39 protein-coding genes (1 of these 39 running past the window's edge) are annotated in these 57,671 nt (G+C 36.7%); 28 read left to right on the forward strand and 11 right to left on the reverse strand.

The annotated features are described in order from the left end of the window. Positions 1-1,982: 1,982 nt before the first annotated feature. From QNJ50_RS05270 to QNJ50_RS05285, 4 genes are all read left to right on the forward strand, one after another. A complete protein-coding gene (locus QNJ50_RS05270) occupies positions 1,983-2,909 on the forward strand; it encodes a hypothetical protein (RefSeq protein WP_300632915.1) in 927 nt (308 codons plus the stop codon). Next, the gene (locus QNJ50_RS05275) at positions 2,906-6,862 is read left to right on the forward strand and encodes a hypothetical protein (RefSeq protein ID WP_300632917.1); all 3,957 of its coding nucleotides are present in this window, start codon (positions 2,906-2,908) and stop codon (positions 6,860-6,862) included. The genes QNJ50_RS05270 and QNJ50_RS05275 overlap by 4 nt, the downstream gene beginning before the upstream one ends. A gap of 4 nt (positions 6,863-6,866) precedes the next feature. After that, positions 6,867-9,197, forward strand: a complete 2,331-nt coding sequence (locus QNJ50_RS05280; RefSeq protein ID WP_300632919.1) for an OmpA family protein — start codon at positions 6,867-6,869, stop codon at positions 9,195-9,197. Positions 9,198-9,328: 131 nt separating this feature from the next. Next, positions 9,329-11,185 carry an SdrD B-like domain-containing protein gene (locus QNJ50_RS05285; RefSeq protein ID WP_300632920.1) on the forward strand — a complete coding sequence of 619 codons (1,857 nt, stop codon included), beginning with the start codon at positions 9,329-9,331 and terminating at the stop codon, positions 11,183-11,185. Between the two features lie 166 nt (positions 11,186-11,351). On the opposite strand, the gene QNJ50_RS05290 is transcribed toward QNJ50_RS05285, so the two are convergent. Continuing rightward, on the reverse strand, positions 11,352-11,681 hold the full coding sequence (locus tag QNJ50_RS05290; protein WP_300632922.1) for a GIY-YIG nuclease family protein: 330 nt from the start codon (positions 11,679-11,681) through the stop codon (positions 11,352-11,354). A gap of 219 nt (positions 11,682-11,900) precedes the next feature. Beyond that, positions 11,901-13,922, reverse strand: a complete 2,022-nt coding sequence (locus tag QNJ50_RS05295; RefSeq protein WP_300632923.1) for a serine/threonine protein kinase — start codon at positions 13,920-13,922, stop codon at positions 11,901-11,903. A gap of 170 nt (positions 13,923-14,092) precedes the next feature. Between QNJ50_RS05295 and QNJ50_RS05300 the strand changes: the two genes are divergently transcribed. Then, entirely contained in the window at positions 14,093-14,581 is a 489-nt protein-coding gene (locus QNJ50_RS05300; RefSeq protein ID WP_300632924.1) for a hypothetical protein, read from the forward strand. A gap of 121 nt (positions 14,582-14,702) precedes the next feature. Here the strand turns inward: QNJ50_RS05300 and QNJ50_RS05305 are convergent, their stop codons facing one another. Then, a complete protein-coding gene (locus QNJ50_RS05305; protein WP_300632926.1) occupies positions 14,703-14,837 on the reverse strand; it encodes a DUF4114 domain-containing protein in 135 nt (44 codons plus the stop codon). Between the two features lie 290 nt (positions 14,838-15,127). On the opposite strand from QNJ50_RS05305, the gene QNJ50_RS05310 reads away from it, so the two are divergent. Together QNJ50_RS05310 and QNJ50_RS05315 are read left to right on the forward strand one after the other, a co-directional pair. Continuing rightward, the gene (locus tag QNJ50_RS05310) at positions 15,128-16,141 is read left to right on the forward strand and encodes a folate-binding protein (RefSeq protein ID WP_300632928.1); all 1,014 of its coding nucleotides are present in this window, start codon (positions 15,128-15,130) and stop codon (positions 16,139-16,141) included. Positions 16,142-16,717: 576 nt separating this feature from the next. Beyond that, positions 16,718-17,134 carry a hypothetical protein gene (locus tag QNJ50_RS05315; protein ID WP_300632930.1) on the forward strand — a complete coding sequence of 139 codons (417 nt, stop codon included), beginning with the start codon at positions 16,718-16,720 and terminating at the stop codon, positions 17,132-17,134. Positions 17,135-17,458: 324 nt separating this feature from the next. On the opposite strand, the gene QNJ50_RS05320 is transcribed toward QNJ50_RS05315, so the two are convergent. Beyond that, the gene (locus QNJ50_RS05320) at positions 17,459-20,545 is read right to left on the reverse strand and encodes a pentapeptide repeat-containing protein (protein ID WP_300632932.1); all 3,087 of its coding nucleotides are present in this window, start codon (positions 20,543-20,545) and stop codon (positions 17,459-17,461) included. 989 nt (positions 20,546-21,534) lie between these two features. Here QNJ50_RS05320 and mgtE point away from each other — a divergent pair. From mgtE to QNJ50_RS05335, 3 genes are all read left to right on the forward strand, one after another. Beyond that, on the forward strand, positions 21,535-22,932 hold the full coding sequence (gene mgtE, locus QNJ50_RS05325; RefSeq protein WP_300632934.1) for a magnesium transporter: 1,398 nt from the start codon (positions 21,535-21,537) through the stop codon (positions 22,930-22,932). A 262-nt stretch (positions 22,933-23,194) separates the two neighbouring features. Beyond that, entirely contained in the window at positions 23,195-24,844 is a 1,650-nt protein-coding gene (locus tag QNJ50_RS05330; protein ID WP_300632936.1) for a N,N-dimethylformamidase beta subunit family domain-containing protein, read from the forward strand. Between the two features lie 157 nt (positions 24,845-25,001). Continuing rightward, positions 25,002-25,289, forward strand: coding sequence for a Mo-dependent nitrogenase C-terminal domain-containing protein (locus QNJ50_RS05335; protein ID WP_300632937.1), 288 nt, complete (start codon positions 25,002-25,004; stop codon positions 25,287-25,289). 522 nt (positions 25,290-25,811) lie between these two features. Here QNJ50_RS05335 and QNJ50_RS05340 read toward each other — a convergent pair. Both QNJ50_RS05340 and QNJ50_RS05345 read right to left on the reverse strand, forming a co-directional pair. Further along, positions 25,812-27,131: a HAMP domain-containing sensor histidine kinase gene (locus tag QNJ50_RS05340; protein ID WP_300632939.1), complete on the reverse strand. Its 1,320-nt coding sequence runs from the start codon at positions 27,129-27,131 to the stop codon at positions 25,812-25,814. 1,174 nt (positions 27,132-28,305) lie between these two features. Further along, the gene (locus QNJ50_RS05345; protein ID WP_300632941.1) at positions 28,306-28,983 is read right to left on the reverse strand and encodes a response regulator transcription factor; all 678 of its coding nucleotides are present in this window, start codon (positions 28,981-28,983) and stop codon (positions 28,306-28,308) included. 1,569 nt (positions 28,984-30,552) lie between these two features. On the opposite strand from QNJ50_RS05345, the gene QNJ50_RS05350 reads away from it, so the two are divergent. The 11 genes from QNJ50_RS05350 (at position 30,553) to QNJ50_RS05400 (ending at position 43,347) form a co-directional block, all read left to right on the forward strand. Next, positions 30,553-31,119 carry a hypothetical protein gene (locus tag QNJ50_RS05350; protein WP_300632943.1) on the forward strand — a complete coding sequence of 189 codons (567 nt, stop codon included), beginning with the start codon at positions 30,553-30,555 and terminating at the stop codon, positions 31,117-31,119. Positions 31,120-31,613: 494 nt separating this feature from the next. Then, entirely contained in the window at positions 31,614-32,882 is a 1,269-nt protein-coding gene (locus QNJ50_RS05355; RefSeq protein WP_300632945.1) for a proton extrusion protein PcxA, read from the forward strand. A gap of 153 nt (positions 32,883-33,035) precedes the next feature. Next, a complete protein-coding gene (locus QNJ50_RS05360; RefSeq protein WP_300632947.1) occupies positions 33,036-33,503 on the forward strand; it encodes a bestrophin family ion channel in 468 nt (155 codons plus the stop codon). Continuing rightward, complete coding sequence (locus tag QNJ50_RS05365) at positions 33,481-33,621, forward strand: hypothetical protein (RefSeq protein WP_300632949.1); 141 nt, start codon at positions 33,481-33,483, stop codon at positions 33,619-33,621. Before QNJ50_RS05360 ends, QNJ50_RS05365 begins: the two co-directional genes overlap by 23 nt. Positions 33,622-33,684: 63 nt before the next feature. Beyond that, positions 33,685-34,131 (forward strand): bestrophin family ion channel, encoded by a 447-nt coding sequence (locus QNJ50_RS05370; RefSeq protein WP_300632951.1) that lies wholly within the window; start codon positions 33,685-33,687, stop codon positions 34,129-34,131. A gap of 864 nt (positions 34,132-34,995) precedes the next feature. Next, complete coding sequence (locus QNJ50_RS05375) at positions 34,996-35,244, forward strand: hypothetical protein (RefSeq protein WP_300632953.1); 249 nt, start codon at positions 34,996-34,998, stop codon at positions 35,242-35,244. A gap of 157 nt (positions 35,245-35,401) precedes the next feature. Further along, positions 35,402-36,817, forward strand: a complete 1,416-nt coding sequence (locus QNJ50_RS05380) for a sodium/proline symporter (RefSeq protein WP_300632955.1) — start codon at positions 35,402-35,404, stop codon at positions 36,815-36,817. A 204-nt stretch (positions 36,818-37,021) separates the two neighbouring features. Next, entirely contained in the window at positions 37,022-38,629 is a 1,608-nt protein-coding gene (locus QNJ50_RS05385; protein ID WP_300632957.1) for a peptide ligase PGM1-related protein, read from the forward strand. Between the two features lie 329 nt (positions 38,630-38,958). Further along, positions 38,959-40,812 carry a protein kinase gene (locus tag QNJ50_RS05390; RefSeq protein ID WP_300632959.1) on the forward strand — a complete coding sequence of 618 codons (1,854 nt, stop codon included), beginning with the start codon at positions 38,959-38,961 and terminating at the stop codon, positions 40,810-40,812. A 630-nt stretch (positions 40,813-41,442) separates the two neighbouring features. Continuing rightward, positions 41,443-41,985, forward strand: a complete 543-nt coding sequence (locus QNJ50_RS05395; protein WP_300632961.1) for a pentapeptide repeat-containing protein — start codon at positions 41,443-41,445, stop codon at positions 41,983-41,985. A 186-nt stretch (positions 41,986-42,171) separates the two neighbouring features. Then, positions 42,172-43,347: a M20 family metallopeptidase gene (locus tag QNJ50_RS05400; protein ID WP_300632963.1), complete on the forward strand. Its 1,176-nt coding sequence runs from the start codon at positions 42,172-42,174 to the stop codon at positions 43,345-43,347. A gap of 44 nt (positions 43,348-43,391) precedes the next feature. Here QNJ50_RS05400 and ltrA read toward each other — a convergent pair whose 3' ends face one another. Next, positions 43,392-45,173, reverse strand: a complete 1,782-nt coding sequence (gene ltrA / locus QNJ50_RS05405) for a group II intron reverse transcriptase/maturase (RefSeq protein WP_300632965.1) — start codon at positions 45,171-45,173, stop codon at positions 43,392-43,394. A gap of 519 nt (positions 45,174-45,692) precedes the next feature. Next, positions 45,693-45,833 (reverse strand): hypothetical protein, encoded by a 141-nt coding sequence (locus QNJ50_RS05410; RefSeq protein WP_300632967.1) that lies wholly within the window; start codon positions 45,831-45,833, stop codon positions 45,693-45,695. A gap of 273 nt (positions 45,834-46,106) precedes the next feature. On the opposite strand from QNJ50_RS05410, the gene QNJ50_RS05415 reads away from it, so the two are divergent. Further along, positions 46,107-46,592 (forward strand): pentapeptide repeat-containing protein, encoded by a 486-nt coding sequence (locus tag QNJ50_RS05415; protein ID WP_300633005.1) that lies wholly within the window; start codon positions 46,107-46,109, stop codon positions 46,590-46,592. A 365-nt stretch (positions 46,593-46,957) separates the two neighbouring features. Here the strand turns inward: QNJ50_RS05415 and QNJ50_RS05420 are convergent, their stop codons facing one another. The 3 genes from QNJ50_RS05420 to QNJ50_RS05430 form a co-directional block, all read right to left on the reverse strand. Continuing rightward, positions 46,958-48,637, reverse strand: coding sequence for a TAXI family TRAP transporter solute-binding subunit (locus QNJ50_RS05420; protein WP_300632969.1), 1,680 nt, complete (start codon positions 48,635-48,637; stop codon positions 46,958-46,960). 242 nt (positions 48,638-48,879) lie between these two features. Then, positions 48,880-49,509 carry a ribonuclease H-like domain-containing protein gene (locus QNJ50_RS05425; RefSeq protein ID WP_300632971.1) on the reverse strand — a complete coding sequence of 210 codons (630 nt, stop codon included), beginning with the start codon at positions 49,507-49,509 and terminating at the stop codon, positions 48,880-48,882. A gap of 59 nt (positions 49,510-49,568) precedes the next feature. Beyond that, positions 49,569-50,114 carry a CAP domain-containing protein gene (locus tag QNJ50_RS05430; protein WP_300632973.1) on the reverse strand — a complete coding sequence of 182 codons (546 nt, stop codon included), beginning with the start codon at positions 50,112-50,114 and terminating at the stop codon, positions 49,569-49,571. A gap of 548 nt (positions 50,115-50,662) precedes the next feature. Here QNJ50_RS05430 and leuB point away from each other — a divergent pair. From leuB to QNJ50_RS05460, 6 genes are all read left to right on the forward strand, one after another. Next, a complete protein-coding gene (gene leuB, locus QNJ50_RS05435; RefSeq protein WP_300632975.1) occupies positions 50,663-51,751 on the forward strand; it encodes a 3-isopropylmalate dehydrogenase in 1,089 nt (362 codons plus the stop codon). 143 nt (positions 51,752-51,894) lie between these two features. Next, the gene (locus QNJ50_RS05440; protein WP_300632977.1) at positions 51,895-52,155 is read left to right on the forward strand and encodes a hypothetical protein; all 261 of its coding nucleotides are present in this window, start codon (positions 51,895-51,897) and stop codon (positions 52,153-52,155) included. Positions 52,156-52,439: 284 nt separating this feature from the next. Then, complete coding sequence (locus tag QNJ50_RS05445; RefSeq protein WP_300632979.1) at positions 52,440-53,267, forward strand: A24 family peptidase; 828 nt, start codon at positions 52,440-52,442, stop codon at positions 53,265-53,267. A gap of 271 nt (positions 53,268-53,538) precedes the next feature. Beyond that, complete coding sequence (locus QNJ50_RS05450; protein WP_300632981.1) at positions 53,539-54,999, forward strand: RDD family protein; 1,461 nt, start codon at positions 53,539-53,541, stop codon at positions 54,997-54,999. A 128-nt stretch (positions 55,000-55,127) separates the two neighbouring features. Continuing rightward, the gene (locus QNJ50_RS05455; protein WP_300632983.1) at positions 55,128-56,627 is read left to right on the forward strand and encodes an RDD family protein; all 1,500 of its coding nucleotides are present in this window, start codon (positions 55,128-55,130) and stop codon (positions 56,625-56,627) included. A gap of 464 nt (positions 56,628-57,091) precedes the next feature. Further along, on the forward strand, positions 57,092-57,671 hold the 5' end (the start) of the coding sequence (locus QNJ50_RS05460) for a monooxygenase (RefSeq protein ID WP_300632985.1). Its footprint extends 752 nt past the window's final position; only the first 580 of its 1,332 coding nucleotides appear in the window; the start codon lies at positions 57,092-57,094; the stop codon falls past the right edge of the window.

The following is a 57,671-nucleotide window of genomic DNA, read 5'->3' on the forward strand; positions in this document are numbered from 1 at the left end:
CATGCTCCGCTTATCGCCTCGAAGAAATCTCCTATTTTTATATTTCATTCTGTATCTATTTGTACTACGTTTTCAAAATGAGAATTGCTGACTTGGAATTAGTTTCTTTTGATATATCTGATTTATAGCTCACGTCACGCTATGCTAAGAGGGATTTTTTGGGTTTTGAAGCTTTTTCCTCCTTATTTTTCGTATAAGTCGCGTTGAGACGCTTTTTCAATCCAGCATCTCCTAATAAACTTGTGATCGAAAGCTTATAAAATCGTACCTTTTGATTTTGTGAGCGTCAGTTTCTTTTATATTTTGTTGAGGGAAAAATCCAACCTCTTGGAAAAACCTGCTCACCCGCTCTACAAACTCACAAAATTATATTCATTCCAATATTCTGCGATGCCTTACTTATTTATCACACTAACAGTTGTATGTGTGCAGAAATACACAATGATAAATTTTGGCGCGCTAATACATTCTTTACTAATTTCGGATTTTAGTTATTACTTTATACTTTATTGCAATCGAAAAGTATAGGATTTCAAATACTGAGGTTTAGAAATAAAAAATAGGCAGAACAAAATACTGTATTTTATATAACTTTGTAGTATAACTGCAATAACTGCAAACATGATAAAAATGGAATCTTAAGTCAAATAAGATAGTTTAATTGGCGACCGTAAATTTATCAGCAAAAAAAGTGTGTTTTTTTATATTTTTCCGTTATGATTTATTTAATCGTTAAGACTTGGATAAAAGTAATACAGTTTATAAAACAAGAAAAATTACTGAAAACGTTTTGTGAATAGTAATTATTTGTGTATAATCCACAGGTAATATTACTTAAGTGTGACCTTCAAAAGTTTAAGATTCGGCAAGCGACCTGGTGCATATTTCCAATTATCAGAATGCTTGAATTCAATAAATTACTTGAGCGGGCAAAACTGGGGATACTCCTCAGAATAACCCAGGCACAATGCACCTTATCATTTTGTTCGCCTTCCAAGAGTTCAGTTATAAGTAAGACGAAATTGCGATACTTCAAAAAGTACACCTGCTGAGCATTGTTTTGATGGTGTACTTCCATCGCATCCCAGTGTGGAGAAAGTCAACGCAAATTAAAGTTTTGCTGCTAGAAATTACCACGGACGACAAATGATTCATTTGTTCGTCTATATCTGTGCGTTTAACTTATTTAAATAATTTTCAATTTCGCTTGTAGGTCAAATACTGGTTTTATAGAACATGTCAACACCAAATAATATCTTTTTGCTTCCTATAATTTTGAATTATTTTGAATGGGAAATATAAACGTATATTTCAAAATTTTAATTACAGGATGATATCTAGTATCAAAAAAATCAACAAAATTGTTGTTGAGGATATTGGATATTAGATAATATGCTCTTAGTTCAAAAACAAAGATTTTGTAAAGGAATAATAAAAAACTCTATTTATGTGAAGATAATGTAAAACCTAGAATTAAATATAAGGAATTAATCTTAACCTCCTGATGTTCTAATGGATTGCAAGTAGTAACTTGGTTTTTCTGCCATGATATTAGCCTTATATTTACTGTAAAAACTACTAATATCAAGCTAGCATCGATTTTTCTGATGTGACAAAGTGATTCTGAATTCAGAGCTTTTTTAGCTTAAATATTGAATTTTGGTGTTGAAATATATATTTTTTTGAGGAGTTGGGTTGTATTTGCCATGACAATAAAAAAATCACATCTTTACCCTTCTGAAGCATTAGTAAGTATATATCTATCTCGGGAAATAAATCTTCTTGAAGTAAGATTGAAGAGTTTGTAAAAGTGTTTGCGAATCAGCTAAAAACGGATGAGTTTCTGATAGTTTCTCCATAATGTAACTGGAAGCATCCTCACAGCTTTAACGTATTAAAAATTTACGCTAAGGTACAGTTTTTTGTGAATATAAAACCCTAAAAAAAATTGGGAAATATACGTACACCATTGATGCCTTCCCATGAAACAGATCAGCTCCTGGTTGAGGCAAAACAGCCTCTTTTTAACCTTTTTCTTTTTCAGTATTTATACTTACGGTAGTGGAGTAAGTATAGCCCAAACTGGAACGATAAATAACACAGCGACTGCCAGAACCGGCAATCAACCTGAGGAACTAATAGAGTCGAATACTGTAACTCTAACCGCTTCTCAAGCAAACTTAAGGATTATAAAAACTGGGGATCGAGCTGCGGCTGAACCTGGGGATACTATAATCTACCGGCTCGCAATTGAGAATACGGGAAATGCAGCAACAGAATCTTTAACCATCAGCGATCGCTTACCTGTGGGCTTGCGGTTTATTTCTAAATCTCTTAAAGGAACCATACAAGGGGGAACAGGAGATAGAACAGTTAATTTAACCGCCAATCAGACTTCTAGTCACACGATTTCCATCGCAACAACCGAAGTATTGCAGGCAAATGAAATTTTGAATGTATTTTATGCTGTGGAAGTCACTCCAGATGCCATTAGGGGAGATGGTATAAACGTTGCACAGGTTAATACTAGTCCACCTAGCAGTTTTCGCGTACGGATTAGGGGTGGGATCTTATCGGATTGTGGCACCCTAATTGGTAGGGTTTTCGTTGATAAAAACTTTGATGGCGAACAACAGCCAAATGAACCGGGAGTACCAAATGCGGTAATTTTTATGGATGATGGCAATCGGATTGTCACTGATGCCAAAGGTTTGTATTCTTTACCTGGTGTTGTATCTGGTTCTAGAACAGCTGCCCTCGATCTAAGTAGTCTACCCGGCTATGCCCTTGCTCCCAATAAATATTTCATCGAAAGGAACAGCCAATCACGATTAGTGAAAATAGCACCCAACAGTATGGTGCGGGTTAATTTTGCGGTAACACCGGCTTTTTCGGAGGAAAAGCGATGAAACGTCAAAAACTAGGAGTATTTATTGCCAAAAATGTTAGTATTTTGCGACTTATCCTCATTAGTCGCAATCGAGCAAGTATGTTATCTGCAGTTTTTGCAACTGTAGTACCGGCATTTTTGGGTGTTGAGGCTGCTTATTCGAGTAAAACCTTTGCTCAAGAATCTGATAAAAATCAAAAAGTAAACTTAAGTAAGGGAAGCGGTATTGGCGATCTATCAACTGTACCTACTTCAAATCAGTTACTTGATTTACACTCTCAGGAAAGCCAGAACACTCCTTCATTGGAAGAATCTCTCCAAGAAAAGGCAAATTCTGTAAATACAAATCCTGTAAATACAAATCCTGTAAATACACAGTTTGCTAGTGACACAAGTGAGTTACGCGAACGACTCAAAAAAGGAAACAAATATTATAAAAATCAAAAGCAGTTGCAAATATCTTCCCAACAAGAAACTGCACAAGCTGCGACTGACACAATCGATAATTTAAAGCAAATTCGTCAAGAAATACCAAAAATTGAAATTGCACCCATAGGGGAACCGCGAATACAAGCTGACGGGCGTTCTACAATTAAAATCCGAGGGGAAATTACCGACGCGAACAATCAACCCATCAATGATGATGTGATGGTAACTTTGACTAGTTCTGCGGGAAAATTTATTGGTGCGGACCAAAATAAAGATCAACCAGGATTTCAGGTTATAGCTAGGGGTGGAGAATTTATAGCCACTCTGCAATCTGGGATTAAAGCTCAACAAGTTCGCATTCGGGCGGCTGTTGTGAAAATTAGAAAGCCATCCCCTAATTTGCGCCGAGAAACAGGTCTGTTGGGAAACCCATCATTTCCCCAGCAAACTGACTCCACAGCCTGGAATAAATTTCAAGATGAACCAATTCAAGCCTACACGCAGGTGGAATTTACCACCTATTTGCGACCTTCTTTAGTTACAGGAGTTGTTAATCTTCGCCTTGGTGCAAAAGGTACTGACTATTGGGGAAGCCGGAGTGAATTTCTCAGACCGGGAGACAGTGGTACTGAATTTGATGTTGATGCGGCTGTTTTTGCTACTGGTTCCATTGGAGAATGGTTGTTTACAGGAGCTTTTAATAGCGATCGCCCTTTGAATGAAGACTGTGAAGGTCGAAATCGTTTATTTGGCGGAGTTCAATTTTGTGAACAGAAATATCCCGTCTATGGTGATAGTTCTTCCTTTACTTCCACTGCTCCTTCTATAGATAGTTTTTACGCTCGTTTAGAACGTACTCCTTCTATTCCAGGAGCTGAGCCAGATTATTTGATGTGGGGGGATTACAACACCAAGGAGTTTACTCGGTCTTCTCAGTTGTACACAGCGACGTCGCGACAATTACATGGCTTTAAAGCCAACTATAATTTTGGCAATTTGCAATTTACAGGCTTGTATGCAAATAACATTGAGGGCTTTCAAAGAGATACCTTTATTCCCAACGGTACCAGCGGTAACTATTTTCTGTCTCGACGCTTATTAGTTCCTGGTAGCGAAACCGTTTATTTAGAATCTGAAGAAATTAACCGTCCGGGAACAGTCGTCGAACGCAAACAACTATTTCGTGGTCAGGATTATGACATAGATTATGACCGGGGTACCTTACTGTTTCGACGTCCAATTTTGGCAACGGAACTCAATCCTGGTTTTGGAACCACTTTAGTTAGAAAAGTAGTAGTTACCTACCAAAATGATGGTGGTGATGATTCTGACTTGTTTGGTGGACGTTTGCAATATAACTTTTCCCAGGAAGCTGAAGAAAAATCCTTTGTTGCGGGGAGTTATTTGTTAGAAGACCAAGGCGATCGAGATTTTGAGCTATTTGGTGCAGATTTCCAAGTATCTTTAGGAGATGCAGGTAAAATCATTGGTGAATATGCTCGTTCTAACAGTGATTTACTCAACGGCGGAGATGTTAGCGGTAATGCTTACCGTATAGAAGCTTTTGGTAAAATTAGTCGAAATTTTGAAGGTACAGCTTACTATAGAGCAGTAGAACCAAATTTTGTTAATAATGCCACATTTAGCTTTTTCCCCGGACAAACTCGTTACGGGGCATCTTTGCTGAGCAAAATTACTAATACAACTAGCTTGCGGACATCCTACGATATTGAAGAAAACTATGGTATCGCAGCTAGTAATTTAATTAATTTCTTCGATCTATTTGACCCACAACCACAAGCACGTCCGGGTGAAAGAGTCAATAATGAATTGAGAACTTTCCGAGCGGGAATATTGCAAAAGTTCGGCAATGCAGATTTAAACCTGGAATATGTTAATCGTTCCAGAGAAGATAGAGTTAGCGATCGCTTTGATGGAGATGCCAACCAATTAGTCTCCGGTCTCAAGTTACCCTTAACCCAATCTTTAACTTTTCAGGCGCAAAATGAATTAAATTTGGGCGATAGCGATCCCCTTTATCCCAACCGTACCACCTTGGGAATGGACTGGAAAGCCTATCCGGGTGTGACGTTTCGACTAGCACATCAATTCTATGATCGTAGTGAGTTGCTCAAAGGTAATTCGATTACAACTTTTGACACGATTTTAGATCATAAATTTTCGGAAAATACCGCTCTCACAGGTCGTTATTCCGTACTTTCGGGCTTCAATGGCTTGCAAGGTCAAGGAGCCGTCGGCTTGGGTCATGGTTGGGCTGTAGCACCAGGATTACGCATGAATGTTGGTTATGAATACGTATTCAAAAACGTATTTAACGCTACTGCTTTAGGAAATACATTACCCCAATATTACGCAGTCGGACAAACAGCATCCTCTTTGGGACTATTTTCTGGTTCAGTTTATAGCGTGGGTCTGGAATACACAGATAATCCCGACTTAAAAGCTAGTGCCAGGATGGAATATCGTGACGGTGCCGAGGGTAATAATACAGTAATTTCTGCTGCTGCTGCCGGTAAAATATCCCCAGCCCTCACAGCACTCCTTCGCTATCAGCAAGCTGGTGAAGCAAATGTCTTCTTACCTACAAATGTCAATGATATTGGAGTTGGTGGGACAAGATTCCAAGAGTTGGGAGATACGGCTAATTTAAAAGTTGGGTTGGCATATCGCGACCCTAATAACGATAAATTCAATGCTTTGCTCAAATATGAGTGGCGACAAAACTTTGACTCGACAATAGAAAACCAAATTACTGGTTCTACGGCTACAGGTCATACCTTGTCTGCGGAAGGTATCTACGCCCCAAATTGGCGCTGGGAATTATATGGTAAATATGCATTCCGTAATGGTGTTACTTATTTTGATGGCGATAGATTTAACGGTAACGTTAACTTGGCGCAAATGCGAGCAACTTACCGTACTGGCTATCGTACAGATTTAGCTCTGGAAGGACGCTGGATTGGTCAAAACTCCAACAATAATCCAAGTTTTGATGAATTTGGTTGGGCATTGGAAGGTGGATATTATTTATCACCCGATTTACGACTTGGTGTAGGATACAGCTTTGGTAGTATCGACGATCGCGATTTTTCTGGTTACCGTTCTCGGGGTGGTTTGTACCTAAATGTCAGTTTGAAGCTGAACGAATTGTTAAATGGTTTTGGACTACAAAAGCCCGTCCCCAAACAACAACAGGAGTCTCAAAATGAATCGTTGGTGCAAAACAAACCTAACTCGGAAGAAAAAACTTCCCAAGAACGTTTAATACGCACTTTAAAACAAAAACAAGCGCTAAATGTTAAACAACCATCCCAATCTAGTTCTACTCCTGTTAATTATTTGCTAACTGTTGACAATCAAGGAAACAAAGACAATAAACCGAGAAAATATGTTGAACAACATGTTGAACAACAGCTAACCAATAATTTTCAGACTTCTCAAGATTCACAGGCTTCTCAAGTTAACCAGATAAATAACCTTAAACAGCAACAAGACAAACCAAGTGTGGTGCGAAAGGAGTGAGTTAATGCCCAGTTTCAAAGTTCATCTTAAACGAATGGTGAGTGGGAACTGGCGATTGGGGAGAGGTAAACTCCCCACCCCCAATTTTCATTCGTTTGTCCGAATACCAAAAGCCAAATTTTTACCTGCTCCGTTATATCTGTTACCTGTTTCTTTTTACCTGTTTCCCTCAGGATTAGCGCTCGCTCAAAAGCAAAATTTACCAGGAAAAAACTCAGAGGTTACTTTACCTGTACCTTTGCAGGTAGTAGTAAATAGCGAGGGAGATGGTGACGTCCAACCCGATGAGAAACTAACACTACGGGAAGCCATTGAACTGGTAAATGGCACATTAACCGTTGAGCAACTCAGCGATCGCGAACGAGCGCAAGTTCAAGTTGTGGGTGATGGGAGTACTTCCCAAATTGGATTTAATTTACCTAACGCAACTACGATTGAACTGCAAAAACAGTTACCGGATTTAGCTGTACCAGGGTTGATTATCGATGGTGCAACTCAACCGGGATATAAACCCGATAAATCTGCAACAGCTGAAATTGCAATTCCTATTCCAGTGGTGACAATTACCCCAGCCCCTGGTAAAGAAATCTTTCGGGGTTTAACTGTTGTTGCAGATCGAATTACTATTCGCGGTTTAAATTTGTATGGGTTTAATGCCAGCCCAATCAAGCAACAATTGGGTAACTTATTAGTTTACGATGGTGTTCCCAAACCAGTAACTTTGACTACTCCACCAGGAGATATTGTAATTGCCCATCGCTTACCTCCACTCGATACCAGCCAACAACAACCCCCCAATGATAACTTTCCCTTTTATGACAAAGACGTAGCGCCAAAAGGGGTTGTCATTGAAGATAATTGGTTGGGTTTGACCCGAGATGAAAAACTTCCGGAACAAACGTCAGCTTTTGGGATATATGCTTTCAATTCTCAAGGTGCAACCATTCGTCGCAACCGAATTTCCTTCCATGAAGGTAGTGCAATTATTACTTCAGTCAGGGCGGAAAATACTGCTGTAACTGAAAATATTATCATAGGTAATGGAATTGCTGGGATGCCCGATGCCATTAGGCTTGAAGGTATAGTTAATAACTCCCAAATTACGGGCAATTTAATTTGTGCCAATGATGGCGCTGGAGTATATTTATTCAAACCAAAAGGTAACGTACTGCTACAAAATAACAAAATTGCTTATAATGGCAGACGTTTGCGTAGGGCTGCTGTCTACTTGATGGGTAGCGACCACCGGGTTATTGATAATGAAATTGACAATCAAACAGGTCCTGGGGTGGTAGTTTCTGCTTTCCCTAAAACAAAACGTAATTTAATTCAAAACAATAAATTTAATGCTTTAGAAGGTTTGAGTATCGACCTGAATACTCAGCGAAATTTAGGAGTGTCTGATTTTCAAAGGGGAGATGGTCCTAACCCCAAGCGAAATTCTTCTAACCGACGTCGAGATACGGGAAATGCAGCAATTAATGCTCCCCAATTTACTTCTCGGACATTTGCTCCTAATGGTACTACAGTCACTGTGGAAGGAAAAGCCGATCGGGGTAGTGAAGTAACCATTTATCGCCTTAGTGACTATCAAACAGGAAAAAAAGCAATTTATACTCCTGGATATGGAGCACTTTCAGAAATCCTGACCCAGGTACCAGTTAATCAAGATGGTAAATTCACAGTTCAGTTAGATAATTTACAAACTGGGGATTTAGTTAGTGCGATCGCAAGCGACCCCAAATACGGTACCTCAGAACCAGCGGCTGCTGCATTAATTGGGACACCTCAAACTAGACCTAATATCGGTCCTAGTCCAAAGAAACAAACCCCCATACCGATACCCCAATGTATTTCTCGACCGCTACCACCGGCTCCACCACCACCTCCTCCTCCACCCCCACCACCACCACTTAAAATCAAAGTTCCACGGAATGTTCACTTTGCCTTAGATAAATCTTTTATTAGTGAGACTAGTGGGGAAGTTCTTGATCGCGTAGCAGAAGTATTACAGAAATATCCATTCATTGTGGTGGAACTGCAAGGTCATACTGACCCCCGTGCTAGTAATGCTTACAATTTAGCTTTGGGTAAACGGCGATCGCTATCTGTGAGAAACTATTTACTCCGCAAAGGTATTGCTCCGGAAAGAATGACTATTCGTAGCTTTGGTGAATCCCAACGTAAAGTTCCAGGTGGTACAGGTGTTGTAGATTATGCTCGCGATCGCCGCGTTGAAATTATCTTCAAGGATATTAGAGGGGTCGAGCTAATTATTGAAGAACAAGAAGATGATTTGCAAATCGAAAGAAGACGTAGAAGAGAAGGAAGATAAAGGTTTTGCTAATTGGTAGTCGGTAATTGTTAATTGGCTCCTAATTTATTTCCAATTTTCAATTCCGAGTAATCCTTAGTAATCCATAATTCCCTGCAATTGGTCATTTCTTATTGTTTAGCAAGCTAAAAATGAAAGCTTTACTTGAACATTTACTGGCACAATCAAATAATCGCGGACATGATTATGACCGTTGTGCTTCAAAGAATCATTTGCCAACAAGATACGATAAAATTTCAACCAAAGTATCTGTTAATCAAAAATATTCATTCCCATTTTTATTGTCTCCTTCCCAGACTCAGCACATGCTCAGGGGAATGATGAAACCTTTGGGAAGTAGTTTCCTAACTTTAATTTTTACTGTACCGCAACTGATATTTGGGGGAGATCTGCTATCTGACAATCGAGTTTTGGCACAAACTACAAGTTGTCCAGCAGGAACAACTCCAAGAATCCTTAATTGGAGTCCTACAAACAACCGAGCGGAAATTGAAAGTCAAAGACTAAATACAAATGGAGTCATAACAACTTTTGAATTTACTGAAAGTATCCGCGGACAAGTAATTGACAATGAGGAAACTAGAATCACATCCGGTGTTTACGGAGGACAACCCGGTCCCAATTTGGAATTCAATATAGGTCGGCGACCACCAGGACAACAAGAAGATCGACCAGCACCACCTAATAGCAACGCAACTCTAATCATCAATTTTTCTCAACCAGTTCAAGTCGAGCCTCTGCTTTTATTGGATGTTGACCGTGATGGAGAACGCGATAGAGAAGGCGATGAAAGGCTCACTTTTCAAGACCAGGTAAGGGTAAGAGCATTAAATGGTGATACAGATGTAGGTGTAAGTCTCAGGGCGATTAGTCCTGATAATGTCCGTGTACAAAATAATGTTGCTACAGGTGTTGGGGAAAATGCACCACGGGAAAATCCACTACAAAATAGTACTGGCGTTATTCTACCCAACATCGGTAATGTAGAAACTACAATTTCCGGTCCGGTAAACCAAATCCGAATTCAATATACAGCTGCAATAGAAAATGGAGATCCCAGACAGGATGAAACTATTGGTTTGGCTAGATTAAACCTTTGTGTTGGTTCTGGCTCCGGACCCGGATCCATTGGCGATACAGTCTTCAATGATATTAATGGCGATGGTATTCAAAATCGAGATGCGGGAGAATTGGGAATTCCCAATGCAACTGTAACTCTTACTTTACCCGAAAGGGAAAATCAGTTACGTACTCGTACCACTAACAATCCTGTTTCTATAGAAGCTAGAACTGACGAAAATGGGCTTTATCGCTTTGAGGTTTTACCTCCTGGTCCTTATCGAGTAACCCTTACTCCTCCTGATAATTTTCCTCAAATTACTACTGGTAGTTCGCAAAGAACAGTTAATCTTCTCCTTGGACAAAACGCAGATGATGTTGATTTTGGTCTACGTAGTGGAGTTGTTGGTGAAGAAAACCCAACCAATTTGAGGTTGGTGAAGCGAATTACCGGTGTATTTGGAAGTAACGGTCAACTTATTGGTTCATTTAACACTTTTGAAGATGGTACTGGAAATGCTGATAATGTATTAAACGAAGCACTCAATAAGAGGCTTTTTGGTGTACTGGAATTCCCAACAAAAAGTGGTGATGTAGTAGAATATACGATATACTTTTTGGCGGAAGGTGGTGCGCCGCAGCAAAATGTTCGTATATGTGACTTGATTCCTCAGGGAACATCCTTCAGCCAAAATACGTTTGGTGTTGGTAAGGGAATTAGTTTACAACAGGGGAACGCATCAGAAACGAGTTTGACAAATACTGAAGATACAGATGTAGGAGCATTTTATTCTCCCCTAAAACCTTTTCCAAGCAATGAGAACGCCTGTCAAAATCAAAATAATCCCAATGGTGCAGTAATTGTCAATATTAACGAAATTCTTCCTGATAATTTTGGTTCGATTCGCTTCCGAGTAAAAATTGATTAGCCATTTACTGGCAAAATTACTTTTCAAAAAACGATTTTCACCATATTTTATTTGATGATTCACAGGGGCTTACTGGTCGTAAGTCCCTTATTATATTTTTCTTATTTGACCGAGGTTTTGAAGCGTTGCAAAATCAAAATGATTGATAAAACTTGAGACTTGAAACTTATGGTTTGTGATCAAAATTGGTAGTATTTTTTCCTGTGATATTGTATTTTGGCTTGAACCATTCGATTAAAGTTGTCTCAATTTGATTCAAAATATCAACAGAAGCTACCGCAAAGTAGGTTATTATTGCATTCTTTGTTACTTCTAATAATTCTTGTTTGTCATCGCTATTCCATTTTTGTTTTATATTTTCAGTCTTTCCTATGTACAGAACTTCTTCTTTATCGTTAAGGACAAAATAAATAGCTGCGATTTCAGGTAATTTTTCTAGATTGTCCAATCTTATAGAAGGTAATAATGTTGGTTTGACTACTTTGGGAACTATCATCTTATTTTTTTGATTTGACGAAAAAATAATGACACAGTTCATTTAGGAAGTCAGTCAACCTATACAATAAGACACATTTTGAACAATTATTACGATGCTTACAAATTCATAAGCTGTTGTCAGATCGAACTCTCGCCAAACCAAATATTGAAATAATAATTCACTCGGCTACAATTGTAATTCGCAAAAAATTTACTTAGTTTTTAATAAAACAGATATTTAATTATCTTCAAACCATTGGAGAATATTGTCAGCTAGTGATTTTGCTGACTTAGGTTTAATATTGTTATTTTCTGTTGATTTCCCAGTATCGGAAGATTCTTTGCTAGTTTTAGATTCTTTTGCTCGAGCAGTTTCAGTTGTTTCACTTCCGTTAGTTTTATCATCAACTGAATTTTTATTCGCTTGCTGAAACAAAGGATCTATTTTTTTTCTCCAATACTCAATATCGGGTAATTTTTCTGGGTTGTTTTTATATTCGAGTACTTTATCCCACTTACCTTCTAGAACTGCGCGATCAATGTCTTCAAATAAAGACTCCGCCTTAGCCCAATCTTTTTGCCATTGGGAAATCATATCAGTTGTTTCTTTAACCTGATTTTTTTTAGATTCCAGGGAACGTAGTATGCTTACTGCTCCTTTAATATCCCCATTTTCATATTTTTCTCTAGCTTGTTTGACAGCTTTATCTCCTTGATTCTGCGACTCAAGAGGAGAATCTGTTTTTTCCTGTTTTTTATTTTTAAATAAATCCCAAAAAGAAGCTTTTGGAGATTCTGTGACTTCATCGGAAGCACTTGGTGTTTCCTCTGAGGATTTTGCTTGGGTTTTAGGTACGGGAATATCTGCAACTAAACTGCGATCGTCAACAGTAGTGATAGTAATATGTTTATCTCGCAGACAGGACTTCCATTCATCGTTATTCTTAATTGCATCTGAATGCGCCCAAACCAATTTTCCGGAATTAAGTTTTAACTGTATCCAACCACGGGTAGTACGTTTACCTACAGCTTCTAATTTAGTATCTTTACTAAGAGTTTTGACAACTGTTGCTGGATTTACAGAACTTGGTTCCATACGGATGTTACTATCACCCGCAACAACAGCAACACAATATCCAGGTAAAGTGTTGCTAGCAAAGGAGAAATTGTTTGTTAGACCTTGAAATGCTTCGACTGCTAGAGGAGTAACAACAGCTGCACCACCAGTTAACATTGCCAAAAAAAGAATTTGTAAGAAATCGAACCCTCCAGAATCACGACGATTCGATCTCCTTCGTACTTCTATTGGTTTTTCTGCTGGGATATCCGGGTTTGCGGGCGCAAATGCAAGTGTTTTTTGTTGTGTATTTACACGCATTGACCCAACACCCAAATTTCTAGAATGACGAGTGTATCCTTGATTTGAGATTTCAGGAGTAAAAGAATGCAATACTTTTAAGGCTTGAGTCGCATTCTGATAGCGGTCTTTAAAATGATAGGATATCATCTTGTTCAAAAATGCCGCTAGCTGGTCATCAACCGCAACTAAGTTTTGCCATAGTATTTCGCCCGTATCCAAGTCTTCTTGTAAGTCAATGGGTGCTACACCCGTAAGTGCTTGAATTGCAATGATCCCCAAAGCATACAGATCGCTGTTGGGACGGGGTTTACCCTGTCCTTGCTCCGTGGGCATGTAACCAGGCGTGCCAATTGCTACCGTTGCTGTATGTTGAGGGATACCAATCCCATGGGGGTGAGAACCGCGCAACTGTTTGACAGCCCCAAAATCTACCAGAACTAATTTATTATCTGAAGCGCGACGAATAATATTATCTGGTTTGATATCGCGGTGAATTACTCCTCGATCATGGACAAATTCCAGAATACTTAAAACTTCTTCTAAAAGTTCTACAACTTCGCTTTCGCTCCACTTTTGGTTTGCAACCAGTTCATCACTCAGAGTATGTCCTTCAATAAACTCTTGTACTAAGAAAAATTCCTGATTGTGGTCGAAGTATGCTAGCAAACGGGGTATTTGGTCGTGGTTACCCAGTTGTTCTAAAGTTTCTGCTTCACTTTGAAATAAACGTTTAGCAGTTTCAAAAATCTTGGGGTCTTCACTGGTGGGTTTGAGGTGTTTGACCACACAAATAGGACGTCCTGGTCTTTTTGTATCTTCGGCAATATAAGTTTTACCGAATCCTCCAGTTGCCAAAACTCTAATTATTTGATATCGATGGTCTAATAGTGTATTTATCATAATCCCTCCCCAGTGTTAACACCCGATTTTAAAGGTGATAATAAATATCTCCACTCTCTGGCGAACAAAATCCGCTATCTTGAAAAAAAAGATTTGTGAGAAGAACTTTAATTTTCTCATTCCACTTTGTTAAATTTTTTATAACTTATTTTTTATACCGATTTATACATATGCCGCCAACCATATCAGATCCTGTTACGTGGCAACAGGCTGAAATTTTGATGCAACCTGCATTTATTCGTTTGGTTGATAATATCCGCAAAGAACTTGAGATTTCTTCTTGGAAGGGAAATTATCAAGATGTAACTGTTTGGAATCCTGATACTACAGATGAAGTAAAGACACTTGTAACTCAGCTACTTAAAGAGTTAGAAAGTGCTACACCTGAACAAGCTTTAAAAATTAGACAAAATCTTGCCGAGTTACCAACCCCACAACCAGGATATCATCTGTGTTTGCAGCGTCAAGGGAAAGAGATAAATATTGATATGTGGGAATTGTGTTATCAAATATGTTTTTTAGATTATTCTTCCACAAAAAATTCAGATGTTGCGATCGATAATACTTTACTTGATGATACAGGGGATGTGGATTGGCATAATCTGGATGAAAAAACCAAGGGAATAGTTAAGCAGGTGTTTGCTGAATTACCGGATTAGGAAATTGGTAATGGGTAATGGATAATAATGTAGAGACGTAGCATGCTACGTCTCTACTCTACAAAATTTTTTAGATTCAAACTTTGCCACATTAGCAGCAAAGCCTAATTATTCATTGACTTCAGGCAATTCTAAGATTCATCTTGACAACTAAGTCATCAAAGGACTCATCGCCACCACCCCTGAGGTCTTCAAAACCAAAGGTGTTATCACCAAGTAAATGAATGTGGTCAGCACCATCACTGTTCGCACCCAAGAAGGCAAAGTAAATATCATCGGGTTACCATCAGCAAGAAGAGAGATCGTATACAGAGCATCACCATCAAGGGTAATAGTTGCACCAGTATCATCTTCACTAAATTGACCCATGCTTTGTCTCAAAGTAGCTTGAGCATGACCTTGGTCTCCAGCAGGCTCACGGGGTAACAAGACTTTGAAGCGCTTGTTACCCCGTGAATGTTGAGTCACTGAATTACCTATAGATTCTTGTTGAAGCAAAAAACCTTGATTTGATAGCATTTGCAATGCAGTACGCCATTAAAAATCATGTCTGAATTAGTTCAAAAAGGAAATGACACAGCAGCGATTCAAGCAGTAACTCAAGGAGTTGCGGTATGCGATCGCAGTAATTGGGGACGAATCAAAGTATCTGATGATGACCGTTTGCGTTTCTTGCATAACCAAAGTACCAACGATTTTCAAAGTCTAAAATCAGGTCAGGGATGCGATACTGTTTTTGTTAATTCCACCGCCCGCACTATTGATTTAGTAAGCGCTTATGTGACTGATGATGAGGTATTTTTATTAGTTTCACCAGAAAAACGAGAGTTTTTATTTCAATGGTTAGATAAATATATTTTCTTTGCGGATAAAGTCCAGTTAAATGATATTACTGATGACACTGCAACTTTGAGCCTAATTGGTGTAGGTAGTGATACGGTAGTAGAACAATTAGGTGCAAAAGAAATTATCAGTCAGCCCTATGGAAATCATATCTCATTCTCTTTACAGAATAAGGATAATCCAGAAGGAATAATAGCTGTAGGAAGTGGTTTAGCATCTCCCGGATATACTTTAATAGTCCCAATAAGTGAGAAAGAAGCCATTTGGCAAAAAATAATTGAAAATGGTGCAGTTCCCATGAGTGATAATGCTTGGGAAACATTACGAATCATCCAAGGACGTCCAGCACCAGAACAAGAACTAACAGATGATTACAATCCCCTAGAAGCAGGTTTATGGCAAACTATATCTTTTGATAAAGGTTGTTACATCGGTCAAGAAACCATCGCTCGCTTAAACACATATAAAGGTGTGAAACAATTTCTTTGGGGTATTCGACTTAATTCTCCAGTCGAAGCAGGTGCAGTTATTTTCGCAGACGAACAAAAAGTTGGTAAACTCACCAGCTACACTGAAACCTCAGAAGGACACTTTGGATTAGGATACATACGTACCAAAGCCGGTGGTGTAGGATTAAAAGTCAAAGTTGGAGATACAGAAGGAGAAGTCGTAGAAATTCCTTTTGTTTCTCATGATTATCCGGATAACAACGGATAGTAAAGAGTTAAAGGTTATGAATATCCTGTAAATCTAGCTGTTAGTCTGATTCGATGTACTTGTTGACGCGTGCGTCTAATATGGCGCTGCGCGTGCAAAGTTGAGACAAATCAAAAATATTGCGAAAAAACTGGTAAAAATATTGACACATTATTCGCAATGAATTAAAGATTAAATGGTGACACTCACATTTAATTTAGTTTACGTCCAATTAAAACTTAGGATTTTTTCAATTATGAGCCCATAAGTTATTTTCAATAAAATGGGGATTTACTAAAAATAATAAGCATAGACCCGTGAAAAATATTCTTTACCTCTATTTTTGAAGTTGCGAACGGTAATTTTTCTATCTTTTATTGTTTTTATTTTCGGGATTGTTTCTATAATTTAGATTTCTATACTTTAGATTTGTATACTTTAGAAATATTTGTTTTAAGGGTGTTGGACTACTTGAAAGAGTAAAATGTATGTTCAATTTATTAGGAATTTGATTATCAAATATTTTATTATCAAAGCTTTGATTCTATAAGATTTTACTATAAGAAATTTAATCATTTTTGTAATAACTATAAGAATATGAATTGGTTTAGAGAAAAATTACTTCCCGGAATGGTTTTGGTCTCGGTCATGGCAATATTTGTTCCGGGTATTGTATTTCTCAGTGCTGGGCTTTCTTCTAATCTAGTAATATTTCTTGCAGAAGTTTTAAAACCACACCGAAAACTAATCAACAAATCTATATACTTAGGAACTAATACTGCATTATTAGGAATTGCTGGAATTTCTGGCTGTGCTGCTATTGCGACAATATATGATACAGTTACCGACAGACATACCGAAGATGTACCTGAAAACCAAAATATAGAAGTATTTGAAAAACCTAATATTCCATATCGCTGTACTAAGTGTAAGTATTATTCAGATAACCCTCTTTTACCTTGTGCAGTACATCCAATTGAAATGAAAGAAGATTGTCAAGATTGGGATGCTTAAAATTAGTTTTATTAGTGGATATTTTTCATTTTATTCTTATTTTTTTCTTATTAATTCAGGACTTACGCAATTACAAATCTATGTCCTACGGACACGCTATGCTAACGTTAGGATAAGTCCTGTTATTGCTAATTAATCTTTAAATTAACCGTATTGCTCTATAGGAATCATCCGCAGATTTTTGTTGGCGTAAGCCTGCGCTTTGCGCTTAATATACAAGGGTGTGTTAGCGATAGCGTAACGCACCACTCATAAGCTTTTGGTGCGTTACGACTTCCATCTAACGCACCAAAAGCTGTAAGGACAGTGCTGAACTGTATTGAGCTATAATTGCAAATCTAATTGTTGTTTTAAAGATTCTGGTACTTTATATGCGGTCTTCCAACTCCGTACACCTTCCCACTTAGTATGTTTATTCCAACTAATATCTCCCAAAAAACCATCACTTAATTTTGCTTCAAGCAAACGAGCACCTCTGAGATCTGCACCACTAAGATCTGCGTTGCTGATATTTGTCCCTTTCAGATGCGCACCTCTAAAATTCGCATTGTTGAGCTTTGCACCCCTAAGATCTGCATTACTTAACCTTACACCTCTGAGATCTGCAGTACTTAATTGTGCTTCTCTAAGGTTTGCGTTATTTAGTTGCGCACCTCTAAAATCTGCACTACTGAGATTTGCATTACTTAAATTTACACCTTCAAGATTTGCACCCTCAAACTTTGCACCTCTAAGATCCATGTTACTCAAGTCTGAACTTCTAAGATTAGCTCGACTTAGATGTGCACCTCTTAGATCTATATTTCTAAGGTCTGCACCCCTCAGGTCGGATTCACTCAAGTCTGCTCCCATAAGATTTGCACCACTCAGATTAACACCCCTGAGATATGCACCTCTTAGATTAATACCGTTCAAATCTGCACCACTAAGATCCGCTCCATTGAGGTATGCATTGCTCAAATCTGCACCCCTCAAATATGTACCTCTTAGGTCTGCACTTCTCAGATTTGCACCACTTAGAGATACACCCCTTAAGTCGATGTTACTGAGGTCTACACCCCTGAGAAATTGTCCAACCACACTGTTAAAGGTTCCTGGATGAATCAAATCACTATAATTAATAATGCGAAGAAGTTGAAATTTCCAAGAATTTATCTTATCTGTTGGAGTAGATGGGTTAAAGATTATTTTTGTTTTTAAATATTCTTTTTTTCGATTAATTCGCTGCAACTCTAAAAGTAATATGGTGATATTTAATCCGACATAAATATCAATCTGACGCTGTCCTAAGTAAATATTTTCTAAGTGCAGTTGTAATGATTTTTTTTGTGGTAAGTTTTGCTCGTGAGTATCTATGAATTCTCCCTCACACCATCTTCGATGAAAATTTTCAATACGCTGAAATAGTTGTAACAACTCAGGAATATTATCATTTACTTCCCAGCTATTTCTGATATGTGAAAGTTTTTGTGATTTAGTACCATTAGTGACTGAGGTTGTACTTAAATATTCATCTTTATTCTGAACACTCAAACTAATTAAAGAGATATCAAATCTTGAACTTGCGTATAAACTTGGCTTAAGACTAAACTCTTGAGCTAGTAAATTCATTAAATAATCTACTATTTCTGGTGTTAAACTATCGCATCCCAACCAATCATAAATTTCCAAGTCCATTATGTTTTGAGAGATGTGAAATCCAGTAGAACACATACCTGGTTTTATCCATTCTTTTAGTTTAGTTTTCAGATTTACTGCAGATAAAAAATCACTGAAACTTTTATGAATAAAATCAATTGAATTTTTCTGTTGTGGAAATACAGATTTTAATGCTTCTTGATAAATTTTGATTTTTGCTTGTGTTGAATTAACACATTCAAACATCTCTACTGTTAATTCGCTATTCCGATGAATCGCCGCTAATAAATATAGTAATAGAGGCTCTTGTGCTAATTCTTGGACTATATTGGGACAGTTTTGATCTTGGAGAAATTGTTGAAATGCTAAAGCTGATTCTATTCCAACTTGTGCGGACCAATTATTTAACCACTGCTTTTGGATATGATTATCCATCGGCAAAATTTTTGCTCTTTCTAAATTTGTTGGTAAATTACTTTCAATACCTTGTAAAATTGAACTTCTAGTAGTAAGTAATATTCGATGACCTAGCTCTACAGAATTTTGTTGACACTTTTCTTGAAAGTTTGCGATTTGGCTAATAAATTCAATCAAACTACAACTACTTCTATCTTGAAGTAAAAAATCATCAAGACCATCAAGCAAAAATAAATAGCGAGTATTTTTATCTTTTAACCAATTATCGTCACTAACAATACAAAAATCTTTGTCAAGAACTATTTTTAAGGTATCTTCAAAACTTTGTCCTACTTTTTTGATATCTCGTACATTAACTAAAATTGGTGTCCAAACAGGATGTAGATTTAACCTGATATACTCGGAAAACATACGACAAAACACTGTCTTACCTTTTCCTGCTTCTGCTTGAATCCAAATGATTTTATCTTGCTTTTTTGGGTCTTTAAGTAGATTTATTGTCCAACCTTCCAAGTCAATTGGTAATTGTTTTTTATCTATTTGACCTTTCTTGTTTAATCGCTGCGCTTTTAAGGGGACATAAATATCTTGTAAAGTAAATTGCTCCGTACATATTGTTTCTTGACATTGCTTACCAATATGTAACTCAAGGTAATCATCAATCACCTTGTACTTTGTCAATTTTTTACGCCAAGTACTCTTGCGCAACCCAAAATATCTTGTTTGCAAACCTGCAATGCTACTCAAAGCTAGATCTATATATCGCTGGGCATTCCAAGCTATTCTTTGTATTAGAGTATTTGCCTCATATGTTGTCAGATCGGTAGTTTTTAAGAAAGAAAAACAATTCTTGTTGAAGTATTTAGCAATTTTAGTCTCGTGGAAGCAATGAATCGCTTTATTGGGATCTAGCATCCTGAGTTCAAACTCTAAGTTATCTTCTATATTTGTATATTCTTGAGAAACTACTAACTTCGAAATTTCTAACTTCGAAATTTGATTTATTACAGACTGGTTTGCTGTAGTTCGCAAAATATTTTCAAAGCTTTCTATATAAGCTAATCTACAAGTAATTAATGCATACTCTTCTAAACTCGGTCGCCCTTCAATAGTATCGCAATAAAATCTTATTCCTTCAGTTGCTATTCCTGCAATTGAAAATTTATCTACCAAGAGATCTTTGTTCTCAATATAATTGGCAATAAAACCTAGTTCTATCGCTAGTTCTATACTTAGATTAGAGATTATTTTGCTAATATCATTACTTGTGATATCAATCTTTTTGCTGTTATCTCTTAATACTTGCCATATATCTTTATAAAAAAACTTTCCTAATTTTTTCCGCTGATTTGTCATCGCTAATTCGTTCCCATATATTTACTTAGAGATTAGCGAAAATACCCAACAAAGTATGAAAAGCTTTTGTATTTATTGTCATCCCAAAATGTTTTTTTGATGTAATACTTGTTAATTTTACACATAAAACACACTTTATTTACAGGAATTACATAATTTATTTTTATTTTATGCTTTGCATAATAAATTTTCTAGCTCTTGGTATTTGTAATTTCTTTTTTACTAGTAGTTCTTTTCATTAATTATGACGGATTCATTTTTCTAAAAAACTCACCAAGAGACGTAACATGCTACGTCTTTACAAGCAATCAAAACTAATGAAAAATACTACTAGTTATAAGTAAAAAATCAGGAAATCTCCCTAAATAGCCCAGGACTTACGCAATTGTCACAATACACCGGTGGTGCGTGACACTCAAAACCTTATTAATACGTTCAGGTTAACTCGCTTGTGTCACGCACCCTACAAGAAAAATCTGCCGGTTGCGTAAGTCCTGTTCTCTTTAAAAAGAAGGATTTTGAATATTTCCTCTCAATTATTGAGCCCATTATATAAATAGGTTTTAGGAGAAATAGAAACCCGACAAATCTCCCATTAGTCAATTAAGTTATTAAAAGCACATGTTAATACACTTAGGATATTAACTTTTTAAATAGTATATTTTAATTAGTGAACTCTACTAAACAGTACTTCAGCAATTCCAGCACACTTACTTGAACCGAAGTACATAGAACCTAATCCTTGTCAAGTTTTACTTCATCAGTACATTGCAAGCCTCAAACTGCAAATCAGACTTTGCTCCGACCTAATGGGAAATTTTGCTCGAAAAAAACTTTGAGGTTTTTATCTAAAAGTCTTGTATGAACTAGTTTGTGAAGATATTTTCCTTATTAGGCGGTAAGCATGCCAAACTTTGTTGTTATCGGAAGTGGATATAGTGTTGAGATAATAATTTTAATACTTTGGCTCAAAATTAGGGAAATAGACTGTGAACGATACAAATAATACAACATCTAGCATAGATTTATCACGTCAAGAACTACGGGATTTAGTCAGAGCACAATTACAAATGTTGCTCGAAGCTGGAGACCTCGCAGGTGCAAAAGCTATTTTAGTTCCCGTCCAACCCGCAGATATTGCTGAAGCTGTTGAAGGTTTACCAGAAGCAATGCATGCTTTGGCTTTTCGTTTGCTTTCAAAGGATGAAGCAATCGAAGTTTATGAATATCTTGACTACAGCATTCAGGAAAGATTAATTTCTGAACTACGTTCTCAGGAAGTCCGGGACGTTGTAGATAGAATGTCACCCGACGATCGCGCAAAATTATTTGATGAACTACCAGCAAAAGTTGTCAACCGTCTTTTGGAACAATTAAGCCTTGCAGAAAGAGAAGCTACTGCTCAACTTTTGGGTTATGAAGCAGGAACAGCTGGAAGAATAATGACGCCAGAGTTAATTTCTCTTAAAGAACATTTGACAGTAGAACAAACTCTGGAACGAATTCGTCAACTAGCAGATTCCAGCGAAATCATTTATTATTTATACGTTACAGATAATGCTCTTCACCTAAGTGGGATCGTATCGTTACGGGAATTGGTAATTTCACACCCCAATAAACCGATTGGCGAAATCATGACCCGTGAAGTAGTTTTTGTCAATACAGATACCGATCAAGAAGAAGTTGCAAGATTAATTCAACGTTATGATTTTCTAGCTGTCCCGGTAGTAGATAGAGAAAAACGGTTGGTAGGTATTGTAACAGTTGATGATGTAATTGATATTCTACAAGCGGAAAATACTGAGGATATTTATGCCGTTGGTGGTGGCGTACAATCAAGTGGTGATAATTATTTTCAAATTAATTTGCTCAAAGTAGCTCGTAAGCGAGTTGTCTGGCTTCTAGTACTTTTAGTAACTAATACTGTTACGGGAGCAATTATTACAGCAGAAGAAGATGTTTTGGCAAAAGTTGTGAAGCTTGCAGCTTTTATACCCCTGCTAACTGGTACTGGGGGTAACGTGGGCGCTCAGTCTTCTACAGTAGTAATTCGGGGCATGAACACTGGAGAACTTCGCTCATTTGGAGCGCTTCAAGTTGTTGGGAGAGAAGCATTAGCTGGTGCTTTATTGGGGGGTATGTTGGGTGTTATTGCTACTTTTTGGGCTGTTATGTTGCAAAAAGATTTGGCTGTAGCTATTGTGGTTGGCTGCAGTTTGTTAGCAATATCAATTTTAGCTTCTGTGTCTGGTTCGGCGTTACCATTTTTGTTCCGCTTGCTTCGTTTGGATCCAGCATTGATGTCGGCACCATTTATTACCACTGCAGTAGATGTTGCAGGTGTTTTAATTTACTTTAATTTAGCACGCTTAATCTTGAATATTTAATTCTATATTTGATTGAATTTTTCAAATTATATCTTAAGAAAAAATCCTCAAAATTAAATATCTCAACTTAAATATCTCAACTCAAATATTCTAGTTTAAATGTTCTAGTTAGTAAAAATAAAGTCTGAATAATTACAGATTAATAACAAATCATCAACAGCTATCTTTACATAAAGAGAAGCTAAACTTTATTAGTATTTTATCTAAATGTAGAAATGACAAAATAAATCAGAAAGCTCAGATATATAAAAATATAAATTAAATGTTTACTATTAAAAAGTTAAGATATATCATTAATCCTTTCATGGGATTGCTAGTTATTCTCATTTCATTTGGTTTAATCTTTCTAGATCTTAATTGGGCAAACAATAAACCCAAAGTAACCTTACCAAACAACCCCATCATTATTGAAAACCAAAAAATCGGTAGTGATAACTGGCACTTAACTAACCCCGCTACCAACCATGAAATAGAAGGTTATGCCTCCCTAACAAGCGTAAATCGTGCTTCACAGATTGAGCTTTTTGTCAATACACAGGATCCAGCTTATACTATTGAGATTTTTCGGATGGGGTGGTATGGCGGTAAAGGTGCAAGACAAGTAACACCTACAATTACTCGTAAAGGGATTGAACAACCAGCACCAATTGTTGATCGAGCAACTGGATTAATTGAATGTGACTGGTTGCAGCCTTATATTTTACACATACCCGAAAATCCTCAAGAATCTACAGAATGGACAAGTGGTGTTTATTTAGCTAAGTTGACTGGTAGTAAAACTGGTAAGCAAAGCTACATAAACTTTGTGGTTCGCGACGATAAGCGAAGTTCTGACATTTTGTTTCAAACTAGCGTCACAACTTATCAAGCCTATAACAATTGGGGTGGTATGTCCCTTTACCGTTGGAACTCCAAAGGAAAGCAAGCTACTAAAGTTTCTTTCAATCGTCCTTATGCTACAAGTCCAAACGAAGCAGCTGCTTATGGAGTAGGTGCGGGCGAATTTCTCACAAACTTTCAACCCCAACGTCGAACTTCTAATGCAGCTTGGGAATATAATATGGTACGCTGGTTAGAAAGATCTGGTTATGATGTTAGTTACTGCACAGACATAGATACCCACGAAAATCATCGAGTTGTTAGAGAAGGAAAACGGATACTTTCAATGCATAAAGCTTTCTTTTCCGTTGGACACGATGAATATTGGTCTTGGCAAATGCGACACAATATCGAAGTTGCCAAGGATAAAGGTTTGAGTTTAGGGTTTTTTTCTGCTAATACTTGCTATTGGCAAATTCGCTTCGAGCCAAGCAAAATTACTAAAGATATTAATCGTACCATAGTTTCGTACAAAGAAGGTGCTGCTTTAGACCCATTTACGAGAGATAACAATTTAGATAATGATTATTTAATTACAACTCGTTGGCGAAACCAGCCTTTGAATCGTCCCGAAGATGCTTTGATAGGGGTTATGTACGAAACATTTCAAGTAAATGCAGATATTATCATCAATCAAAATGCGCCGGAATGGGCGATCGCCAACACTCAGCTAAAGCCAAATAATCTTCAAATATCTCAGAAAGAATTACACACTCAACACTCTCAAGAGAATCAACTACCTCAAAAAATAAAACTCAAAGGACTTTTGGGATATGAGGTAGACAGGATGTTCGGTAATGCTCCTGCAGATACTGTAGTTATTGCCCATTCTCCATATACCTATAAGGGTAATACTAGGTATGCAGATATGACAGTTTATCAAGCGGAATCTGGCGCAACAGTATTTGCGACTGGTTCCATGCAATGGAGTTGGGGACTGGATGATTATAATGCACCAAATTTACGTCCATCTCTGATAAATCTTGACGCGCAGCAAATTACCCGCAATGCGATCGAGCGAATGATTGATTAACTGATTGGTTAATTATATGGGTAAGTTTAATCTTAACTTTTTTGTCTCTTTCTTGTCACTTTTGCGTCCTCAATTTGTTACTGAACTATCCTTACTATTATCAAAGATAAACAACGTAAATCTCAGTACACAATCGTAATTGAGGCAGAGGTGTTCAATGATAATTCCGATTAACTTTTTATCAAAATTAGAATTACTTGCACCCATACGTAGTTGGCTAGACAACTTGGAGATTGATAATCCTCAATTAGCTCACCGATTATGTAATCTTATTCCATCCACATGTCCATTTGAACGTGAAATTAAACTACTTCCTCAAGTCGTTATTTATATACCACCTCTATGTAAAATTAATCCTTTTTACGAAGAGTTAGTAAGTTTACGTTTTAGGGCTTTATCTTATCTAGCAGATGAGTGTGGTTTGGATATCAATTCTTACGTGTAATTATCTTACGTGTAATTATCTTTCGTTTAATTACCACAGGTCACCATAATTTGCTCATAGCTGAAGTCACAGCACCGACAAGGAAAGAGTAACCTGAATTCTCAAATCAATTTATAGTTCAAATTTGTAAATTAACAAACAGAACTTTAAATCTCCTAAGCTTTTTATAGCTTTCTTTTGAACTCACCTCAAAACTTAAAACACATAGAAACAAGCCACTTTCCTATTTAGTTATGGCTTTATAATTTATATAATTGTTTTTTAAGTTGAGTTTTAGAATTTCGAGGTTAACACAAATAACTAATCTCAATATTCTTTGTAGATTATTTCTTTTCTTTCTTATTAGGACTTTTGCCGTAAGTTTACTCTGAAAGTTTACCTAGAAGTTTAAAAACTTGAGCTTATTCTGGAATACAGGTACATTTGCTTGAAGAGCGCAAACAAAAAGTATCTCTTCAGCAAAAACTTTAATACTGCTGCTTAAGTTTTAAAAATATGGCATTTCAAAGATAGAGAAAATTACTAAACTAGCGGTAGATATACATTAAATCTACTACCAATCCCAACTTTACTATCCACCTCAATTTTTCCTTTATGTCCTTTCACGATTGCTTGAACGATAGATAGTCCCAATCCTAAGCCATTTTTATCGTAGCTCCGAGCGTTCTCTGCTCGCCAAAAACGCTGAAAAATGTAAGGGATATACTCTTGCGGTATACCAACTCCAGAATCTTCAACGCGAACAACAGCAAACTTTTTGTGCTTTTCAAGAAATACTTTAACTATTCCACCACTTGTGGTGTATTTGATCGCATTTTCCAGTAGATTGGAGAACAAACGTTTTAACTGGTGAGAATCACCTTTGATAGATACATCAGGGGACAAATGAAATTCAAAACCCAATTCCTTGTTGTAAGCTTGAGTTTCAAAGTTGTCGGCGATATCTTCAAGTATCTCATCAAGAGGAATAGTGGGATACTCTAAGGCTGAAGGACGAGTTTGGGAATCTGTTTGCGATAGAAAGCGTAAATCTTCCATCAGGTGTTTAATTTGCTCGCTAGCACTACTAATGGTTGAAATCTTTTTAACGAAATCAGAGGGTAATTCCTCTGAATGACTTTCCATTAGTTGAACGGTAGTGATCACAGCAGTGAGAGGATTACTTATTTCATGGGAAACATCAGCAGTAAACTGTCTTAAATGCTGGTAACTTTTCTTGATTGGTCTAACTACTACAATTGTCAGTACTCCACTAGCAATGCTAATTAAAATAAGGGCTGTCATACCGCCTATTTTTAAGCCCAACTGTAGTTGATCTAATCTTGAAGCTAAAGCCTTGTTGGATTCACTCGCACGAATATAGCCTTCCAAGTTAAGGGTTTTCTGATCTTCACTATCAGCATACACAGCAATAGACACAGAAGTTAGTTTCCCATCTTTTTGAATTAGAGGAGAGCCTTCGTGGATACGAACAGGAACAGAATTTTTAACTAATGGAATATCAGGGAAATCTCCTCCTTCACGGGCTAAAAGCTTTCCATCAGCATCAAACCACTCTAAACTTTGACCTTTTTCAAAAAGACTACGCCAAGGAAGATCTCTTTGCAAAGACTCATTCCCTTTGTTCTTTATTCTATCCAAACTGGGAACAGCAGCTTGAGCCAATGTCTGTAGATGTTCGTTTCGGTCTTTTTGTAAGGATCTGTGAAACACACTGTAAACTGCAACTGCTGATATCCCAAATATGGCTGACATTGCTACGATATACGCAATCCAAAGACGCCATGACAAAGAATTAGATACTTTGTTTTCCATGGTTTTTAAAACGTTAGCCCAAGCCATAAGACCTCGTTACACTACACGATGATTAGATACTCCAGTTATCTACAAGAATTGTACGACTTTTTAGCTAATAAAGGAGTAATAAATTATTACAGTATTAGTTATTTCACGTAAACAAATAAGAGTTTCTAATTGGACTGTTTTACTGAGATTAAGCCATCAAAGTTCATGTATTAATTGTATTTCCATGAATTCTAAAAATTAATATCTTATAAACATGAAATATCTTTTTAATTTAACAAAAAGTTGTCTTTCATACATTTCTTCTGTACTGTGATATTCCAAATCCTTACTTTAGAATTAAATACAAAAACAAATTATACTCAAATGATCTAAATACCTTATCATCAACACAAAGTTTCTTTTGATACTTAATCCTTTTGCTTATTATGTTTCTATTTTGAACTTCAAATTTATGAATGTAATCTTGCTTTCATTTTTTAGTGATCGCTAACTACTAAAAATAAGTTTCAGGTAAAAACAATTCGTCTTTTGTCAATCCCAATAGTGGCTTTTTTGTTATATTTTCGATGAATTTTACCTCGATATATTTAAATTTAAGATTTAAAATTTCGATTTCAAAAAATAACATTAGAAAATTAAAATTCATGTAATCCCAATCAAAGCTGCTTAGAATTGCGTTTTCATTATTGTTTAGTTATAATTTTTCCCCGTTTTTAAAATTTTTTGTCATAGAAATTACATAAAAGTAATAAAATACAATTCTTGAGTATTGTACTTTGATTCATCAACTTTGAATTCGAGCAGATAATTGGCTAACAATATTATATAAAATCGTTTGACCATCATATCTTTAGCTAGAGTCTTACTGAATATTTCAAGCTTTAATTTGAACAAACCTCAATCCAATACTAACTACCTGCAAATATGAAAAATAATTTGATTTACAATGCTTCTGGGTTTATTCAAACAAAAAATGCTGATTACTCGGCAGAAAATATAACTTCAATACTCCCAAACTTTACTTTCAAAAGTCGCTGCTAAAATTGAAAATTTTAAAATCTTCAAATCTAAAATATTTTAATATTGAAAAAAGAGCAAAAAAAATCCCTACAAAGGGAATAAAGTAATATGAAATTAAAACATTATATATGATTGACGTTATGAAACTGAATAATCAGATATCACATATGTCCGAATAATCAGATAAGTCTTAAGAATAAGCTTTTAGACGATAACCAAAACCATAAACCGTATCTAAAAAGTCATTACTTGCACCAGCTGATTTAAGCTTTTGTCTTAATCGCTTAACTAAAGCTTTGACAGCACCCTCTGTCGGTGGCTCATCAAAAGACCATAAATTCTCTAGTATCGCACTACGACTTAAAACTCTATGACCGGAGCGTACTAATAATTCCAACAAGCGATATTCTTTCGGCGTTAAAGAAAGTGGCTTTTCTTCATAAACTGCCTGACAGAGGTTAGGATCTACCTGCAAATTACCCCACTCTAAAACTGTCGATAATGGGTTACTTCCCCGACGTAATAAGGCACGGATACGAGCTGACAACTCTTGCAAATTATATGGTTTGACCACATAATCATCGGCACCTGCATCCAAACCCGTAACCTTATCTGCTGCAGTATCACGTGCTGTCAACATCATCACAGGCATTCTATAACCTTGAGAACGCAATTGCTGACATAAATTAATTCCATCAAGCTTAGGCAATGTTACGTCTAACAACAATAAGTCATATGAAAAAGCCTTAACGAATTCCCAGCCTTTTTGTCCATCAGTAGCTACATCGACTTGGTAATGTTGTTCGGCAAGTGCTGCTGTAAGCGACTGAGCAACGCAACAATCATCTTCTGCTAGCAATATTTTCATAGTTAATAAATATCTTGATCGTCAACATTTCAAAAAACAAGATGCAGATAGCTGATTTAATGTGTGGCTCTGCAAATCAAATTGGTGCAATTGAAAACTAGATAGACTCCTGCAAAACTCAATATATATAACGATTTTGGAATTGATTTAGCGATTAAACGCTTATTCACATCAGTAACATTACAATCAATAGTTTTTGTAATTTTATTCCTTAGGACACTTTTCTAACCGTACATACTTTAATTTTTGGAAATCAAAGGTCTACAAGTTGAGGTTTACAAGGGTAGTTATAAACGTTAACAGAAAACTTGTCTTGTAGTACTTCAAGTTTTAGCCTTGGCGTAGCAAACTAATTATTTTCCCATCTTAAAAATAGGTCTAAACCAGATAAATATCCACATATCAATACAGATTTCAGGCGAACACCACTGATTTGCTCAAAAAAATAAAGTTTTTATTCACCACGTTTTTAACTGCCTGACGACATATCACCATTTGTTTTTTATTGGTTTAGATATGTCCATCTGCCTTGTGTCAAAGGTGTTTAGCCGCTAAATCAAAGAATCCAAACCTAGTATTCAATAATTTAAGATTCACGTATCATACTCTGAGTCAATATATTAATAATTGTTTTTTGTTATGGAAACTATATGTATTTTCTTGATAAGTTTTGAGAAATAATAAGCGAAACGAGTTACTTTATATAAATCATGTGAAAATCTTGGCGTTGTTCTCAAAATAAAGAAAATTGCGCATTGGTTTTCGAGCAGCATTTTAGCAATTGCCTAACTCTGCTATAAATTCTACTGTGTCTAACTATATATATGACACTTTAGATACTGTCTATAGTTGTTGAAACTAAATTCAATAATGGATTGAACAGACCATATATAGTAGATATAAGTTTAGGTTTGTTGAGCTTTAGCGACAACTTTACATATGAACGTTAACATTGCTTATATTCACCCTCCGGTTAGGAAATGCATACATATTAAAGTCAAAGTCAAATGCTTATTAGTCACTTGAAAATTGACAGCATATATATCTAAATTCAGAGAAACTTTTGACGATAATGCAAATCAAGCCGTAGGGTAATAATAGTTAATGACAGGCATAAAAGCGATTTTGAAAATATCTAGCTTCCAAAAATTAGCGCTAAGTTGTTGGAGTATTCAACAAAATGTCTGAGAGAAAAAAAAATCTTGGTGTAAAACAAATTCTTTGTCGCGATGACGACGAAATTATAAAAATAAATGGCAGAATTGCTGAATATCTGTCAATGACAGGGATTTAAATTGATTAATGTCAGTTAAAATTATGCCGACGTTCTCATTTTTTTATATCTTTGTCCCGTTTTTGTCACCTTTTGGGTATTTAAATATAACAGGCAAGTACAAGTAAATTTTATGATTGACTTTCCTCCGGGGAAAGTATTTTACTCGTACTTCAAAATTAGAATTGCTCGAGGTATATTTTTTTTTGATTCTCAGTGATTTTAACCTTGAGACAAATACTAATTTTGCAACGGCTGCAGAACCCCAAATTTTTGGGAGGCAAAGAGATTTTGACATGAATAGTATGATTGCACTGAGTCATGACCAGTACAACGTTCGTATTCAAGCCAATCTCCGTGCTTATTGTAGTACGGAAATCAAAGAACCAATAGTAGATTCTACTGCTTACATTCATCCCTTAGCTGCTCTAAACGGTAACGTTTTGTTCGGCAAACAGTTAATGGTTCAACCTAATCCATCTTTACTAGGTGATGAAGTTGAACTAATGTGGATCGGTAATGATGTAAACATGCGAGACTGTGTTTTAATTCATGGTGTACTAAAAAGTTACCAAAATGGTGAGTTTCTTAAAGAAGCTGTAGTGAAAGCTAAGGGGAAACTTGATGGAGTTTATACCGACAAAACTGTTTCCCTAGCTCATCAATGTCAAGCACTCGTCCGAGCTAAGTTTGGCCATTATAGCTTTGTTGGAATGCAGTCTACACGAGAAAAATCCGATAGTCTGTCTGTGATCGCTAGTACTTATCCTGTCAATAGTCTGAATAATGCAGTAGTAGGTGCAAATCAAGAATTAGCTATTGGTTACCAACACAAAGAAAATCAAACTGCTCAAGCAGCTTAAACAGGACTTCTGTTGTTTCTGATTGTTGGTTAAATGGAGTGACGTCAGTCTGTCAAAATCTCTTCAAACTGAATTGTAGAGACAAATAGCAGCAGCAATCAAATTTTCTGCACTAAAAGCTAAAGACCTAAAATCTAGGTTTATAGCGGGTCCATACATTAGGAAGAAGATATCATGACAGTTCCCAGGTTAAGAGTCATCAATAGCAGCTATTTTCTACAGTTTGTACTCGGTCTGAACCTGAGAGTTAAGGTAAAGTTCAGATTTTAGCGATCCCTGTTATTCCTATGGAAAACATAACTACCAACAAAGAATTACCGGTATCGATAGATTAATATCTATCAAAACTTTTTATTTCATCACCGTCCAAATTAATCTACCAGCCGAGTTACAGGTTTAATTGTGGTGTTCGGGATGCTTCTTACCATTTGAATTATTAGTTCAATCCGTTCAAAAGTCAGGATGTTATTGATTGATTCCACGGGAGTTTTCTCATGACTTCTAGTCCTCCTAAGAAGCAGGCATATTTGATTGGAAAAGTCAAAGAATATTTCAGTTTTACAACTCGCAGGATTGTTCGAACTCCGGAACGTTCTCTGGAGAAAGCATACGAGTGTGCTTTAAAAATCAAGGATTTAGAAGACGAATACTTTTACGGTGAAACAATTACTTCTGATGCAGTTTCAGAAAGTACTGTTTTATCCTCGGTAATACGAGCAGATGTTGATAAGCATTTAACAATTGCGAAACTGAGATTAGCTGAATTTAAAGCTAGTAGTTTTGTTCTTGGCGAATTAGATCGTCAGAACATTTCTAAATTAAAGGTGGTTGAAGAAGTTATCGCTAGATACAAGGCTAGTGATTCCCAATCATCAGCTGCAATAGTACCCCTCTTGAGTGGATCTTCTAGTACCTCTTCTATAAGTGGTGAATTTTCTTCTCTAGATGAGTTGGATACAGCAGGGGATTTTCAAAGTTCGTTAGGTAGAACATCATTAGGTAGAACGATTAGCAAATTGAAAACTGATTTTAATCCCAAAGCCGAAGAGAACTATATTAGAACTTTTCGTAGTTCTAAAGCTAAGAGCAGAATCGCCCTGAGGTTTGCAATTATCTTAATAGTTGTACCTCTGATTGCACAGCATGTATCTAAGCAATTTATTATTAGCCCGATAGTCTCGGAATTCAGAGAAAGCAATAACGCTTCACCTTTCCTTCACAATGAAATGAAGGAAGAAGCCTTCAAAGAGTTGAATACTTATAAGGAAACTTTAGAGTTTCAGCATTTTGTTACCAAATCTCCTGAACTTTCTGAAGAAGCTATCGAAGAGAAATTAGTAGAGAAAGCAGAAGAACTGAATGAAGAGTTCCGTGAGAAAAGTAACAGTGCTGTCAGTAATGTATTTGCTGATATATTCGCACTTTTTGTTTTTGGGATAGTGGCGTTAGTTAGACGGAAAGATTTTATAGTTCTTAAATCTTTTCTTGACGATCTTGTTTACGGTTTAAGCGATACAGCAAAAGCCTTTATTTTAATCCTATTCACTGATATTTTTGTAGGATTCCACTCTCCACACGGATGGGATGTACTACTTGAAGGAATCGCAGGTCATTTGGGTGTGGAACCAAATAAAAGTGCAATTAATATTTTCATCGCGACCTTCCCGGTTATCTTGGATACGATATTCAAATATTGGGTATTCAGATATTTGAGTCGAATTTCTCCATCTGCAGTTGCAACCCTCAAGGATATGAATGAATAATTGATTTATTTTTCATTCGGCAAGGAAATTATTTGTCTCTAAAATTGAACATACATAACTTAGAGATAACAAGTATGTAAAAATTTTCTCTTGAATTGATACATTTACTAACCTGAGTGTAATAAAATTTTTTAAAGTGACGAAGGTTAGCAGATGGTCGCACCACTGAGAAAAAATAATCCTCGCCAAGTTCCTAAACCTAAGAAGAATGTTTTGCCTGCTTCTTATTCTAGAAGCAGTTCTTCTTTTGGGGTGAAAAAAAGATTTTGGCAAAGGTCATTCAAGGAAAAATTTCGTCTTTATACAGGGGAACACTTACGTGGGTTACAGATTAGCTTGCGCTTAGCAGGAACTGTCATTCCTGCAATTCTTCCATTGGTTGTCTTATCCTGTATATATGGATTAATAATTTCTATCATTCATCACTTTGCCCAAACTTCGATTTTTAGTGACAGTGATGTTTTTCGCAATATTGTAGTTAGCTTAAATATTGTTTTGAGTTTACTACTAGCTTTCCGTACTAATACCGCCCATGATCGTTTTTGGGAAGGAAGAAAATTATGGGGAGGCTTGGTTAACACTTCCCGAAATCTAGCTCGTGGAATTTCTATCTATAATTGAAGAAGATAATCTTGAAGATAAGGCGAGCAAAGAAGCAACCATTAAACTTGTGGCAGCTTTTAGCGTAGCAACTAAACTCCATTTGCTAGGCGAAGCTATAAATAAGGAATTGGCTTAGTTAATATCTTCTGTTCAATATAAGAATCTTAAAGGAAGTAATCATCCACCTTTAGAAATAACATTGTGGATAAGTAATTACTTACAAGAGCAATTACGGCGCGAACGTATAAATGTCTTTCAGGCAAGTAGTCTCCACGATTTTATAAATAAAATTGTGGATATTTTAGGTGGTTGCGAACGAATATTGAAAACTCCTGTTCCACTATTTTACACTCTTACTCTTAGATATTTGTTAACCGTTTACTTTTTGTTACTCCCTTGGCAGTTAGTGCAGGGTCTGAGTTGGTGGACAGTTCCAGTTCTTGGTGCTATTAGCTTTATCTTACTAGGTATTAATGAGATTGGCTCAGAAATTGAGGAGCCATTTGGACGCGATCCCAACGATCTACCACTGGATTTCATTTGCGACACTATTAGACGCAACGTTGAAGATATTATTAGAAACTCTGCAGATAACTTTGCAAATAGAAATCATTGTTCTTTACAAGACTCAGATCGCGTTGCTTAAATTCTTAACTTTTGCCATCAAATTAAATTATTCTTCTAGGGGAGGTTATTTGATACTTCTCTATTTTTTTGGTTTTATTTTCAGGAGTTAGAATATGAACTGCGGTTTGCGCACTCTTTCAGAACGTTCACCGGAAGGTGCGGGCTAACACGCTGCGCCAACAGGAATTGGGATTCAGAAATCAGGAATGGAATAATATTTGCAGCTAGGTTTTGTTTTTTAGATATACCTGATTTGAAAATTGATTCAAAAGTAATCTGCTATTAGCAGCAGCATAAGACAGCGCGCTGACCTATAGATTAATAACCAAAATCTGATGTACTGATTCTAAATAATACAATATCTTAAAATAACGTAACTAATTTATTAGAATATTTTTTGTCCATAATATGCTTATTCTTGCAATAATCAGATCGAAAAAATATTTGACAAACAATGTAGAGTAAGCAACTCTGAAAATAAATATTGCTATTTAACAAAATAAATTTAAAAACTATCTCTATTTATACAATCAAACAAATCTCTCACATAATGTTTACAATTCAAAATATCTACATTTACATGTTATTTGTCTATATAATATATAGTAATAAAAAATGATTTTTCTTGATTAAAAACGCTCAAAATGTATGTAAAGTGATACTTCTGGAATAAGAAAGAAGAAAAACACAGGAAAATATTTTGTTAATATTCATAATTTTTAAGAAATGATTAGAATATTTTACTAGTAAAAAAAAATGTGTTTTAAGTAAATAAAAGACCAGACTGTAAGATAAATCGGATATGAAGATTATTGTAATAAAAGCAACTTTTTTAACGGATAAAAGCATACTGCAATGCCGAGAATAATGAGGTTAATAAAAGATGACCTTTATGCATGTAGTTTTAGAATTCATTCTTCAAAAATTTCCTTGGTGGGGAGTTTGTCATTTTCAATTCGACCCTCAAACTAGAACAATTTATATACATTGTCAAAATCCAGATAAACGAGCACTGATACTTAAGGACGCTCAAATGCTAGCTAACTTGGATATTGGGATAAAACGCTTTATTGTTGTACATCCTAGTTATTCGGACATTACTATCCCCCATATCCCACGTAAGATGATGTAGTTGTGAAATGGGGACTATATGTTTCTTGGGAGATACTCTTGAGAAATAATCTTGAGGCGTTCAATGAAACGTCTCAAGATTACTTTTGTAAAGTAAGCAAAATTGGTAACAATTAGAAATGTAGTAAAATTCGTATTCCCCATCCCGACCGATTTATATGTCTAATCAATTATGGATTGCAGTTACTTTTGTTGCTTTTTTACTATTATTTACTTTAATTGGAATCTATTCAGCCACCCGCAAACAAGATACAACAGCTGATTACTTGCTTGCCAATAGAAATGTTAATCCTTGGTTGACAGCACTCTCAGCTATGGCTACAGGTCAAAGTGGATTTTTGTTTATTGGTCAAGTTGGTTTTGCTTATAATTCTGGAATTTCGGCAATTTGGCTGACAATTGGTTGGGCGATCGGTGATTATTTAGCATGGTGGTTATTTTTTCGCGATTTAAGAGAAGTTTCTGAAAAAACTTCGTCGGAGACAGTTTCAGCTTTTTTGGGTGACGGTATTGGTAATAATCGCTGGGTTACCATAATTTCAGCATTAATAACCATTGCTTTCTTAGGTACCTATGCTGCAGCACAGTTAGTTGCAGGGAGCAAGGCTTTAAATGTTTTATTTGGTTGGAATTACTATTTAGGTGTGATTATCGGGACGATAATTGTTGTCATCTATTGTTTTTCTGGTGGTATTCGCGCTTCAATTTGGACAGATGCAGCACAAGCAATTGTGATGATTGGTTCTTTATTATTACTTTTGATAGTTGCGATCGCTAACATTGGTGGTATAAGAGAATTGTGGGATGGATTGCAATCGATAGATCCTGGACTAGTAAGTTTCAATCCTCCCAAATTACCCCTTGGTTTTGTACCATTTTTATTAGGGTGGATAGTTGCAGGATTTGGTGTAGTAGGTCAGCCTCATATTATGGTAAGGGCAATGGCGATCGACTCTGCTGAAAATGTTGCTTTTGCTCGTAATGTCAAAACTGTCGCTGGTTTAGTAACTTCTTTCAGTGCTATTTTCATTGGTTTAACTGCAAGAATTCTTTTACCCCAGTTGAGCGATATTGAATTAGCATTACCACAATTAGCATTGAGCTTATTACCAAAAGTATTTGTGGGGTTAATGCTAGCAGGATTGTTTTCTGCAACTATGTCCACCGCAGACTCACAAATCCTTTCATGTTCTGCAGCCCTTACCCAGGATATTTTTCCCCAGTTTGCGAAGTCTTACAAGTTAGCAAAATTAGGAACTTTAAGTGTAACTGCAATTATTCTGACTATCGCTTTAGCAGAAAACAGCAATGTATTTGCTTTGGTAATTTTCTCTTGGTCGGTACTCGCTTCAGCTTTGGGACCTTTGTTAATAGTAAAGGTATGGCAAAAACCGGTCAATACTCCTGTTGCTTTATTGATGATGGGTATGGGTATTATCTCGGTTATATTTTGGAACTTAAATTTTAAAGCTGCAACTGGAATATCTGAAGTTTTTCCTGGGATGTTAGCTGGAATTTTAGTATATTGGGCTGGTCAATTTTTTATAGATCGAACAAGTTCTGCGAAGAGTTAGTTGTTTTTAATCCGATAGCGATTGGGAAAAACAATTTAACAGTCTTCACTATCCCCTTAAAAACAAAATATGCTTATTTAAGCAATATACCCGTTGCTATAACTAGGTCATAACTCAAAGAACTGTTACATCATCAATATCTGCGTCTTTATTGGGTTATGACAGAATAAGGCATCATAAAGGATGGGAAGCTGGGGAATTAATATGGAAAGCTTTGACGATTACCACTTTGAAAATGCAGAGCAATTTCGCAAATTACAATCTCACCTAGGGGAACGCTGGAAAACAATCGAGTTATTTGACAAAAGCGATGCAGATATTTTGGTTGTACCTTCCATAAGCATAGACCAGCGAGAACTCAAAAAAGTTGAAGGTTGCGAGCATTATGAAGAGAGACTATTATTTTCCTTGATTAGGTTGCGAAATCCCCGAAATCGCTTGATTTATGTCACATCAGTACCTTTGCATCCCAGTATAATTGATTATTATTTGCAATTACTGCCAGGAATCCCATTTTCCCACGCTCGCAACCGTTTGTTATTACTTTCTACCTATGATGCTTCCCTTAAACCCTTAACTCAAAAAATTTTGGAGCGTCCCCGTTTAATCGAACGTATTGGTCAAGCGTTGAGATTAGATAAATCCTTTATGATTTGTTACAATGCCACCAGTTTAGAATCAGATCTATCATTAAAGTTAGGCGTACCTTTATATGCTGCTGCACCAGATTTACAAATTTGGGGGACAAAAAGTGGTAGCAGAAAAATTTTTGCTGAAAGTGGAGTTCCCCATCCCGATGGAAGCGAACGAGTTTGGGATAAAAAGGATTTAGCAAAAGTTGCAGCTCAGTTATGGGAACGTCAACCAGATTTAAGACGGATGGTAATTAAACTCAATGAAGGTTTTTCCGGGGAAGGAAATGCTTTACTAGATCTCAAACCAATTATTGATTTTGCACCTCCCAATGCTTCCCATCGTCAAAGAGTTACAGCTATAGGTAAAAGTTTTCCTGAATTACGCTTTCAAGCTACACAAGAAACCTGGGAAAATTTTTCCGGAAAAATTGCTGAGATGGGAGCAATTGTTGAAGCTTTTGTCGAAGGGAAAGTTAAGCGATCACCGAGCGTCCAAGGAAGAGTTACACCCACTGGAGAAGTGGAGATTATTTCAACTCACGATCAGATTTTAGGTGGTCCAGATGGTCAAATATATCTTGGTTGTACTTTTCCCGCAGATGAAGCTTATCGATTGCATTTACAGGATTTGGGGTTAAAAGTCGGCAAACAATTAGCCCAAAAAGGAGCTTTGGAAAGATATAGTTTAGATTTCATTGCTGTAGAGCAAGATGGAGGAAAATGGGATATTCAAGCAATTGAAATTAATCTACGTAAGGGCGGAACAACCCATCCATTCATGACCTTGAAGTTATTAACCACGGGTCGTTATGACCTTTCTACAGGTTTATTTTATTCACAGCAAGGACAGCCAAAATATTATATTGCCACCGATAACTTACAAAAAGACCGCTATCAAGGACTTTTACCTAATGATTTAATGGATATTATTGCCCATCATAGATTACATTTTGACACCGGTACTGAAACAGGTACGGTATTTCACTTGATGGGATGTCTATCTCAGTTTGGAAAATTAGGATTAACAAGTATTGGTGATTCTTCCCAACAAGCAGAAGATATTTACAACAAAGTCATCAAAGTTCTTGATGAAGAAACCCGCAATTACGATAGCGAGTCTGACTCAAACTTATTGTTTTCGTCTTTTCCTCACCGTTGGGATGGATATAGTTTTTGAGCGCAGGGAACGGGGAACAGGGAAGAAGTAATAAGTAATGAGTAATGTTAGCGCCTAGCGGTAGCGTACCGGATCCGTAGGTAGCAGTTCCGTAGGTAGCGCAGCTATAGCTAGAGCCTGCAGCGTCGGCGAAGCCTCTAGGTATTGCGGGACGCGACCTAGCGTAAGCGTACTGTAAGTATTGCGCACAGTAATGAGTAATTTATTACTTTTAATTCCTGACTTCTGATTTCTGACTTCTGATTTCTGACTTCTGACTCCTGACTCCTGATTTCTGATAACTGAATTAATGTGTACAATCAATTCAGAAAATATTCTGGTTTAGGGTTGTGCCCAACACTAACAAAAGTACAATTCACTGCGTAAATCCTGAGTGTCCCCGTCCTTATCCGCAAATTTGGGGAGATCGCTTTTGTAGCAGTTGTGGCGCGCCCTTACAACTTTTAAATCGCTTTATACCCCTGCGACGTTTGGGTTCGGGAGGATTTGCACAAATTTATACAGTATGGGATAGAGAAACCCAAACAGAAAAAGTATTAAAAGTATTGGTTGAAGATTCTCCCAAAGCACGGGAATTGTTTGCTCAAGAAGCTTCAGTTTTAATTAGCTTGCGTCATCCTGGCGTTCCCAAAGTAGAGCGGAGTGGTTATTTTCACAGAAACTGGACTGGTAGTAAAGGACCACAAAATTTACCTTGCTTGGTTATGGAAAAAATCGAGGGTCAAACTCTTGAACGGGTCAAACAACAGTACCCCAATGGTTGTCCCCCAGATTTAGTCTTAGATTGGTTAACCCAAGCTATAGAAATTTTAGGACATTTACACCAACGTAAAATTATTCATCGCGATATTAAACCTTCTAATTTAATGTTGCGAAATTCTTCACCTTCTCCTGTGATGGGTAAATATGCTTTGGGTTCTCAGTTGGTACTAATCGATTTTGGTGGGGTAAAACAATTTGAGAACCCCTCATCTCCTCAACCACGCTCTACTAGATTATTTTCCTCTGGTTATAGCCCCCCAGAACAAATAGTTGGTGGTAATGTTGAACCTGCTGCTGATTTTTATGCTTTGGGTCGGACAATGATTGAATTACTGACCGCACAAAGTCCCCAAGAACTTGAAGACCCAGTAAAGCATAAATTAAATTGGCGCAACTTAGTTGATATTAATCCTTATCTGGGAGATTTATTAGATGAGATGACAGATGAAGATGCGCGATCGCGTCCGGGAAGTGTTGCAATTATCAAAAAACGCTTGGCAAAGATTTTTCAGTTATCTCTTAACTCTATTCCTACTTCCCCAAGTCAAAACAATCCTACAACTAACGTTAATAATCAACCGACTTCTAACCCTAGGGTCAATCCTAAAACATCAACTCCCAAAATTCCTGTTAATTTCAGTATTCCTGTTACTTTTCCACCCAAATACAGTGAATTAATATCTAGGATTGAAGAGAAATTTAACAGCATCTGGACTAATACAACTACGATAGTCAATCAAACGACTACTTCTACTTTCAAATTCATCCTTAACTTTTTGAAATCTTGTTTCAATACAGTTTGGTCGATGTGTTTAACAGGAATAGGTGCTTTGCTGGGTACAATTGCTGGATTCATCTTGGCATATCGAACCATTTGGGGATTAAGATTTGCAGAATTTATATCCTTGGGACTACCATATATCACTTCTCATCCGGAAAAAATAAATGGTGCAACAATGATTTTCTTTGCTATAACAGGTCTGGGAACAGCTTGGGGGCTAACAACTGCAGGATGTTTTGGTCAGCGAAGGCGTTATTTTCTCTCAGCTTTAACAGGTCTGATTGGTTATAGTTTAGGTTGGGTCGTTTTGCAGGTGGTTACTCCTACAAGTAATGGTGAAGGACTGATTGGATTTATTCTAGTTGCAGTTTCTCTTCTGGCTCTTGGTTTGGGATTTCGCAGTCATAATGTAGTTTATGCAATTACTACTGCTTTTGGTACAGCCGTTCCAATTGCCGTTTTAATCCAATTTGGCTCTTTTCCCAGCGATTTGTTCCAATTCAATCTAATTCCTCAATGGTTTGAGTTATTAGTGCCTCTAATATTTTTTGTTTTAGTAGGTATTTTATCAAGTTTATTTTTAGGAATAACTTACTACATAATAGTGCCAGGATTAAAGCTTTTAGGATGGAATTCTTAGTACTATTATTTATCTAAACTTAGTAGCCAGTTCCTAACAAATATTAATTCACAGTAAATAATTACTTGATTTTCAAAAATAAAGCTTAATAATAACTAAAAATTGGTATTTTTCACTTTATTTTTGGTAACTTTTTATTTTAAGATAGCTTACTAGTCTTAAATTATTTTCTCCGAAACTATTTTCTACACCTAGAATTTTCATTAATTCTAATTAAATTTTAAATCCCCCTAGCCTTTGCTTATATGAGGCCCAGGGGGATTAGATATTTGGTTGACTATAGAGTTTCTGTATATCTTATGATGTTCTTATTATAGGATATTTATTCGATCCTTGACTATATTAGATGCCATAATTTATCTTAATTTAACACCTAGTTTATATCTACTTCATTTAGCAAGTAATTTTACTATAAGTAATTATAGCGTAAACAAATAAATATAGTAGCAGTTAGATTTTATGTCCATAGTGTAATGCCAACTCAATCTGTAGTTTGCCAATTTTTCATTACTTCTTCATACTGACTTCATTACTGTCATTTGCTTGGGCGATCGTATATTTTAAGTACGGCTGTAAAAGCTCATGTAAGTTTTCATTATTTGACATAAAACTGCTTGACATAAATTAAAGATGAAACAAAAAATTTTTGGTGTTGGACTCCTAAGTTTGGCTTTGATATTTGGGTTGGGACAGAAAGCAATGGCATTTAATCCACAGGATGTGGAGCAGCTAAAAGCTTCTAATACCTGTCCACGTTGCGATCTGACCGGAGCAGACTTAACACAGCAAGATTTAAATGGAGCAAATTTGCGAGATGCAAATCTTATGGATGCTAATTTATCTGGAAGTAATTTGGGAGGTGCGGATTTAACAGGAGCAATATTGGAGGGAGCAATATTAGATGGAGCAGATCTTAGCAATGCTTCTTTGACTGGTGCAGTTCTCAAATCAGCATCTTTACAAAATACAGATTTAAGCTTTGCTGGTTTGCTGGGGGCTAATTTAGAAGGTGCGAACTTTAAAGGCGCAAACTTTCTCCTGACTAACTTTAGGGGAGCGCATTTCCGTTTGACAACTATGCCTACAGGATTAGTCACTTCAGATAAACCCTATGCATGGGCTTTGCAGGAAGAGTTGGAAGAATTAAATAAATCTCGGAAAAATAAAAAATAAAATAGAAACTAATAACCTTTAACAGTTGACTGTTTTGCCCCTAACGAATGAGTTGGCGATCGCATAAAACAGTTAACTGTTAACTATTGAATATCAAATGTATACAAAATAACAATTGAATCTTAAGTTGAATATAAAATGTAAAGCTAACTCTATCATGGAAAAATCTACCTTAATTAATTACACATGCTTAGCCGAATCAAAGACATCGCAACAAAAATATCACCCCGTTTGCTGGAAATTCGTCGCCATATCCACTCACATCCAGAATTGAGCGGTCAAGAGTATCAAACGGCTGCTTTTGTTGCTGGTGTTTTGTCTTCTACTGGTCTACATGTCGAAGAAGGTATCGGTAAAACAGGTGTAATTGGGGAGTTGAAAGGTAACGGTAATTCCAAACGAACTTTGGCGATTCGTACGGATATGGATGCTTTACCCATTAAAGAACGCACTGGTTTGGATTTTGCTTCCCGTAACGAAGGTATAATGCACGCTTGCGGTCATGACGTACATACAACCGTTGGCTTGGGAACAGCCATGATACTTGCTGAAATGACCCAACATTTATCAGGGAATGTCCGGTTTTTATTTCAACCAGCAGAAGAAATTGCCCAAGGTGCTAATTGGATGGTACAAGATGGAGCAATGAATGATGTTTCTGCTATTTTGGGAGTCCATGTTTTTCCTTCAATTGCTGGCGGTTCTATTGGATTGCGCTATGGTGCGCTAACTGCAGCAGCAGATGAACTAGAGATAATTATTCTTGGTGAATCGGGTCACGGTGCTCGTCCCCATGAAGCAATAGATGCAATTTGGATTGCTTCTCAGGTCATTACAACATTACAACAAGCAATTAGCCGTACCCAAAATCCTTTACGCCCAGTGGTATTAAGTATTGGACAAATTAATGGTGGTATAGCACCAAACGTTATTGCTGATCAAGTTACTTTAATGGGAACTGTGCGATCGCTTCATCCAGAAACTCGCCAACAACTCCCCAAATGGATCGAAGAAATTGTCGGTAATGTTTGTCAAGCCTATGGTGCAAAGTATCAGGTTGATTACCGCCAGGGCGTACCCAGCGTTCAAAATGACTATGGCATAACTCAAATATTACAATCTGCAGGTGAAGAAGCTTGGGGAAGCGATCGCATTCAGGTTTTACCAGAACCTTCCTTAGGTGCAGAAGACTTCTCTGTTTATTTACAGCATGCTCCAGGTTCAATGTTTCGCTTGGGTGTAGGATTCAAAGACCGAGAAATCAATCATCCTTTACATCACCCCCAATTTGAAGTTGATGAATCGGCGATTATTACTGGAGTTGTAACCTTAGCATATACCGCTTACAAATATTGGGATTAACATTCCCCATTAGGATTAACATTCCGTTAACCTAAGCCGGAAGGTCACCCTTCCGACTCGGCTTCAGAACCGGACATGAAAGTTTGCCCTTCATCCGGCTCCTCTCCAAGTTGACCCTTGTCATGGGTACTAAGCTGAGTTGAAAGTTTGCCTATCTCACCATGTATCTGGTCGTGACAATGTAGGTGGACAGCAACTAAATTTTCAAATCGGTTGTCCCTATGATTTCCATTTTTATGATGGATTTCTATTAGATCTTCCGGATGAAAATTTAGTCCACATTCGGCACATTTCCCCTTCTGTTTCTTAATGGTTATGGTTACCTTTTTAGAAATTCCAGGGTATTCACCTTTACGCTTACTCCAATACGTCCAGTTCCCATCAAAAGGTGATGCTTCACCTTTGACTTTAATGTGTCGAGTAATTTTTGTGTTGGAGTGTTTGGGTAGAATAAGTTCATTACCAAAAGTCCAATTATTGTGTTTTTGGATGTGCCAATATTTTCTGGCAATCCATTTACCCGATTTTTTGGGATGTCTGAATTTTGCCCATCCTCGAAATAATTTCCAAAATAATTTATGGTCTAGCTGTGAAAATATTTCCTTACTACATACACGGGAGTAGTAATTACACCAGCCAGTTATTATTGGAATAAGTTGTGAGATTAATTCATCTTGAGTAGCACTGCGGCATTGAGTAATTTTCTTTGCCAAATTGCGATAATGAATTTTCACTTTATCCTTGGATGGTCTGACGATGGTTTTAAAACCTGTTTTGACTCCATTATTCCTTCCGCAATTGTTTTTCCCAACTGGATAGGAGCGGATATTAAATCCGAGGAAGTCAAATCCTGGTTCACAGTTACTTTCAATTTTGTTGAGAGTGTGAGTGATTCGGGTCTTGCTAGGTTTTAATTCTAGGTCTAACTGTGCTAGCCATTGGGAAGCTATTTCCTTACATCTTTCTAAGGCTTGTTTATTGGGGTGCAAAATCACAAAATCGTCTGCATACCTTATGAATTGGGGTTTCCACAAATGCCATTTGCCGTCGATTTTCATCTTGGCAGGAAATGCATTAGATATTGTGGTTTCTAAACCATGAAGTGCAATATTCGCCAATAAAGGCGAAATACATCCGCCTTGCGGCGTTCCCTCTTCTGTAGGAAAGAGATTTCCTTGGTCTATTACTCCAGATTTAAGCCAGTTACGAATAACTCGTTCAAATGTGGGAAATGTGTTTAACTTCTCAAGTAGCTTTTGGTGATTGATTTTATCAAAACATTTTGCAATATCTGCGTCTAAAACATACTTGGCTTTTTGGCAGACTGCTGTAAAAATTGCTTCGATAGCATCTTGACAAGAACGGCCAGGGCGAAAACCAAAAGAACGGGGTTCAAACTTAGCTTCCCATTCTGGTTCTAATGCCAGTTTTAGGAGCGTTTGAGTTGCCCTATCTTTCATGACTGGAATTCCTAGGGGACGTTTTTCCTCTTTGCCGGGTTTAGGTATCCAAACCCGTCTGGTGGGTAAACCACTGGATTTGATTTCCAGTTCTTTAACCATTTTTAACCGTTTCTTGGCAGTGAGTGATTTCACTCCGTCTACTCCGGCTGTCTTCTTCCCTTGGTTTTCTTGAGTCACTCGCCTAACCGCAAGACACCTTGCATACCAGGATTTCGCCAGAAGTCTTTGCAAGCGGTGGACTTTTTTAATATTTCCACTCAGCGAAGCTTGATAGATTCTTTTTTGGAGTTTGAATACTTTAACCTGAATTTTCTTCCAGGGTAAATTCTTCCATTCATACCTAATCGTTAGCGATTGGCTCATGACATTTAGCTCTAATCATTGACTCTATCTTTCAACTTGCAGTGATTACGTCGGCTTATCCTTAAAGTTACTTAAGGCATTTGCTTCTTAATCAATCCTTTCCTCTAATTGCATCCGGTTGATACCTACTCAAAATAATCGACCATTGTTTTGAGAGCAAAGTAGAGGGTTGTCCCGTTCCTGTTATTCATTTGACGTTGATGTTAGGATGCCACTGTCCGCCGAGTTACACTGTGAGGATGAGAGTCACTAATCGCGTATTAGCAACCTCGGGTAACTGTTACCATTTTGGTCTGGCTTGTCAGTCTCATTTAGCCAGTTAACTTTTACGACAGATTAATGTGACTTCACTTACGTTATCCAATAACCAACTATGTTAGATGGGATTCTGAGCGAGACTTTCAGTTACCACCGTTTATCCCCGCTTCATCCGTTTGATAATCAGTCGCTCGGATGGGGATATACTGTCATCTTGTCATCACAAGAGGTAGGAATTACACCTACATGAATAACAAGTTGTCAAGGTACAGATGGAGTGTAAAACATTCCTTGTGTACGACTTGCCGCCAATCCTTGAGTATTGTTACTCATTTCTGGCGAACGGGTCGCACCCGCAATGAAATTACGGGGATTCTTGGTTCTTAGAGGATACTTGCTCAACTGCGCTGCGCTTCTTGGTGCTGCGCGGATGAGCCAGGTTTACACCCTTACGGGTTCAGCAGTCGCTCATGGGGGAAACCCCCAAGAGCGGGCTCTTCACCAGACTGAGTACAGGTCATAATATCGCGTCTCTACAAAGAAATTTAGGCTTATCTGAACCGTATTGACATATAGTCAATGCGTAAGTCCTGTTTAGTCAAGAAAATCGACAATCGATCACCAATAAGTTTAATAATGAATTGTGGAAGTATTGAAACTTAACAAACTGACATGATGAAATACTGGCGGGTGTTTTTTGCTTTTGTTTTAGCTTTGGCTGTTTTGTTCCATCCTTTATCAGCAGAAGCTGCAAATAAGCGTGTAGCGGGTAAACGTGCAGTAGCAAATAAAGATTTCTCAAATAAAACTTTAATCGCTTCTGAATTCACCAAATTGAATTTAGAGAATAGTAATTTTAGTAATTCCGATTTACGGGGTGCTGTTTTCAACGGTTCGACACTAGCAGGAGCCAATCTTCATGGTGCAGATTTGAGTGATGGTATCGCTTACTTAGTGGATTTTAAAGGTGCGGATCTCAGCGATGCAAACTTAACAGAAGCAATGATGTTATATTCTACCTTTGATGATGTAGATATCACAGGTGCTGATTTCACAAATGCTGTTTTAGATGGTTTTCAAATAAAAAAACTCTGCGCAGTTGCAAGTGGAGTTAATTCTAAAACAGGTATTTCAACTCGCAAGTCTCTAGAGTGTGACTAACTTCGCGGCTAGTATAGCGGTTTTCATTTGAATCAAATACATTTTTAAATTCCCAAATGTAGAGACGTAAAATTTTACGTCTCTACGAGGTTTACTATACTCAACCGAAAACGCTATATTTACCTATCCATAGCTTACTTTTAATCGCAAACACAGTTATTACTTTTAATTCTCCAGTATGGGAAAGTTAAATCATTCCTTTCCCTTTTATCAGTTAACAGTTACCAGTTACCAGTTTATGGCTAACGCCACGCCCTTACGGGCTACAGTTACCAATTACCAATTACCATATGACGCTTACGCGTCACGCCTTGCTAACATAGCGCCAGCGATGCGGGCGTATACCAATTACCAATTACCAATTATTATTTCAAACCTTTGCAGGAACGTTCAATGGCATCTCTAATAAAGTTATATGCATCAACAAAAGTTCTAAAGGATTGACGTGAGAAAATTCGTTCTTGAAGTAGTGTACCTGCAGCTTCATTACGAATCCGATCCAATTCAATTAAAAGTAAATCAGGTTTTTCTCCACTATCCAATCGATTCAGTAATGCTTTGAGCTGATTTACATAACTCGAAACAATTTTTCGTTGACGTTCTTCAACTGCTCGATCAATAGTCTCCCTAGCAGATTTATAAGCTTCACTGAATACCCGAAAACCCGACTGGGATATCTCTTCAATATCAAGGGAATAACTAGCCCTTTGAAATTCCTGATTGAGTTTTTCTTGACGTCCAAATAAATCTTCAAGGGATCGGGTTATCTCAACAACTGTAGAATTACTTGCTTGATTTTTGGAATTAAGTTTCATTAACTGAACGACTTTTTCGATGTAGCGATCGACTTTTTCATTTGCTTCACATTCTATCCGTCGATCGCGCCACACTTTTATCCTTAACAACCACGAACCAACTAACAAAGCAATGGTTAATAACAATCCCAAAAAATCAGCATTTTCTTGAATAAAGGAAGGATCGTTACGGTCATAGTAAATGAGAGCACCTTTATGAATTTGCACATTGCTATTATCTTCTGGTCGTTCGAAGCGATTAACTAAAGGATAAATGGTTTCTGGATCAAAAGTCTGGGGGGAACCATAACGCTCTTGAGCGATTGCTTGAATTTCTTTTTTTATCTCCTGACGATACTCACTCAAAATAGTTACTATCTTTTCAACAACCCAGTCAGGTACATCTCTTCTAGATAACAAAGTTCTTTGTACTGCGATTGTTTCTAAATCCACTTCTGGAGCAGCAGGTGAACCTCGATAAACTCCCTCAGGAATTATTGAAGGTGAATAAGCAGGATATTTTGTTTGCTGAATAGCATTAACTTGTTCGATCGGTACTAATTTCCAACCACTAGCGATCAGCTTACGAATTTGCTCGTTACCAAGAACGCGGACGCGAAATACAGCATCTGCGTTTTTTGGGTCGGAATCTATAAAGTTAAAATTAATTTTAAAGTGCTTATTTGCAATATTTTCAAAAGATTTACGTTGTCCTCCTCCTTTAGGTGTTTCAACTGTTTTACTTCTTAAACTACCAATATTAAAATTTTCTATTTGTTGAGGTAAGGAAATTTTTTGAGGATTAACAAGTAAATGAAAATGGTCTTGATAAAGATTAGTTAGAACCCGTGCATCCGAACCAGGATAAATATCAGCTTGAGCAGTTGCTAAATGGGCTTTGAGATATTGTGTTGATGCTCCTGATAAACATGTAGCTTTTGTTGTTAACCTCTCAGCTCTAAGGCTCTTAATGTTATCCCCTGTTCCGTCTGTTTCACAAACATCAATTTTGATATTGCTATTTTGTCGAGCAACTCTCGCGATCGCCGAACTGAGAATATAACTTTCTCCTGTCTTTTTTCCTGCAGTTAAAATAATTTTGTAAGGTAAAAGGTTGCGTCGAACCTGTACAAACCCAACTACAACGATAGAAAGAAAAATAAAGACTCCAAATCCACTCAGAATATATTTTTCTACTCTGTACCGCGTGAAATTTTGCAAGCTTCCTTGAATATTCTTAATAATTGACATACCTGCTGTTGCTGAGTGAAGTATCAATCAATATGCATGCTGATAATGAATACAATCTAAAAAATTGCATTCCTAAATTTCAAGGTAAAATCTTACAAATTGCTAAGGCTTAACTTAGTTTATAAAAAGGTTAATTAGCAGATTCGCTAATCCCTAATCCCTAATCCCTATATGACACTATCGTGTCACGCTACCACTAACGCCAATCGCCAATCCCCAATCGCCAATCCCCAATCCCCAACTCAATGTTCAAACAAATCTTTAAACTGTAATAAATCTAAGGTAACTATAGTAGGTAAGCATTCAAAACATTTTTGAGCGAGTTCCAATCTTTCCTCTCTTTGCAACCTAGTTATAAGTTTTTGGCGTAGACTAACCAAATAACGGACATCATTCGCAGCGTAACTTAACTGTGCTTCCGATAGATTATCAGCGTTACCCCAATCAGAACTTTGGGAACTTTTATCTAATTCCACCTGTTCCAATTCCATTACTAACTCTTTTAGTCCATGACGTGGTGTGTATGTACGGACTAACTTACTCGCAATTTTGGTGCAAAATACAGGTTGGACGTGAATATTCAGATAATGACGCAATGTTGCGATATCAAAACGGGCAAAGTGGAATATCTTAACTATATTTGTTGCTTCCAAAAGTTGTTTGAGATTAGGAGCTGTAGTTTGTCCTTTCGCAACTCGAACTACACTAACTTTTCCTTGCTCGTTGCATAGTTGTACTAAACATAAGCGATCGCGGTGGGGTAAAAGTCCCATAGTTTCCGTATCTACAGCTAAAGCCTCACCCTGTAAATAATTCGATAAAGTCGCTTCATCAATGTCGCGATCGCAAACCTGAAAATCCTGCAAATCCATAAATCTGAAAGCAATAAAAATATTATTCTATAAGAATCACGCAAACTGAGTATAAGTAATTAATAGCTGCGCAGAAAAATTTGTGTTAAGTACACTTCTCCATCATCATTTACAGCAACACCAATACCAGTAAGATCGTAATTTCCCACTATATTCTTCAAATGTGAGGGACTCTTTATCCAACCATCCATAGCTTCCTCTGCGGGATCATCATATCCTTGGTTAAAGGCAAGATTTTCCGCTGCGCTAGTGTAAGTAAGGGGAATAGCTTTAACTCGCTTTTCAAATCCACTATGACTAAAGGGTACTTTCCACTTAGCCATATTCTCACTATGAATTCTTGCTTGTTGAGATATCTTGTTATCTAACTTCAGGTTTGGTAAACCCTTAAAAGCTCGATATTGATTTATTTTCTGAAAAACTGACTTTTCTAGCTTACTTAGGTTGAAATTATTATGGTTGTGTTCCTGCAATGAAACCGACAAAGACTTATTTTTGTGAGTCCTGATTTGTGTAGAACTATGACTTGGCAAAGGCTCTGATGCTAATCCACTGGCAAATATTACCGAACCTATGGCTAACCCTACAGCAGTTTGTCGAATCATGGAAAATTATGTGAGTAATATTAACAATAAAGGAATCAATATCTAGGATTTTATTTAAGAATTTATATAGCAATTAGTAGTTTATGATACAACTATACTGTTAGTATTTAATAGTATGAAAAAATATTTGCACATCTATGTATTCCAGTCAAGACAAGCCTATTTCCGAACTTTAGGTGTGAAATAATTGGAAAATAAAAGTAAAAAATATATAAAGTTAATTATTTACAACAGCAATATTTCTGAATTAAGACTCAGTAAAAATATTACTTGAATTAGAAATTAAAGAAGATAGTATTTGTGAGAAAAAGGCATATTTGTGAGAAAAATAACTTAGCAGTTTAGATTTTATGGGGACATCACTTTATGTTTGAGACACATTAATAGTTAATAATTATTTTCATTTTTGCTCCCGACCCTGTACAAGCATGAAATATTTGCTGCTTTTGATAAACAGAACGGTCACGGGTATACCTGGGTGGGTATGATATATAGTCGCGAGAACTTTCGATTTCTTGCCAAACATCTACCCACAAGAAAGCAAACTTATGGCGCAACAATACCGCATTACTCTTTTACCTGGCGATGGAATTGGACCTGAAATCATGACCGTAGCGGTAGAAGTGCTTAAGGTCGTTGGGAAAAAATTCGATCTGCAATTTGAATTTCAAGAAGCATTAATTGGTGGTGCTGCAATTGATGAAGCAGGTGAACCCCTACCAAGTGCAACTCTAGATATGTGTCGTAATAGTGATGCTGTTTTATTAGCTGCAATTGGCGGTTACAAATGGGATTCCTTACCTTCTAATCTGCGTCCAGAAGCTGGTTTATTAGGTCTGCGAGCTGGCTTAGAACTCTTTGCAAACTTGCGTCCGGCGAAAATTTTACCCGAATTAATCGATTCTTCCACACTCAAACGAGAAATTGTTGAAGGTGTAGATATCATGGTAGTTCGGGAACTCACCGGTGGAATTTACTTTGGTAAACCCAAAGGTATTTTTTCGAGCGAAACCAATGAAAAACGCGGTATTAACACAATGGTTTATACCGAATCAGAAATTGAACGTATTGGTAAAGTTGCTTTTGAAGCCGCTCGCAAACGCCAAAGTAGACTATGCTCTGTAGATAAAGCCAATGTTTTAGAAGTTTCCCAGGTATGGCGCAATCGTATAACCGATCTAGCCAATGATTATCCTGATGTAGAACTTTCTCATATGTATGTTGACAATGCTGCAATGCAGCTAGTACGTGCACCAAAACAATTTGACACTATTGTTACCGGTAATTTATTTGGCGACATTCTTTCTGATGCTGCAGCGATGCTTACAGGGAGTATAGGTATGTTACCTTCTGCAAGCTTGGGTGCTTCAGGAGCAGGAGTATTCGAACCCGTTCATGGCTCTGCTCCTGATATTGCAGGACAGGATAAAGCTAATCCCTTAGCTCAAGTTTTAAGTGCTGCAATGATGCTACGTTATGGTTTAAATCAACCACAGGCTGCAGATGCGATTGAAAATACTGTGTCTTTAATCCTACAGCAAGATATGCGTACAGGGGATATAATGTCTCCAGGAATGAAACTTTTAGGGTGCAGTGCAATGGGTGAAGTGCTGACCGAAACTTTAGAAAAAGTATGATGGCGTAACCTAATAATTAAAGCTTCAATTATGAAGCTTCATGTTGAAGCTTGGTTTTGAAGTTTTATTTCGAAAATTTTACAAATAACGTCATGAATTTTGGATAGACTAAGAGAAACCCAAAATACAAAACCCAAACAGTTGTGTATAACTTTCAGCAAAACCAGACTATTTATCCGGAGCAGAACCCCCCATCAACTTTAATCGACGCTGCTCTGATTAAAGCTGCTGGCAATATTTATCACACCCACTGTGAGGTTCATCCAGAAATAACTGGATATGCTTCTGGAGTTGCGATTCATCGTGAGAATCATCGGGGTAAAGTAATTTTTAAAAGCCAACCCGTATTGTTACCAGAAGAACGTTTTATACCTCTTGAGCAAATAGAATCTTGTGTGTATTAGTTGTTTTGGTGATTTGTCATATCAATCTTCTTTTTGGTTATACCAGATTCCCAAGGTAGAGATTTAGCGGTGCTAGGTCTCTACAATTTTTTGGTGTTTGGAATAGGTAATGGGTAATGGGTAATTAGTCTCCTCATCCTCCCACACTTCCCACACTTCCCACACTCCCCACACTCCCCATACTCCCCACATTTCCCACACTCCAAACATCTCGCCAATTTCCATTCGCCAATGTTATAACTCTGTAAACAATACTTTTGGCAGATGGACTAATAAGCGGGAATATGAGTGAAATTTTAGTTGTAATTCTGGCAAGTATAATTGTTTTTGCCTTAGGAGCATCCATTGGTAGTTTTATTAATGTTGTAGTTTATCGAATACCTGCTGGACTGTCTTTAATTTTTCCACCTTCTCGCTGTCCCAAGTGTTTAAACCAGCTAAAACCCTATGACAATGTTCCCGTAATTGGTTGGATCTCCTTAAAAGGACGTTGTCGTTTTTGTCAAACGAAGATTTCTGCTCGTTATCCTGTAGTCGAAGCTGTTACAGGATTAATATTTTTACTCATTTTTTCTATATTTGAATTTTCTCCCTTAACAATTGGTTATTGGATTTTTTGTAGTTGGTTATTAGCTTTATCACTCATCGATCTCGATACGATGACCCTACCCAATCCTTTAACGACCTCCGGTTTAGTCCTAGGAATAATATTTCATGTATGTATCGGTTGGTTAACGGGAAACTCCACCGAAATTATTAATCAAATTATGTTCTCGGTTGGAGGAGCAATTTTGGGTTTGTGGTTATTTGATGCGATCGCAAACCTTGGTTCAGTTATTTTAGGGAAAACTGCAATGGGAGCAGGAGATGCAAAACTCGCAGCAATGATGGGAGCTTGGTTAGGATGGAAATATTTATTGTTAGCTTGCTTTCTTGCTTGTTGTTCGGGAGTGACCATCCACGGTGGTGTGAAGGTTTTTTTTGTTTCGTCGAAAAAGCAAAAAAAAAGTAAAGCGTTCCCATTTGGTCCACACTTAGCAATTGGTGCAACTATCTCTTTATTAGTTGGTGATATGATTTTATCAAGCTACTTACAACTCTTTTTTAACTAAGCACAATCAAAGCTATTGATAGGAGAGGTTAGAAAATAAAATATTGAGATAAATGAAGAATGAAGGAAAATTTTTCATAAGCCATTAAAACCGATTTATAGTAAGGAAAATTATCCTACCCCAATATATAAAAGAAAATTTTTGATAACGTTTTTTGATATCATTTTTTGATACTGTTTATTTAATACTCCGCACCACTTATTTACTTTTGTCACAAAACTAGTAACACTGGATAGACATACAAAAGTATTCATAATTATTCGGTGTTTGTATGAGCCTCTGCATCAACCCACGCTGCTTTGCTCCTAATAATGATCGTAATATGCAGTTTTGTCAGGCTTGCGGTTCGGAATTGTTACTACAAGGACGCTTCCGAGTTGTACGCGAGTTGGGGGGTGGTGGCTTTGGTAAGACTTACGAACTGATAGATAATACTGGTAAAACCAAGGTACTGAAAGTCTTAATTGATAATGCTCCTAAAGCAGTAGAGTTATTTGAACGAGAAGCAGAAGTACTAAGCCTTTTAGATCATCCAGGTATTCCTAAAGTAGAAAAAGATGGTTACTTTCTTTATATACCAAGAAATAGCAAGAGAAACTTACATTGCTTGGTAATGGAGAAAATTGAAGGTTTAACTTTGTATAAATATTTAAAGCAGCAGGGGAATAGACCTATCGATCCAGAATTAGCCATTAAGTGGTTACGAGAATTAACAATCATTTTACAACAGCTACATAACCAACACTTTTTCCATCGCGATATTAAACCTACTAATATAATGTTGCGAACTGATGGACATTTAACGCTGATTGACTTTGGTACGGTTCGACAAGTTACTAGAACTTATGTTGCGAAAAAAGCTGTTGGTGATGTTACTGGTATTATTTCCTCTGGTTATACCCCGTTAGAACAAATTAACGGTCAAGCTGTACAGCAGTCAGATTTTTTTGCTTTGGGACGCACATTTATTTACTTACTTACTGGTAAGGATCCTAATAAATTTTATAACCCATATACAAACGTATTAGAATGGCGCGATGTTGTACCTGGAATATCACTTAAATTTGCAGATCTTCTCGATTGGATGATGGCTGTTTCCGCTGCTAAACGTCCACAAAATACCCAAGTTATTTTGCGGACACTGGGAGAAATCGATGGAATTTTTCCCCCAGAAGTTAATGTTAAACCCTCAACAAATAGCCTTATACATCAATTTAATCCAGTAATATTTAATGTTAAATATGCCAGTTTATTGGAACGCTTTTTGGCATTTACAATTGATTTAATTATTCTATTTTTCATTGGTAATGTTATAGGTGTTCTGTTACCCTTTATTTTGTCTTTTGTTGGAATTCCAGTTAGAGATGATGACATCCATACTTCCCTATGGATGGGTTCAGTTGGATGGTTTTCAGGAACGATTGGTTTATTAATCGATACTGAGCGAGAAAAGATAATTTCCACTATAGTTGGAATCGTCATCAATTGGCTTTATTTTACCTTGTTTGAAAGCTCAGTTAAACAAGGTACTCCTGGGAAACAAATTTTAAATATTAATGTCACTAACTCCAGTCAAGAAAAAATTTCTTTACTCCAAGCAAATATCCGATATTTTGCAAACATTATATCTACGATTTCATTAATGTTAGGATATATTCTTGCTGCATTCACCCTTCAAAAACAAGCTTTACATGATAAGGTATCTAACACTTTTATCATTAAAAAAAGATAAGTTTGCTATTTTAGAGTTTTTTATACTTGTCATGTTGTTAATTTAATACTTTAGGTTACTGATTTACTTTTGACACAAAGGTCGTAACACTATAAACACACAAAAAATTAGCAATATCAAGTATTTTTATGAGCATCTGCATTAACCCGCATTGCTCCGAGCATAATAATCATCGTGACATGCTATTTTGTCGAGCCTGTGGTTCGGAATTATTGTTACAGGGGCGCTATCGGGTCAAAACTAAGCTGGGGGGTGGTGGTTTTGGTGAAACCTATGAATTAACAGACAAAAAAGGTAAATCCAAAGTATTAAAAGTCTTGATAGATGAACGTCCCAAAGCAGTAGAGTTATTTCAACGAGAAGCTGAGGTACTAAAGCTTTTAAACCATCCGGGTATCCCCAAAGTTGAAGAAGACGGGTATTTTCTCTATCTTCCCCGCAACAGTCAAAAACATTTGCACTGTTTGGTGATGGAGAAAATTGAGGGTTTAAATTTATCTATATATATTCAACAACAGGGAAATAAACCAATACATCCCCAGTTAGCTCTTAAATGGCTAAGAGAATTAACACTTATTTTACAAGAAGTACACAGCCAACACTTTTTTCATCGCGATATTAAACCTTCCAACATTATGTTGCGAACTGATGGACATTTGGCGCTAATTGATTTTGGTACAGTGCGACAAGTAACTAAAACTTATGTTGCAAAAAAAGCTGTTGGGGATATTACAGGGATTATTTCATCTGGTTATACTCCAATAGAACAAATTAATGGTCAAGCAGTACAACAATCAGATTTTTTTGCTTTGGGACGTACATTTATTTATTTGTTAACAGGTAAGTCTCCAAGTCAGTTATACGATCCATGTACGAACGTATTAGAGTGGCGCGATCTAACGCCTGAAATTTCACCAGAATTTGCAGATATCCTTGATGAAATGATGGCGCATTCTGCATATCAACGCCCACGAAATACCCAGATAATTTTACAAAAGCTGGAAGAAATAGATACAGTTCTACCTTCTTCTATCAAACCCTCACCTAAAAATATCAAGCATTTAGCGAAAAAAGCAGTTCAGCAAGAATCTCAAGTTAAAAAAAATATTAGATACGCTAACGCTTGGATGCGATTTTTAGCTTATTTAACCGATCTAATTATATTATTCTTTATTGGTATATTGTTCGGTGTTTGTGCGGTATATTTAGCATATTCAACAGGATTCATAACTGAATCGGAGAATTTATTGGATATTGGAGGAACCGTATGGATAAGTTCATTCTGTGGATTTTTCCCTATTCTTTTTGTTTTTATAATATCTCCTGAAGAAATAGGTACAATAGATATTATTGCCAGTTTATTCGGAATCATAATTAATTGGCTTTATTTTATTTCATTTGAAATGTCTGCGAAAAAAGCCACTCTGGGAAAGCAATCTTTAGATATTCATATAACTGACTTAAGTCAAAATAAAATTTCATTTGTCCAAGCTAATATTCGGTATTGGACTAAATCATTATCCATAGCTTTATTAATGATTGGATTTTTGATAACTGCTTTCACACGAAAAAGGCAGAGTTTACATGATATTTTTGCAAAAACTATAGTAATCCTAAATCATTCGTGAAAATCAACATTGTAGAGATGTGACAGAGGCTAACGCCGATGCTGCACACTCTGTCACGTCTTTACAGGATTTAGGGTAGGGGTTTACAAATCAAATACGATTGCTATATATCACAAAAAAATTAATTAACTAGTTTATTTACATTGGCAAATATTTAGCTATTTAACAGGTTTTATTTAATAAAAAAAGTAAATAATAATCAATATTAAATTAGTATTTTTGTGGATAAATTAAGAATATAATTGATAATTATTTATTTGATAATATTGGTATTAACTAAACATATTAAATAATTACTGTTAAATCTGTAGATACAAAAGTTAATACAAATCTAATTAAGTTCATAAAAGTTACGCTTTTGATAATATTTTTGATTTTGAATAAATCTCGTAAAAAAAAGCAAATCTCAAAATATTTAGTGTAAGAATATATATGTTTAATAAGTTAAGACGGTCGGTGTAGGAATGAAGGAAAATCATGCGATTGTTATTGGTGGTAGCATAGCTGGAATGCTAGCAGCAAGAGTGCTTGCCGATAGTTTCAGTTCGGTTACAATCCTGGAAACAGACAAATTACCCGACAAACCCGATCGTCGTAACGGGGTCACACAGTCTTTGCAACCACACATTTTATTTGCTAAAGGTTTCAGGATTCTAGATACTTTATTTCCTGGAATTGGTAAAGACCTTGCAGATGCTGGTGCACTGCCGATAGACTGGCCAAGAGAATTTCATCTGTTAATGAATGGAGAATGGGGCGCAACAGTAGATTCTCCAACTGATATAACTTCTGTTACTTGTTCTCGCCCATTATTAGAATGGGCAATCAGAAGTAGGTTGGCAAAATTTTCCCAAATAAAGTTTGTAGAAGAATCTTGCGTCACTGGGTTACTCGCAAATCCTTGTAAAACTCAAATTTGTGGTGTAACAGTTTTACAATCAGTTAACGGAGCGAAACAAGAGCAACGTTTAATGGCAAAACTAGTAGTAGATGCTAGCGGACGTCATTCCCAAACACCTTCTTGGTTAGAAAATTTAGGTTTTA

It is taken from the genome of Mastigocoleus sp. MO_188.B34 (assembly GCF_030065675.1).
GTDB lineage: Bacteria > Cyanobacteriota > Cyanobacteriia > Cyanobacteriales > Nostocaceae > Mastigocoleus.

Excerpts from the sequence above, each read along its gene's own strand:
- QNJ50_RS05420 (WP_300632969.1), bottom strand. The coding sequence starts at position 48,637 with ATGTCAATTATTAAGAATATTCAAGGAAGCTTGCAAAATTTCACGCGG.
- QNJ50_RS05360 (WP_300632947.1), top strand. The coding sequence starts at position 33,036 with ATGGTCGCACCACTGAGAAAAAATAATCCTCGCCAAGTTCCTAAACCT.
- QNJ50_RS05345 (WP_300632941.1), bottom strand. The coding sequence starts at position 28,983 with ATGAAAATATTGCTAGCAGAAGATGATTGTTGCGTTGCTCAGTCGCTT.
- QNJ50_RS05285 (WP_300632920.1), top strand. The coding sequence starts at position 9,329 with ATGAAAGCTTTACTTGAACATTTACTGGCACAATCAAATAATCGCGGA.
- QNJ50_RS05315 (WP_300632930.1), top strand. The coding sequence starts at position 16,718 with ATGAATTGGTTTAGAGAAAAATTACTTCCCGGAATGGTTTTGGTCTCG.
- QNJ50_RS05415 (WP_300633005.1), top strand. The coding sequence starts at position 46,107 with ATGAAATACTGGCGGGTGTTTTTTGCTTTTGTTTTAGCTTTGGCTGTT.
- QNJ50_RS05280 (WP_300632919.1), top strand. The coding sequence starts at position 6,867 with ATGCCCAGTTTCAAAGTTCATCTTAAACGAATGGTGAGTGGGAACTGG.
- QNJ50_RS05385 (WP_300632957.1), top strand. The coding sequence starts at position 37,022 with ATGGAAAGCTTTGACGATTACCACTTTGAAAATGCAGAGCAATTTCGC.
- QNJ50_RS05270 (WP_300632915.1), top strand. The coding sequence starts at position 1,983 with ATGAAACAGATCAGCTCCTGGTTGAGGCAAAACAGCCTCTTTTTAACC.
- QNJ50_RS05310 (WP_300632928.1), top strand. The coding sequence starts at position 15,128 with ATGTCTGAATTAGTTCAAAAAGGAAATGACACAGCAGCGATTCAAGCA.
- QNJ50_RS05290 (WP_300632922.1), bottom strand. The coding sequence starts at position 11,681 with ATGATAGTTCCCAAAGTAGTCAAACCAACATTATTACCTTCTATAAGA.
- QNJ50_RS05400 (WP_300632963.1), top strand. The coding sequence starts at position 42,172 with ATGCTTAGCCGAATCAAAGACATCGCAACAAAAATATCACCCCGTTTG.
- QNJ50_RS05340 (WP_300632939.1), bottom strand. The coding sequence starts at position 27,131 with ATGGCTTGGGCTAACGTTTTAAAAACCATGGAAAACAAAGTATCTAAT.
- QNJ50_RS05355 (WP_300632945.1), top strand. The coding sequence starts at position 31,614 with ATGACTTCTAGTCCTCCTAAGAAGCAGGCATATTTGATTGGAAAAGTC.
- QNJ50_RS05450 (WP_300632981.1), top strand. The coding sequence starts at position 53,539 with ATGAGCCTCTGCATCAACCCACGCTGCTTTGCTCCTAATAATGATCGT.
- leuB (WP_300632975.1), top strand. The coding sequence starts at position 50,663 with ATGGCGCAACAATACCGCATTACTCTTTTACCTGGCGATGGAATTGGA.
- QNJ50_RS05350 (WP_300632943.1), top strand. The coding sequence starts at position 30,553 with ATGAATAGTATGATTGCACTGAGTCATGACCAGTACAACGTTCGTATT.
- ltrA (WP_300632965.1), bottom strand. The coding sequence starts at position 45,173 with ATGAGCCAATCGCTAACGATTAGGTATGAATGGAAGAATTTACCCTGG.
- QNJ50_RS05275 (WP_300632917.1), top strand. The coding sequence starts at position 2,906 with ATGAAACGTCAAAAACTAGGAGTATTTATTGCCAAAAATGTTAGTATT.
- QNJ50_RS05320 (WP_300632932.1), bottom strand. The coding sequence starts at position 20,545 with ATGACAAATCAGCGGAAAAAATTAGGAAAGTTTTTTTATAAAGATATA.
- QNJ50_RS05295 (WP_300632923.1), bottom strand. The coding sequence starts at position 13,922 with ATGATAAATACACTATTAGACCATCGATATCAAATAATTAGAGTTTTG.
- QNJ50_RS05380 (WP_300632955.1), top strand. The coding sequence starts at position 35,402 with ATGTCTAATCAATTATGGATTGCAGTTACTTTTGTTGCTTTTTTACTA.
- QNJ50_RS05395 (WP_300632961.1), top strand. The coding sequence starts at position 41,443 with ATGAAACAAAAAATTTTTGGTGTTGGACTCCTAAGTTTGGCTTTGATA.
- QNJ50_RS05375 (WP_300632953.1), top strand. The coding sequence starts at position 34,996 with ATGACCTTTATGCATGTAGTTTTAGAATTCATTCTTCAAAAATTTCCT.
- QNJ50_RS05330 (WP_300632936.1), top strand. The coding sequence starts at position 23,195 with ATGTTTACTATTAAAAAGTTAAGATATATCATTAATCCTTTCATGGGA.
- QNJ50_RS05335 (WP_300632937.1), top strand. The coding sequence starts at position 25,002 with ATGATAATTCCGATTAACTTTTTATCAAAATTAGAATTACTTGCACCC.
- QNJ50_RS05445 (WP_300632979.1), top strand. The coding sequence starts at position 52,440 with ATGAGTGAAATTTTAGTTGTAATTCTGGCAAGTATAATTGTTTTTGCC.
- QNJ50_RS05425 (WP_300632971.1), bottom strand. The coding sequence starts at position 49,509 with ATGGATTTGCAGGATTTTCAGGTTTGCGATCGCGACATTGATGAAGCG.
- QNJ50_RS05300 (WP_300632924.1), top strand. The coding sequence starts at position 14,093 with ATGCCGCCAACCATATCAGATCCTGTTACGTGGCAACAGGCTGAAATT.
- QNJ50_RS05430 (WP_300632973.1), bottom strand. The coding sequence starts at position 50,114 with ATGATTCGACAAACTGCTGTAGGGTTAGCCATAGGTTCGGTAATATTT.
- QNJ50_RS05455 (WP_300632983.1), top strand. The coding sequence starts at position 55,128 with ATGAGCATCTGCATTAACCCGCATTGCTCCGAGCATAATAATCATCGT.